This window comes from Chryseobacterium sp. MYb328 (genome assembly GCF_037572595.1).
In the GTDB taxonomy this organism is placed as follows: Bacteria; Bacteroidota; Bacteroidia; order Flavobacteriales; family Weeksellaceae; genus Chryseobacterium; species Chryseobacterium pennae.
Genome location: NZ_JBBGZQ010000008.1, coordinates 57672 through 115342 on the forward strand (window position 1 = coordinate 57672; position 57671 = coordinate 115342).

A 57671-nucleotide genomic window follows, 5' to 3' on the forward strand; every position below is an offset into this window, starting at 1 on the left:
GAAGGGTTGGTTGTTACACCATCTAAGATTCCAAGATCTTTAGCTTCCTTGATTTGCTCTAAATTAGCTGTGTCAATAAAAAATTTCATTTTGTTAAATAGATTTATTGGTACAAAGATAAGTCATTTAGTTGACTTCTGAGATATGATTTTTTTTGGAGAGATAAAGTTCAGAGTGGAGAGCTTTAGACTAAATAGTGAGCATTTTAATGCAATAGTTTTTAATAATACTGTCCATGTCTCCTGTCTAAAAGGTTATATTTGTTATTCATGAAAAACAACAGTTTTACAGCCCCATTGGAAATCATAGGAATCAATCCTTTTGTTTTTATTCCCGAAGAAGTTCTGGAAAGAATTTTTATGGCCTCAGGAAGAAATAAAAGCCCGATTCCGGTGAAAGGAACAGTGAATGGCAAGGAGTTCCAGCAAAATTTGATGAAATATCTGGGAGAATGGAGGCTATATGTGAATTTAATAATGCTAAAGAATTCTCCTAAAAGGATTGGAGAAACTGTTGAAATTATGTTGGAATATGATGATTCCGATAGAAGTATTTCCATTCATCCTCAGTTGGAACAGGCTATAAAAGACAGTACTCTGGCTACAGCAAATTTTGAAAAACTGATCCCGTCAAGAAAGCATGAGCTGATCCGTTATATCAATAACCTGAAAACAGAAGCCGGTATTCAGCGTAATATTGAAAAAATCATCAGGCATCTTCATGGAGAAACAGACTTCTTTGGAAAGAAAATTGAATAGGAAATCAACAGGCAGAGATCATATAAAATGAAAAAAACAAATCCGGAACACGTCCGGATTTTGCTTTATTTATGAATTTAATGTTTTGCTGAGTTTTACAGCATCCTGATTGCTTGGATCATATTTCAGCGATTGTGCAATATGTTCTTTAGCTTTATTAGGGTCACTTTGCTGTTCTGCAAAGGCGATATAAAAGTAGGCATAAGCCAGATTCTTTTTATTTTGCTCCACCTCTTCAGGTTTTACTGTTGCAATATACTTTTCGTAAGCTGTTTTTGCATTGGCATCATCTTTTGCAGACTGATAGGCATATGCCTGACTGTAATAAGAAGGAGCCCAATCAGGTAATAAAGCTGATATTTTTTTCCAGGTAGCAATAGCATTGGTCCAGTCTGAAGATTCCTGATAAGCAGCAGCCAGTTTTGCTAATGATTCTGTATCCTTTGGATTGGCTTCGATTTGTTTTTTAAGACCTTCAATAGTAGGATTGGTTGATTGAGTGGCAACAGCTGCTTGATTTGCTGTGTTATTGGCACTGTCAGTCTGAGTGGTTTGTGCACTTACCAAACCTGCGCTTCCTACAAGAATTAAACCTGCAAATAGGTTTTTGATGTTAACTTTCGGCATTTTCATAATCTTATATTTTATAATTCAGATTTCTAAAATTCAAGAATAATTCCAGAAAAGCTAAAATTTTAGAGGCTTTAAGTTTTTTTAGAAAATATTAACGGGATTGATGTTTTTTTTAGATTAATTTTTGATTCGCTGAGGATTGAGGTATCTTTGTCATTCAACTATTTTTTAATTAATCATTTCATCACATGAATATCATATTAGCGTCAACATCCACACTTTTTGGTGGAGAATATCTGGAATATTTAAGAGGAGAATTAATTCAGTTATATGCAGGAATTGACGAAATTGTGTTTGTTCCTTTTGCAAGACCGGGTGGAATTTCCCATGATGAGTATACGGCAAAAGCCCGTTCTTTTTTCGAAAGCATTAATATTAAAGTAAAAGGCCTTCACGAATTTGAAGATAAAAAAGAAGCTTTAAACCAGGCAAAAGGATTCTTTACAGGTGGTGGAAATACATTTTTATTGGTTAAAACATTACATGAAGAAGGATTGATGTCTGTTTTAAAAGAAAATGTAACCAACGGGAAGCCTTATTTAGGATGCAGTGCAGGAAGTAATATCGGCGGGCAGAATATGAAAACAACGAATGATATGCCAATCGTTTATCCGCCAAGTTTCGATTGTATGGGACTGGTTCCGTTTAATCTTAATCCGCATTATCTTGATCCAAACCCTGATTTAAAACATAATGGAGAGACAAGAGAGACCCGAATTATGGAATTCCTTACTCAGAATGATATCAAGGTAGTGGGTCTCAGAGAAGGAAACTGGATCAGAAGAATTAATGACACAATTACCGTAGAAGGAAGTGAACTGACCAGAATTTTTGAAAAAGGAAAAGAACCTTACGAAATAGAAGCAGGAAGTAAAGTGTAATGAGGCAGGAAGATATCAGCCATTTTATAGAACGCAATCTGAAGAATTTTTCAGTGAACAGTACCGGTTGGAATGATCTGATCGGGAAAATGCTGACTGAACTGGCTGTCGCAGGATGGAATATGGAGCATGATGTTTTTGGAAAAGAAAAATTCGGTGAACTGCGTTGCTATATGTATTCTGAGAATGAAAAATTAAATATTGCTCTTAAAAAGATCACAGATAAATATTTGGGGTTATCCCAAAAAGTCTGTGAAATTTGTGGGCATGATGGCAAAATAAGAACAGTAGGCTCCTGGCAAACCACTTTATGCCTGAGTCATTTTCTTGAGCAGAAACCGGTAATAGACATTGATGCCGAGCAGAACGTTATATACAGGGAGAAGACATTTCTGAATATTAAAGACGTAGTGAAAGCAGAAGTGGAACTTGATCTTCAGGAATTAAGTCTTCACACAAAGGAAACGGCTTACACTGATGAGCCGTTCTGTTTTTCCTGGCAGGAACCGAATTATTATCTGCTTTTAAAAACAATTCCCATACATCTGTTTCCTGAAGATATTCAAAACAGGATTTCAGATCTGTTTCAAAATCTGAAAGACTGTGAAATATGTGGCTACAGAGCGCTTTATCATAACTCCTGTTTACGCTGTTGTAATGAACCCTGGGAAGGCAGTCAATATCACCTTGAAGACTATGGAGAAAAATCAAATTATATCAAAGCTTGTCAAATGGATATTTTCATAGACGAGGATGATTATGAGAAATATTTTAAATATGACCGCTCTTTTGAGAAAATTTCAGATCATCAGATTCTTTTTACTGCAGATGATCTTGAGGAATATAAGAAGCTTTTATTTTAACTATATTTGATTTAGAATAATAAAACCTGAACCACAGCTCTGCAAAATATAAATTTGTTTCTGGCTGTGCTTCAGGGATATCAGCAAAAGTTTAGCACAAAACAATAATGCAATGAAAAAAACACTTGCAGTTCTCATGCTTTCTGTACAGATCGTTTCGGCTCAGAATATGGCCCAGAAATTAGATAAGGCAACCAAAGATCTTATGGATTCTTCAGGGGCAGTGGCTTCCAACTTATCATTTTATGTATCCGATGAAAGTGGGAATTTTATATACGAATATCAAGGAAGTAAAGGACTTTCCACAGCTTCTACCCAAAAAATATTTACCGCAGGCGCAGCATTGGAGACATTAGGGAAAAATTATACCTATACTACCACTTCAGGTTATTCCGGAAGTGTATCTGGTGGTACTCTGAACGGAAATCTTTTTATCAGTTCCAACGGTGATCCTACCTTGGGAAGCTGGCGATATGAAGCTTACAAACCTGAGAATTTTAAGAAGAAACTGATCGATGCCATTAAAAACTCAGGCATTACAAAGATTTCAGGAGACCTGGTGATTGATGATTCTTATTTTGACCATCAGACCATTCCCGGCGGATGGCCGTGGGATGATCTTGGAAATTACTACGGAGCAGGAGTCTGGGGAATCAACTGGCGGGAAAATCAGTTTGATATCAACATCAGCGGAACAGATTTTAAAAGCTTTTCCTATCCATTGGAAGGTGTAAAATGGCTGAATGACCTGAAAGCAGGAGGAAATTCAGACCAGAGTTTAATCTTCACAGCTCCTCATTCCAATGTAGCAATGATTAACGGAATGCTTCCGGGAGGGAAAACGGTAACCGTTTCCGGATCTGCACCTAATCCACCTTTACAATTGGCTACAGAAATAAAGCAATGGTTAAAAGAATCCGGAATTGAACTTTCCGGAAAAGCGGTGACCAATTCACAGCTTGAATTAGAGGGAAAACAGGCACTGGAAGCTCCAAAGAGTAATGTTATTCTTACCTACCAATCTCCAACTCTGGATAAAATTGTGTACTGGTTTTTGAGAAAAAGCGTCAATCTGTATGGAGAAACGATGATTAAGACTCTGGGAAAAGAGAAGAAGGGAAATCCAAGCTTTAAAAGTGGAGTGGCTTACTTAAAAGAATTCTGGAAATCAAAGGGAATTAACCCGAATATGATCAACTTTGCTGATGGAAGTGGACTTTCTCCACAGAATTATGTAGCAGCAAAAGCTGAGGTACAGGCTCTTTTATATGCTAAAAAACAAACCTGGTTTGAGTCTTACTATGATGGATTCCCGGTTCAGGATAATGGGATGAAGATGAAAAGCGGAACGATGAGGGACACCAAATCTTTTGCAGGCTATCATACCGCAAAAGATGGGAAAAAATATGTGTTTTCAATTATTATCAATAACTATCAGGGGAGTGGAAGTACAGAGCTGCAGAAAATTCTTAATGTTTTAAAATAAATATCCTTGAGGAAATCCATACTAACCAGATTGAATAACTGGATCATTTTTGTTGTCATGACTACTTTGGTTATCGCCATTGTAGTTTCTTCTACAGCATTAATTAATTTTCTGAGAAAAGAGGAGATTAAAAGAATCAGCCTGCTTTCCAAAGCGATCAGAATACAACAGGAAGTGAAAACTCCGGATACCGATGTCCTGGACCTGCTGCCTGAGATCCTGAATATTAATAATACCATTCCGTTCATTGTAACAGATAAATATAAAAATCCTATCCTGGATCTCGGATATTACCGTAATATTCCTGAAAGCACGATCAAAAACCCGGAAAAGCTTCATAATCTGATCGTGAATATGGAGAAAAACTACGATCCGATTGAAATCAAAGTCCCGGATGGGAACAATCAGTTTGTGTATTATGACAATTCACGGTTACTTAATAATCTACGGTATTCACCTTATATTTTAGGGCTGTTTATTCTGCTGTATTTTGGATTTACATTTTGGTTTTTTAAGACCATTAAAAAGACTGATGAAGGGTATCTTTGGGCAGGGCTTGCCAAAGAAACAGCCCATCAGATCGGAACTCCTTTATCTTCCATGATCGGATGGATGGAAATTATGAAGCTGGAAAACCCGGATTCTGAGGGAGTGCATGAAATAGAAAAAGACATAGAAAGATTAAGAACCATTTCCGAACGTTTCTCAAAAATAGGTTCCGTTCCGGAGCTTAATGATATGAACTTCAATGAAACGATTCAGGAAAACTATGATTATTTAAAGACCAGGATCTCTAGAAAAGTTGATTTTACCCTTCACCTTCCTACTTATATCGTGTTGGTTCCCCATAATAAAATCCTGATGAGCTGGGTTATTGAAAACCTGGTGAAAAATGCTGTGGATGCCATGAAAGGAGAGGGAACGATTGTAATGTCCGTTTTTGAAAGAAATAAAAATATTCTTATTGAAGTAAAAGATAATGGAAGCGGGATGACAAGCCAGCAGGCAAGAAATGCTTTTAAACCTGGATACTCTACCAAGAAAAGAGGTTGGGGATTAGGATTGTCATTGGCCCAAAGAGTAATTCACGAATATCACAATGGTGATATTAAGATTTCCCAGACAGAAGTAGGAAAAGGAACCACCTTCAGAATTACGATTAAAAAAGGATAGGCTTAATATGAACATTTAAGAAAAACAAAAGCGGGGATATTTTCCCCGCTTTCTCATTTATTTTTTACCAGTTAACCACTGAGTTTGTAGTTTTAGTTCTTCCGGAGTCGGATTGGCTTTGAACTGGATTTTTTCCTTGTCTATTTTATCAAGAATAGCTTTTCCTTTAAGAGTCATTTTTTCATTTTTACCGGCATTGTCTCTTAAAATTGTTACCGTTACTTCCTGACCCTCTTTAATGGTTCTGGTATAGCCCATTAAATCTGCCAGCTTGTTGATGTCGATTACTCTTCCATCTATAGCAAGTACCTTATCTGTAATTTTAAACCCAACGCTTTTTGCAAATGGAGATAAAGCTGCATCTTCATCAAATGCTAACGCTTGGGTTCCCGGATCGTAACCTGTTTGAGTAGGATCTTTAATAAACCAGAAAATAGGAGGAAGTTCCTTTTTGCTTACTTCTACTCCTGCCATTTTCAGGTATTCTGCGTAAGGTGTAGGCTGGTTTCCTGCAATATATTTATTATAAAAATCCTTTATCTGAGGGTAGCCTGTTACAGTTACCAGTTCATCAATCAGCTTATCATCCTTGAACGGTTTATTTTCTCCGAACCTTTGGGATAATTTTCTGATCATATCACGATAGCCCATTTCTCCATTGGATAGCTTTCTTAGTTCAATATCCATACACATAGCTAGAAGAGCTCCTTTTTCATAGACATTTCTGTACTGATCTTTATAAGCATCCTGCAGTATATTTTTACTCATTACCGTAAATGGCATAGTATCATTATACTTCTTGGAGTTATTAATCTTTTCTCCGATTCTTTTAAGAAAATCCTCTTTGTTAATAAGCCCTTCCTGGATCTGGAACAGGTTTGCAAAATATTCAGTCCCGCCTTCGTACATCCATAAATGCTGAGACATTTTCGGATCAGCATAATTAAAATAATGGATTTCTTCGGAATGGGTCTTCAAAGGATTAACGGTATGGAAGAATTCATGAGAAACCACATCGGTAATGGTTTGGTCAATGGCTTCTTTAGGCATTCCTTCAGGAAGCACTACACTTGTAGATTCGTGATGTTCCAATGCTCCAAAACCATGAACATCAGGACCATCACCACCGGATAGGTAAAGCATGATCGCATACTTTTTATTGGTGTTCATATCCCCAAGGAATTTCTTCTGAGCCACTACCATTTTTTCAAGATTATCCTTGAAATCTGAGGCCTTATATTTTCCAGTCGGAGAATAAACTCCCAATACAAGATCCATTCCGCCTGCATTGAAGGTGATATAATCCGGTTTGGTGTACATCAGTGGTGAATCTGTCACCTTGGCATAGTTGGCAAGTGTATAGGTATCTGTAGATTCTGATTTATCCTGATCTACCAATGCCGTAGTTCCGTAGAAATCAGTGGGTTTTTGAACAATCAACTGATAAGGGACATCCTGCATATTTTCAATATATCCTACGAAACCATGGGTATTGATCATATAGACTTTTCCTGCTTCAATATCAGTTCCTGAAGGAGAGAATACAGCTTTATGCTTTGAGGTATCTGTTTCTTCATCGAAGCTGTCATTCACAAGATAGGAGATCTTGCTCAGGTTTTGGGCATTTTTTAATGAATAGCTATTATCGTTAACTTTTGTAAAAGCTAATTCTTTTCCTTTATTATCGTAAAACTTAATGCCCTCTATAAACCTTCCGTAATCATCTACAGAATAAGTTCCCGGAACCGTTTTGGGAAAGTGAAATTTAATATCTCCCGATTTCATTTTCGGGAATTCCATAGTAACGGCTACTTTATCATCTTTTACATTAACGAGGTCAATAGTGGTCTTTATAGACTGTGCATTTGCTAAAAAAGCGGCAAAAAGGCCTAAGCTAAGTGCTGTTTTTCTCATTAGGTTTAAATTTTATAGTTAAATAGTTGTTTTATTTCTGATTTTGTTACGGAGTGGAGTATTAAACTTTTCTTAAAGTTTTTAGTGTAAAAGAAAAAAGACAAATTTACAGCATGGTAAACTTGTCTTTTTTGTTAATCTATTGAACGTTCAAATAATTAATATAATAGTTTTTGTTCCATTCAACAGGAGTATTTTTCTTAAGCTTCACTGTTTGCCATTCTTCAGTTGGATTTATCGTCTGATCTCCATTGATGATGATCGGAAGCTTCAGGTTTTTCACTACATCTGTATATCTGAATTTCAATGTATCTCCGTTTTGAGAGTATTCAAGCGTAGGAATTTTGATGGTTCTCAGATACTGGTCAAAAACCGTAGAGAAATCAATACCTGCCTTTGATGAAATATAATCTTCAATCTGTTTTGTGGTAACGGTCTGATGATAGAAATCTTTGCCCAGCCCTCTTAAGATCTGTCTGAATTTTTCATCATTATTGATTACCTGTCTTATGGTATGAAGCATATTGGCTCCTTTCGGATACATATCACCGCTTCCTTCATTTCTTACACCATATTTTCCGATAATAGGAATATCATTGTGAATATTTCCTCTAATACCAATAAGATATAGATCTGCAGACTTTTTATCCAGATAGTTTTCTGTAAAAAGTACCTCTGAGTACATCGTGAAGCTCTCATGGATCCACATATCTGCCTCATCCTTTGCTGTAATATTGTTGGCAAACCATTCGTGGCCACTTTCATGAATGATGATATAATCCCATTTCAGACCAACTCCTGTTCCTGAAAGATCTTTTCCGCGGTAACCGTTTTGATAGCCATTTCCATAGGCTACATTACTCTGGTGCTCCATTCCCAGATAAGGAGAATCTACCAGTTTATAGGAATCTTCATAGAAAGGATAAGGGCCGAACCAGTGTTCAAATGCGGATAACATTGGTTTTACCTGCTCAAACTGTTTCTTTGCTTTTTCCAGGTTATAGTCAAGAACCCAGTAATCCAAATCCAGTTTTCCTTTTTCACCGTCAAAAGTATCTTTAAAATTTACGTACTTACCAATGTTCGGAATAATGGAGTAGTCATTGATAGGGTTTTTCACTTCCCAGGTATAAGTCGTCTTATTACCGGTGGTTTTTTTATCAATCAATCTTCCGTTTCCAACGCCTACAAGATCATTTGGCGTAATAATCTTCATCACAATCCCATTATCTGGCTCATCGCTCCAGATATCTTTAGTCGGAAGCCAGATAGAAGACCCGATTCCCTGCACAGCAGGACTCATCCATGGGTGTCCCTTTTCATCTTTAGTGAAAACCCATCCGCCATCCCATGGGGCATTTTGGGCAATAAGAGGATTTCCGGAATAATCTACATCAATAGTATATTTTTCTCCCTTTTTGAACTTTTTCTTTGCAGTGATCAATATAAAATCTCCATCCTGCTTATAGTTGGCAATAGGAAAGCTGGCTGTTACTTTTCCGGCTTTCATCGGTTGCTGAAGATCAATCTGAAATACAGGATTGGTAACATCCTTTATGATCTGAAAGCTGATCTTATTCGTTCCTTTAATGCTTTTCTGCTCAAAATCAGGTTCTACGGAAAAATCATATTTTTTGACATCCCAGAAATTTCTGAATTGCGTATTGGAGCCTTTTAATGTATCTTGTTTACTATAAACTTTGTCTTTTTCAAAGAGCTGCCCAAAGGCAATTCCGGAAACAAATAAAAGGGTGTATGACAGCTTTTTCATGTAAAATTAAATTAATAATCTTTCCAAAAGTATAAAATTAAATTAACAGCTGGATAGGGATAGTGCGAAAATAATGAGTAAAAGAAAGATTGATGTTCTACATAACGTGTTTAGCCGGATAAACTATTGAAACATATTAATTTCTTATTCTTAACCGTATTTACATCCTTGTCAAGGTTTTAAACCTTGACAAGGATGTCTGCCAGACTACTTTTGCGTGATAATCTAAAATAATCCAATATAAATAATATAGCGCTTTTCAATCTTTGACATTCATTCTTTTTTAAATAATTCCTGCGAATATCTTATAGAAATAACAAAGCCCGGAGGTAACCGGGCTTTTGTATAAGGTGAATTTTTAATGTAATTATTTCTGTACTGCAGGAAGATTTCCATTGCTTTTCTGTACTCTTTTATAAGTGAAAGTACACATCATAATACTGAATTCATATAAGATAAGTAATGGGAAAGCTGCCATCAGCATACTTAAAACGTCTGCCGGAGTGATGATTGCTGCCACTACCATGATTAATACAATCGCATGACGACGGTAAGTTTTCATAAATAAAGGGGTAAGAATTCCAATGCTGGTAAGGAAATAGATCAGAATAGGGAAAAGAAAAATAACTCCCATACCCAAAACTACCTGTAAAAATAATGTTGTATAATCACTCAGATCATAAAGAGGAACAATAATATCTGAAATTTTAAAGATTACTCCAAAATTAACAGCGAATGGAAGTATTAAAAAATACCCACATAAAACTCCGGTCATAAAAAGTATCCAGACTGAATTAATGATATAGATTGAATTCTTTCTCTCTCTCGGATGTAAAGCTGGGCCAATGAAGCGCCATAGCTCCCAAACGATATAAGGAAATGCTGCAACCATTCCTCCAAAAACAGAAACAGCCATCATTACATTGAACTGCTGATATAGTCTTTGTACACGTACCGGAAAATCCTTCGGAAGGTGAATACTGTCTTCTCCCAAAATCAGTCTTGAAAAATGATTAACAATTTTGAAAGTCGGGAAATCATTTCTTGTAGGTCCAAAAAAGATATGGTCCATAATCCAGTTGATATTGAAACCAACCGCAAAGGCTGCAATGATGATAGCAATAATCGAACGGACCAAATGCCCTCTTAATTCTCCAATATGCCCAAGAAAGGACATGTCTTTGTTATTGTCCATATAATAGAATCTGTCAAAATGCCAGCTGCAAATGCCAGCAGTTTAAGTCTGCGAAATTATGAAATAATAATCAGTATTTAGAATTTATTAGTCATGAATTTGTTCAGGTTTATATTACATATCTTTGAAGTGTTTTAACAATACATTCAGATATATTAACAGACAGCCTGAAATGACTATTTCAGGCTGTCTGTTAATATACTTAAGCTCAGGATTATTTCTCCAGAATTTCCAGTACTTTTTGCGCTACAGCAGCTCCGGATTGAGGATTCTGTCCGGTTACCAGATTTCCATCAGCTACAGCAAAAGGAACAAAATCATGGTCTGTTTTTACATAATGGGCTCCTTTGCTTTTCAGTACATCTTCCGTAAGATATGGAATATGGTCAGCCAGTTCTGCAGCAATTTCCTCTGAATTTGAAAAGCCTGTCAGTGTCTTTCCCTCAATCAGATTTTTTCCATTAGAAAGTTTTATATTGAAAAGTGCTACAGCTCCGTGACATACTGAAGATATAATACCTCCGTCTTCATAAATACTGCGGGCTATTTCCTGCAGCTCGGTATTATCAGGGAAATCCCAGATCACACCATGTCCGCCTGCATAGTAAATGACGCTATAGTCTTTAGGGTTGATCTCACCCGGTGTTAAAGTATGACCGAGTTTATTTCTGAACGTTTCATCAGCATAATATTTCCAGTCTACAGGCTGTACAAACATTTGCAGAGAAATAGGATCAAGCGGAGTATAGCCTCCTTTCGGACTTACAAAATCAATTTCATAGCCTTTTTCTGCCAGCTTTTCATAGAAATGAACGGCTTCTCCCAGCCACAGGCCTGTTGCTCTTTCCATATCAGGATATTTTTCCACACTTGTCACTACGATTAATGCTTTCTTTTTCATTGGTATTGTTCTTAAAAATTATAGAACAAAGGTTGTGATTTTTATAAAGCAATGCTAAGGATATACCTCAAAAAAAAGATGTGACACAGGTCACATCTTTATAAGTATAATCGGCTTAATGTTTCTCTTGAAACTCCCAGATAGCTTGCAATAAGCTGTTTCGGAATGTGGTCTATAAAACCGGGGTATTGTTTAATAAAATCTTCATAGCGTTCTTTGGCAGGCTTACTCATTAATGAGAGGATCCTTTGCTGCAGGGCTACATACCCAAAATTGGACTTTACTCTGAAAAAATGTTCCATTGCCGGAACTTTTGCACAAAGTGTATTTAAATCTTCATAAGATATAGCATATACTTCGGCATCTTCAATACAATCAACAGCCAGTGATGAGGTTTCCTGCTTAAAAAAACCGGCAAAATCTGAAATCCACCAGTTGGACGCAGCGAACTGAAGAATATGTTCTTTTCCTGCAGTGTCTATAAAGCTGCTTTTAACAATACCTTTTTCTATCAGAAAAATTTCATGTACAGGCTGATGTTCCTGTATGAGAAACTGTCTTTTCCGGAATCTTTTTTTCATAAAAAAGCTTTGAATAGCCTCAAATTCATCATTTGTAGGATTGATGATTTTCTGAATATGCTCTTTTAGGAAATGGCTCATCTTAATAAAGATTAATTAATTCCTTCATCAAGCAGTTTATGCAGATCAATGATTCCGAAATATTTTCCGTTTTCAGTTACTACAAGCTGACCAATATTATTGTTTTTTAAAATTTTCATTGCTTCTTTGGCAAGGGCATCCTTTTCAATAGTTCTTGGATTGGCAGACATAATGTCTTTAGCCAGCACTTTACTGATATCCTCTCCGTTCATCAGCATTCTTCTCAAATCTCCATCGGTAATAACTCCAATGATCTGATCCTCATTGGTCACTACAGTAATCCCGTGGCTTGATGCACTGATGGAGATAATAACATCCCTTATCAGAGCATCTCCGGAAACCTGAGGCTTTTGTGAAGAAAGGAATTGCTCAACTCTGGAAGTAAGATTTTTACCCAGGCTTCCTCCAGGATGGAATTTGGCAAAGTCATTCGCTTTGAAATCATTCAGTTCCATCAAAGAAACGGCTAACGCATCACCCAATGCCATTTGAATGGTAGTGGAACTTGTAGGAGCCAGTTTATTAGGACAGGCCTCTACATCAACATGGGTATCCAGAATAATTTGTGAAAATTCAGCCAGTTTACTGCTTTTATTTCCTGTCATTCCTATCAGAGCTGAAGAATAATCCTTTAAATAAGGAACAAGGTTGGCAATTTCAGGAGAGTTTCCGGAATTGGAGATACAAAGTACCACATCCTGCTTCTGAATCACACCCAGATCACCATGAATTGCCTCCGAAGCATGCAGAAATTGAGAGGGAGTACCTGTAGAATTCAGGGTAGCAACAATTTTATTACCTACATGAGCAGATTTTCCTATTCCTACTACAATTAATTTCCCTTTTGCAGAGTGAATAATTTCTACAGCATGGGCAAATTGGTCGTCAATTCTGTTTTTTAATTTTTCTAGTTCTGAAATTTCAATTTCTAAAGTGCTTTTGGCAATTGATATAATGTTGGTTCTATCCATTTTATGACAATAAGGTATACAAAAAAGTTTTCAAAAAACGTTATATTTTAAAAACAATATTTAATATAAATTTTATTTTTTATAAATTCGTTCGCTTTTATTTTAAGCAGAATTTTTATAACTTTGGGTTAGATGCAAATTTAGCAATAGAAAATTAGATGAGCGCAAAAAAAGCCAATTTATCAGGCGAATTGAAAAAGTATTTTGGGTTTTCTACATTTAAGGGACAACAGGAACAGATCATAGAAAACCTATTGAACGGGAAGGATATATTTGTGTTGATGCCTACAGGTGGTGGTAAATCATTATGTTATCAGCTTCCGGCACTTATTTCTGAGGGGACGGCAATAGTTGTTTCACCTTTAATAGCGTTAATGAAGAATCAGGTAGATGCCGTAAACGGGCTTTCTTCTGAGGATGGGGTAGCGCATGTATTAAATTCATCATTAAATAAGACACAGACAAAACAGGTTTTTGACGATATTAAAAGCGGAAAGACCAAACTTTTGTATGTAGCTCCGGAATCATTGATTAAAGATGACTATCTGGACTTCCTGAAAGATGTTAAGATTTCTTTCTTTGCTATTGATGAAGCTCACTGTATTTCAGAGTGGGGACATGATTTCAGACCGGAATACAGGAACTTGAAACAGATTATTGATAAGATTGCCAGTGTACCGGTGATCGCTCTTACGGCTACAGCTACGCCGAAGGTGCAGGATGATATTCAGAAAACACTGGGCATGATCAATGCTTTGGTCTTTAAAGAAAGTTTCAACCGGCCGAACCTATATTATGAGGTAACTCCTAAAATTAATATAGATAAGGAGATTGTTAGATTTATCAATCAACATAAAGGAAAATCAGGGATTGTCTATTGTCTGAGCAGAAGAAAAGTGGAAGAATTTGCCCAGCTTCTGCAGGTCAACGGTATCAACGCACTTCCTTATCATGCAGGTCTTGATCAGAAAGTGAGAGTAGCTAATCAGGACAAATTCCTGATGGAAGAAGTAGATGTGATTGTAGCTACCATTGCATTCGGAATGGGAATCGATAAGCCGGATGTACGTTTTGTTATTCACTATGATTTCCCGAAATCTCTGGAAAGTTATTATCAGGAAACCGGTAGAGCAGGAAGAGATGGCGGTGAAGGGCATTGTCTGGCTTTCTATGATCCTAAGGACATTGAAAAACTGGAAAAATTTCTTGCTCAAAAACCTGTGTCCGAAAGAGAAATCGGGTTACAGCTTTTAAATGAGGTAGTAGGGTATGCAGAAACTTCAATGAGCAGAAGACAATATATTCTTTATTATTTTGGAGAAAGCTTTGATCCGGTGAAAGGTGACGGAGCTCAAATGTGTGATAATTCATCCAATCCTCCGAAACTGAAAGATGCAACTTCTGATTTAACAAAGGCACTGGAACTGATTCATGATACAGGAGAAAAATTCAAGTCAAAAGATCTTATTTCCGTTATTGTAGGAAAAGAAACTGCTGTTTCCAAGTCTTATAAGCTGGAGCAGAACTCTTATTTCGGTTTTGGGAAAGAAGAAAAAGACAACTATTGGAAGACCATTTTAAGACAGGCAACCGTTCAGAATTTCTTACAGAAAGATATTGAAACTTACGGTGTTTTAAAGATGACTGAAAAAGGAAGAAGTGTATTGGCAGGTAAATCCAATAATATTTTCTTAATCGCTGAAGACAGGGAATTCGACCTTACACAGGCCAAGGCAGATAGTGATCAGTTGCAGCAGCAGGCAGGAGGAGGCCTGGACCAAAAGCTTTTTACCTTATTAAAAGAATTAAGAAAAAAAGTAGCCAAAAAGCATGGTATCCCGCCTTACACGGTATTTATGGATCCAAGTTTGGAGGATATGACAGTTCAATATCCTATTACATTAGATGAAATCAACAAAATTTATGGAGTAGGAGAAGGAAAGGCCAAGAAATATGGTAAAGAATTCGCTGACTATATCAAAACCTATGTTGAAGACAATAATATAGAACGTACTCAGGACATGGTACTGAAACAGGTGGCCAATAAATCCAGTCACAAAGTGTTTATCATCCAGAGTACAGATAAAAAGATTGATCTTGAAGATATTGCAAGAGCCAAGAACCTTTCTATGGATGAACTTCTGAAAGAAATGGAAAGAATTGTGTATCAGGGAACGAAGCTTAATATCGATTATTATATTGAAGACAATTTTGATGAAGATATCGTAGACGGCTTCATGGAGTTCATGAACGAGTCTGAAAGTGACAGTATGAAAGTCCTGCTGGATGAGTTTGGAGATGAACTGTCTGATGAAGAGGTAAGAATGCTGAGAATTAAGTTTATCAGCGATGTTGCAAACTAAGGAATGAAATATGAAAAAAATATTAAAAGCTCTTCTACTGAAGAGCTTTTTTATTGTAATTTATAGAAAGATAATGATTTACATTGAATGTTGTTTTAAAGAAAAACTATATTATAATTTTATTCTTTCTCATGATAATCATTGCCTATGATTATTTTGTAAGGAAGATTTACACTGATGTGCAATTTTATTGGAGATAAAATCTTTGCGCCTTACAACAGCAGATATTAAAAATCCTTGCGACTTTGCAGATTCCAACAACTACATATCTGAAAGTTACAATTACTTTGTCTTGCTCACAATGACAAAAGGAAGATTTGACTTGTAACTAAACTTTTTAGTAACTTTAACTGATGAAAAAAATATCTGTCATATTTATTCTGCCGGACCTAGAAACCGGAGGTGCAGAAAGAATAGTTACCACCATTGCAAATCATCTTTCCAGGGATCGTTTTGAGCCCAAGATTTTGCTGTTGCGTAAACAGGGCGGATACCTTGATTTTCTGAAAAAAGATGTCGAAATTATAGATATCAATACCGATAGGATCAGACATTCCTTAAAACCTATTTTAGGAGAGATCTATAGAAGAAAACCTGATATTGTATTTTCCGGATTTGGAGAAGTGAATGCCTATTTATCATTATTTATCAAGCTTTTTCCAAGAACGAAGTTTATTGCCAGGGAAACGAATGTGGTTACCCAACACGTAACGAGAAAGGAAATCAAGTTCTTTTATAATTTTTACAATAACTACCAGAGAATTATTGCACAAAGTGATGATATGATGAAAGATCTTGTGGATAATTTTAATATTAAAAAGAAAAAAATTATCAAGATCAATAATCCGGTAGACTTTGACTTTATTGATGAGAAACTAAGAACTTCCTTGAAGCCTGATGGATTTAAATACAATTACAAAAATGTAGTAGCCATTGGGAATTTATCAGCCAGAAAAGGATTTGATAACCTGTTGAAAGTATTTTCAAGGCTCAAAAGCGAAAATATAATGCTTCATATTCTGGGAGATGGAAAAGACAGGGATGTTCTGCTTCAGATGAAGGAATTTTTAGGATTAAAAAATGTAATCTTCCATGGCAGACAGGAGAATCCTTACCAGTTTTTAAAGTATGCCGATCTGTTTATTCTTTCTTCAAGATATGAAGGCTTTCCCAATGTACTTCTGGAAGCGGGAGCATGCGGAACCTATTCTTTAGCCAATAATTGTCCGGGAGGGATCAATGAGATCATTCAGCATAATGTGAATGGCGAGATTGGAAATATTGAAAACTATGAAGACTTTGCCCAGCAAATCATAAAGGTGATGCATGGAAATTATAATCGCGATGCGATAAAAAATTCCATTAAATCAAGGTTTTCAAAAAATATTATTTTAGATAAATATGAAAAGGTATTATTGGACCTAATCTATAAATAGTCAATATCATAAGGATGAAAACAATCGCATTTATTGCCTGTATGCTTTTTTCTATTACAGTAATGGCTCAGAAAAGCCAGATAGCCAGAAAAGAATTGCTGAAAGCTTCAATGAATCAAAAAGTAACTACTGCTGATGTTCAGGAAATAACAATGGCACGAGGACAGGCTGCTCCCAAACATTTGCATCCATGTCCGGTCATTGGAATTATACAATCCGGAGAAGTTATTTTTCAGATAGAAGGTGAGGAAAGTGTTATTCTTCATGCAGGAGATGCTTTCTATGAACCTAAAAATGTTAATATTCTTCATTTTGATAATGCCTCAAAAGAAAAACCGCTGGTTTTTACGGCAATTTATTTGAAAAAAGGACATGAAGAAAATATTAAGTTTTTTAAATAATCGTTGAGAAAAAACATTAGTTGATTTTAAAACTGATAAAATTTATTTTGATGGGTGATCACTTTGGCTACCCGCAATTCAAATCAATTCCTTAATATGATATTGGAAAGCATTTCTTTTTCAGGAATTATTGTTGCATTGATGTGTATGGCTTTGTTGCTTTCCAAAAAGAAAAAGGTTTCTTCAGATTATTATCTTATAGCTTGGCTCTTGGTTGCTGCTGCTAACCTGATCTATTATTTATTTCCATCCTTACTTCCTGAAATTATTCAGCCTTTTGGTTTTGCGCTTCCTGTGCTCAGTATGGGAATGCTTTACCTGTATGTTATTTCGATTACTTTTAATATAGAGTTCAATGTAAGCTTCCTAGTTAAACATTCTTTGTTTTTTATCTGTTATAGCTTATTATTTATTGGAATTTCATTGTTTTACAGTCAGATCGGATTTAACAACAGCATTCCGTTTTTTATAGAAAAACAACAGAATAAAATGCTGGATCTTCTTACGTTTCCAATGGCGATTGTTCCCGTGGTATATATCATTTTGTGTTTTCTAGCTTTAAAAAGATACCAGAAGATGCTTCCTGAATATTATTCAGCACTTGAAAAAATAAACCTGAACTGGCTGAAATATATCATTGTTTCTTTAATTATACTCTTTATCGGGGTTTTCTGTATGATTGCTTTAGGAACACGGGCGGACCTCATTCCTTTTGATAAGATTTTTCAGATTGTTGCAGTAGTGCAAAGTGGCTATTTATTGTGCATTGTATTCTTTAGTTTAAGGCAGAGTATTGTTTTTAACCAACAGGTAATTCTTGATAGGAATACTGTGGTTACCAAAGAAGAAAAAGTCGATGTTCAGGATAAAGCCTATTCCGATATCCTTTCCCAAAGGTTATTACAATTCATGGAAACAGGCAGACCTTATCTTGACGAAGAGTTGAGCCTGCAGAAATTGTCTCTATTAATGGATGTTTCCACCCATCAGCTTTCACAGACGATCAATCAGGGACTCAATACCAACTTTTACAAATTTGTGAATGCTTACAGAATAGAAGAAGTTAAGAAAAAGCTGGGAGATTCTGCGTTTGAAAAATATTCAATCTTAGGAATTGCATTTGAATCAGGGTTTAATTCAAAATCTACTTTTAATAAGATCTTTAAGGAAGAAACCGGAATGACACCATCCGAATTTAAGAAGTCCGAATCGATTAAAAAAGAGTCCTAACCGATCATTTAGGACGACCAGACTTGTGTTTTATGGGATTTTTGCCATCAAAAAACTATGGACACACCTCTTCATTTAAGTAACATTATTGTACATGTCATCAGTGGAACCATTGCACTTATCATTGGGTTTCTGATTCTGTTAAAAACAAAAGGAACCTCATTACATGTAAAGCTCGGATACTTTTTTGTGTATTGTATGATCGTTGTGGTAACTACCGGTGCTTTCGGAGTGATTGTATTTAAAAGAAACCTTTTTCTGCTGTTGATTACCATTCTGGCCGCCTATAATACTTATTCGGGATTCAGGATTTTAAAGGAAAAATCAAACCGTTTTTACCTCAAAGACCTTTTGGCGATGCTGGGTGCCTTAGCCATAGCTTTGGTGTTTGTGCATTACCTGAAATTTATTGGTTTCTATTGGAATCCAGTGGTTATTTACTCTGGTGTAGGCTATTTGCTGCTGGTGGTTTCATATGATGTATTTCGATATTGTATTCCGAGAGCCCGATATGGAAATCTTTGGCGTTATGAGCATTCCAGTAAAATGATCAGTGCGATGGGAGCGCTTTTATCTGCTTTTATCGGAACTCTTTTACCGGATTATAAACCCTATAGCCAGATTCTTCCGTCTCTGTTGATGACTTTGATAATGATATTTTTTAATATTAAAATTTATTTCCGATTGAAAAAATAAAATACTGTAGCAAAGCCATAAATCTTTGTGTTCTCAAAATATCAGACTTTGTGTATAAAAGACTTTGTGTACTTTGATCGTAACTTCATATTGAGGTGTTTTTAGTATTTTTGCGTTTCAAATAAAAATAGAATGAAAATGATTCCTAAAATAGGATGCGCTTGTGAAAAACCGGACCAAAATTATACTGAATACAGAAGTTCCGAGTTGGGGATAGATCATACCAACGGAAGGCACGGAGAAGTAAGTATTCAGCAGTGTAAGTTATGCCAGAGAATATGGATTCATTATTTTGTTGAATATGAAAATTATTCCCAATCAGGAAGATGGTACAAAGGAATTGTTTCGAAAAAAGACCGTTTACAGATAACTCCGGAAAACGCAGTAGAGTATCTTGAAAATGTTGAATGGTATGTTTATGGAGGTTCTTTTTTTGAAAGTACAGGAACGATCGGAAATGGTAGACTGCAGCTAGATTGATGACCGCGTTAAGGTATTTAAAATTTTTTGATCTCAAAATTGATAAAACTCACTTTGGTGCTTGGTAATTTATATGTAAATTTGTGAGAATTAAGATAGATAATAATAAACAAATTCATAAAATAACATGAGTCAATTCGATGTTACCGTAATAGGTTCTGGTCCTGGAGGTTATGTAGCTGCGATCCGTGCAGCACAGTTAGGTTTCAAAACAGCAATTATTGAAAAATATTCAACTTTAGGCGGAACTTGTCTTAACGTTGGATGTATTCCGTCAAAAGCGCTTCTTGACAGCTCTGAGCATTTCGAAAATGCAAAACACAATTTTGCAGGTCACGGAATCATCATCAACGAGCCTCAAGCGGATATCGCAAGAATGATCGAACGTAAAAACGAAGTGGTAGATCAAACGACTAAAGGAATCAACTTTTTGATGGACAAAAACAAGATCACTGTTTTTGAAGGATTGGGAAGCTTTGAATCTGCTACTCAGATTAAAATCACTAAGAATGACGGTTCTTCTGAAACGATTGAATCTAAATATACCATCATTGCAACAGGTTCTAAACCATCTTCTTTACCTTTTATTACTCTTGATAAAGAAAGAGTAATTACTTCTACTGAAGCTTTAAATCTTAAAGAGATCCCTAAGCATTTGGTAGTAATCGGAGGTGGAGTTATTGGTCTTGAATTAGGTTCTGTATACTTAAGACTGGGTGCTCAGGTAACTGTAGTTGAGTTTATGGATAAAATCATCCCTGGAATGGATGGAGCTTTAAGTAAGGAATTAACTAAAGTTCTTAAAAAACAAGGAATGAAGTTTATGCTTTCTACAGCAGTTTCTGCAGTAGAAAGAAACGGTGATACTGTAAAAGTTACGGCTAAAGATAAAAAAGGAGAAGAAGTAGTTGTAGAAGGAGATTACTGTTTAGTTTCTGTAGGAAGAAGACCTTATACAGACGGTCTTGGTCTTGAAAAAGCAGGAGTAGAACTTGACGAAAGAGGAAGAGTAAAAACAAACGACCACCTTCAGACTAACGTTGCTAACATCTATGCAATCGGAGATGTGATCAAAGGAGCAATGCTTGCTCACAAGGCTAGTGAAGAAGGAACTTTAGTTGCTGAAATATTAGCAGGTCAAAAACCACATATCAATTATAACCTAATCCCGGGTGTTGTTTACACTTGGCCTGAAGTTGCTGGAGTTGGTAAAACTGAAGAGCAGCTGAAAGAAGAAGGAGTAGCTTATAAAGTAGGTTCTTTCCCAATGAGAGCATTAGGAAGAAGCCGTGCAAGTGGTGATGTTGATGGTCTTGTTAAAATTATTGCAGACGAGAAAACTGATGAGATTTTAGGAATGCATATTATAGGAGCAAGAGCTGCTGACCTTATTGCTGAAGGAGTAATTGCTATGGAGTTCCGTGCAAGTGCTGAAGACATCGCAAGAAGTTCTCACGCACACCCAACATATGCAGAAGCGATTAAAGAAGCTGCATTGGATGCTACAGAAAAAAGACCTATCCACATGTAATATTTGATTAAAAATTTAATCATTTAAATAATAGAAGAGGAGCAACTGCTCCTCTTTTTTGTTTACCCATATATCTCTTTTTGTCATTGCGAGCAAAGCGAAGCTATCTCAAAGTCACAATTTTTTTGAATAGCTTCTATTGTAAATCACAAAGATTTTATCTCCAATAAAATTGTATACTGTTAAAATATACTTTTGTAATCGCCACGAATTCACGAATGATTTTTATTAATGTATAAAATATGATAATGGAAATATTTTGAAAGCTTTTCATTACTGAGAATCTTTGATTCTCTTGCGCCTTAGCGTTTTCCAATAAAATCCCTAAGCTACCAGAATTAGAAAGATTTAGGTGACAATAGCCTCCAATAAACTATCCGTTCATCTACATAATTCTCATTTTATCGTAAAATTTCGAATTTTTGGGAACAATATTAAACTGTATTCCGAAAGTAATCCCCTTAAAATATTTTTCTTTGTGTATTGGGAAAGCATATCCTGTATTGAGGAATACAGCATTAAATAAAGAGATTCCAATTCTTGGTTCCAATGCATACTGATTGATTGAAGCGCCATACAACAGTCCGTTATTAAGGAAAGAAATGTTAGCCTCAGGAATAAATTTATTGGTCTCATCAATTCGTGTATAAAGTATTGACGGTCCCAGAATCACAGATTGATAATTGGAATTTCCGAGTCTGAATTCCAATCCGGCCTGTAAAACATTCCTTCCGCTGTAACGATAGGCCAGATTAATGGCTGCTCTATCCAGGATCTGAGCATTGACAGTGATGAGGGAAAGAAGAAATACTACAGCAAAATATCTTTTCATGTTATTTTTTATTCAAATGTACAGGTTTTAAAGACCATCTGAAATATAAAACGATTCTTAAAACTATAGATTAGGTTAATCTTCAAATTTCCGTACCTTTGTAAGCTAATTTTATCATCAATGCAACTCGGAAAAACTCAGACTTTACAAATTTCAGAAAAAAATAACTCAGGATGGTTTCTTACAGATGAAGAATCCGGTGAAAAAGCTTTTCTTCCTAAAATATTCATTCGTGAAGAGAAGGAAGTAGGAGAGTATGTTGAGGTTTTTGTATATCAGGATGATGATAAATTGAAAGCGACTACTGAGATTCCTTTGGCAGAAGTAGGTGAATTTGCGGTAATGAGCTGCGTACAAAGCCTTCCAAGCGGGGCGTTTATGGATTGGGGAATCATCAAAGATTTGTTTATTCCGTATAAACAGCAAAAAGCCAAGATTATTGAGGGAAAAAGATACCTGGTTCATATTTATGTAGATGAAGCTATGGATCTGATCACCGGAACCACAAAATTCAAAAGAAATCCACAATATGACGATCTTCCGTTCAAAAAAGGGGATAAAGTAGACCTTATCATGATGAACGAAGGTGAACTGGGCTGGAATGTTGTGATCAATAAAAAATATATAGGTTTGATATATGCTTCGGATGTATTCAAGAAGTTGTATCCATTATCTGAAGAGAAAGGATATATCAAAACCATTCGGGAAGATGGAAAAATTGATATTTCCTTACAACCGGAAGGATTTGAAAATATTGACGAATTCAAACAAAAGATTCTGGACAGGCTGGAAGAAAATTACGGTCTTCTGTATGTGTCTGATAAATCTACTCCTGAAGAGATTAAAGATGAGCTTCAGATGAGTAAAAAGAACTTTAAGAAAGCGATAGGAGGCCTTTATAAGGATAACATTATCGAAATTTCAGACGACAAAATCAAATTATTATAAAAAACAAAAAGAGCAGAATTTTCTGCTCTTTTTTGTTGATACCTGCTTCTATATTCATTTAGAGAAATACTGATGTAGCATTTACCACTACAATATCCAATTTTAGCATTCAAAACTTTATTTCAAAAATATGATGTAAATCATAATAATTTCGTTTAATTTTTTTGTTTAACAATTTTGTCAAAAATAAAATTTGATATAAATTTGCACAAAATTGTTTAACAATAATGTCAAATCAAGCAAAAAAAGACCAAACACAGGAATTGATCAAGGAGACAGCGAAGAAATTATTCTTTGTGAAAGGAAAATTTGATGCTACTACGCAGGAGATTGCAGATGAAGCAGGAGTGAATAGAACCCTTATTAATTATTACTTCCGATCAAGAGACAAACTTATTCAGATCATCTTTGATGAAGCACAGAAAGTAGAGCAGGAAAAATCAAAGATTATCCAGAATTCGGAGCTTCCCTTTAAAGAGAAGATCAGTCAGTTTATAGAAAGCAGCCTTGCTACAAGCCTTCAATATCCTTATCTGGAAACATACATTGTTTCACAGATCAATAAAGGAACCTGCCATCACAGGGAAATTGAGGAAGATATCCTGGATAAAATGTACAGCGATATTGAAAAAGAAATGGAGCTAGGCAACATTGAGAAAATGGCTCCGGTTCAGTTTATTCTGAACATGGTTTCACTATTGGTTTTTCCAAGTGCCGTAAGACCTTTATTCATGGAGAATTTATTAATTAGTGACGAAGAATATGATGAGATTATTTCCGTGAGAAAAGGGATCATTCTCAATATGTTATTTAAAAATTAAAAAAATCTAAAGTATTTCTTAAAATGATTCGTCAGTTAGAAATAAAAATAGGAGAGAACTTAAAAAAATAAACGAAGTATAAAAATTATGAAAAGAAAACGTATAACTGCTCAAAAGCTAAAAATTGGGATAGCTGCAGCATTTATGATTTTCGGCTTTTCATCGGTTTCTGCCCAGCAGCAGGTTTCCTTGCAGGAGGCCATCAAGCAGGCACTCCAAAATAAAGCAGAAGCCAAAAAGGCTGCTTTACAGATCAAAAAAGCTGAATATAAAATTGATGAAGCCAGAGCCGGAGCCTTACCTCAGGTAACTGGTACGGCGGGTTTAACCTATAATCCAATTATTCAGCAATCATTGCTGGAATTTGGTGGACAAAGGATAACGGCTCAGTTGGGACAGCCTTGGAGTACCAATGCGGGAGTCAATGTTCAGCAGGCAATATTTGATCAGAGAGTTTTTACAGGCCTCAAAGCTGCGAAATCTACCAGAGAGTTTTACATTCTGAACGCTCAATTAACCAATGAACAAATTATTGAGAATGTAGCAACAGCTTACTATCAGGTTTTTGTGCAGGAAGAAAATCTCAAAACCGTACAGGTGAGCTATGCAAATACTGAAAAGGTAAGAAATGTTATAAAAAGTTTGTTAGATAATGGGTTGGCAAAATCTATCGACCTGGATCGTACGAATGTACAGTTGACTAATATCGGATCAAACAGACAGCAATTGATCAATTCAGTTGAACTTTCAAAAAACTCTCTGAAGTTTTATATGGGAGTTCCGATCGAAACTGATATCGAGCTTGAAGAGAAAACTATTGAACCGAAACCTGAGCTTATAATCAATAATGTCAATTTGGATAACCGTCTGGAATTACAGGTAAAGAACAAAAACAGAGAACTTCTGGTGTTTAATAAAAAAGCGACGGAAGCCTATCTTTATCCTACTGTAAGTTTGCAGGCAAACTATGCCTGGGCCGCAACAGGAAAGAAGTTTCCCCTTACCAATGGTTTGAGTAATGGCGTACTTTGGAGTGATTATTCAGCAATAGGACTCAATATCAACGTTCCTATCTTCACGGGTGGTGCTACAAAAGCTAAGATCCAGCAGGCGGAAATCGATATTCAGGATCTGGATATGGATATTCAAAATACTCAGTTGAATTTGAGCCTGGATTATAAAAATGCGATTTCTAATATGGAAAATTCGATTATTAATATCCAAAGCATGAAAGATAATGTAGGCCTTGCGGAAAGAGTACAGAAAAATACTCAATCTAATTACCAGAATGGTTTGGCAACACTTACAGAAGTGTTGGATTCAGAAAATGCTTTAACTTCAGCAAAACAGAATTATTCAAACTCACTATTAGACTATAAGCAAGCTGAGATCAAATTAATTAAAGCAAAAGGAGAGTTAAATACATTACAAAACCCATAATAAACAATGAAAAAAACTTTAATATATATCATCGTAGCAGCTGTACTCGTAGGGTTAGCAGCTTACAAGATTGCTGGTAACAAAGAGAAGCAGACTCAGGAAGTAAAAGAGGTTGCCAAGCAGGTAGATAAAATCAACGTTAATATAGTCACAGTTGCAAGAGAAAATATAGATACAGACTATTCTGCAAACGGAACATTCCTTCCTAAACAGGAAATGAATCAGTCTTCTGAAATTGCCGGACGTATTGTAAGTGTTTTAGTGAAAGAAGGTTCAAGAGTTGGGGCAGGTCAGGTGTTGGCAACGATTAAAAGAGATGCTATCGAAGTTGATGTTACTCAGGCTCAGAATAATTTACAGAATGCTGTTATCGACAACCAACGTTACGAAAACGCATATAAAACAGGTGGAGTTACAAAACAACAGCTGGATAACTCAAGACTGCAGTTGAAAAATATGCAGGCAGCAGTGAAAGCTCAGGGAGTAAGAGTAAATGATACAAGTATCCGTGCAGGAATCAGCGGAACGATTAATAAAAAAATGGTAGAGCCGGGAACAGTTGTTTCAGTAGGAACTTCCATGTTTGAGATCGTTAACATTAACAGCTTAAAACTTTCTGTTTTAGTAGATGAAAGCCAGGTTGGAAAAATCCAGCTAGGTCAGGAGGTTCCGATTAAAGTAAACGTTTTACCTGAAGAATCTTTTGTGGGTAGAATTACATTTATCGCTCCAAAAAGTGATGCTTCTTTGAATTTCCCTGTTGAAATTGAAGTTCAGAACAGAGGAAACTTAAAAGCGGGTATGTACGCAACAGCTACCTTTAAAACAAACCATGGAGCAGAAACTCAGAATATGCTGACTGTTCCTGCAGAAGCGTTTGTGAATGGAGTAAGTTCAGGACAGCTGTTCGTTGTTCAGAATGGTGTTGCTAAATTGATTACAGTAACCGTTGGTAAAGTTTACGGAGACAAAGTACAGGTATTAAGCGGACTGAATGGTGGTGAGCAAGTGGTAACCAGCGGACAGATCAACCTGGACAACGGATCTAAAGTAAACATTATAAAGTAGAGGATCTATGAAGTTAGCAGAAATATCGATTAAAAGACCCTCGCTGGTAATTGTATTATTTACAATTCTGACGCTGGGAGGTATCCTGAGTTATACGCTCATGGGATACGAATTGATTCCGAAGTTTGAAACCAACATGGTAACTATTTCTACGGTGTATCCGGGAGCTTCGCCTGCAGAGGTGGAGACCTCCGTCACCAGAAAGATTGAAGATGCCGTAGGTTCTTTGGAAAACGTAAAAAAAGTAGAATCTTCTTCATATGAAAGTTTATCGGTTATCATGGTTCAGCTGAACAATGGAGCAGATGTAGACTTTGCATTGAATGATGCTCAGAGAAAGGTAAATGCAATTCTGGGAGACCTTCCGGATGATGTAAAAGCACCTTCTCTGAATAAATTCTCCCTGGATGATTTACCAATTATCACGATGAGTATTTCATCTGATAAATTAAACAGTAAGGACCTTTACGACTTACTGGATAAAAAGATTGAACCTATTTTCTCCCGTGTAAACGGAGTAGCGCAAGTAGATCTTGTAGGTGGACAGGAAAGAGAGATCCAGGTGAATCTGGACGAAAAGAAATTGCAGGGATATGGACTTTCTATCGGAGATGTTCAGCAGGCAATTCTTTCTTCAAACTTAGATTTCCCTACTGGTAGTTTGAAAACGAGAACTACAAAATCTACCATCAGATTATCAGGAAAGTATAAGTCAACTGAAGAAATGAACAACCTTGTGGTTTCCAACAAAAATGGAGCTCAGGTTCGTTTATCTGATATTGCAACCGTTTTCGACTCTCAGAAAGATGTTGAAAAAGTAGCAAGATTCAATCAGTTTCCAACAATCTTAATGCAGGTAAAAAAGCAGTCTGATGCCAATGCAGTAGCAGTATCTGAAAGTGTTCAGAAAACGATTCAGACCGTAGAAGAAGCTTACAAAGTTCAGGGAGTAAAAGTAAAAATCGTAAATGATACAACAGAATTTACCCTTGAATCTGCCAACCACGTAATTTTCGACTTATTCTTAGCGATTATTCTTGTGGCAATTGTAATGCTATTATTCCTTCACAGTATCAGAAATGCATTCATTGTAATGGTTTCGATCCCAGCTTCATTGGTGGCAGCGTTCATCGGAATGAATCTGATGGGATATACTTTGAACCTAATGAGTTTACTGGGGCTTTCCCTTGTGGTAGGTATCCTTGTAGATGACGCGATTGTAGTACTGGAAAACATCTACCGTCACATGGAGATGGGGAAAAGCAAGATCAGAGCAGCCTATGACGGTGCATCAGAAATCGGATTTACCGTTGCAGCGATTACCTTGGTAATTGTGGTAGTATTCTTACCGATTGCAATGAGTTCAGGGCTTGTAGCAAACATTCTGGCACAGTTCTGCGTCACGGTGGTTATTGCAACATTATTATCGTTGCTAGCATCATTTACCATCATTCCTTGGTTATCATCAAGATTTGGTAAACTGGAGCATTTAACAGGTAAAAACTGGTTTGAGAAATTCATCCTTTGGTTCGAAGGACTAATTGACAAATTTACGCACTGGATTACTGATATCCTTGAATGGTGTCTGAAAACAACACTGAGAAGAATTTCTACAGTAGTTATTACATTCATTGTTTTAATCAGCTCATTCTCATTGGTGATTTTTGGATTCATTGGAGGAGAATTCTTCCCGCCGATTGACCGTGGTCAGTTCTTAGTACAGATGGAACTTTCTAAAGATGCAACTGTTGAAAAAACAAACCAGCTAACATTAGATGTTGAGAAGTTTTTAAGAAATGATAAAGATGTTGTAGACTTAATTACAACGGTTGGACAACAGTCAACAGGTTTTGGTGGAGCTCAGGCAACTACTTACCAGTCTGAGGTTCAGGTAAACTTAACAGATAAATCTGAACGTTCTGAAAGTACAAACATCAAAGCTGCAAAAATAAAAAGAGTACTGGAGGAGAAATTCACTGGTGTTGAGTTTAAAACAGCTCCAATCGGTATCATGGGTGCTGAAAATGCTCCGATCGAAATGGTAGTAACCGCTCCGGATAACGCAACAGCAGTAAAAGAAGCGACAAGAATCCTTGAATTACTGAAAAAAGTTCCTGGAGCAGTAGATGCAGAATTATCAACCGATTCTGGTAACCCGGAAGTACAGGTGAATATCGACAGAGATAAAATGGCTTCTCTAGGCTTAAATCTTTCAAGTGTAGGACAAACGATGCAGACTGCATTTAACGGAAATACAGATGGAAAATTCAGAGCAGGAGAGTACGAATATGACATTAACATCCGTTTTGGAGATCTGAACAGACAGTCTATTGATGATGTTAAAAACCTAATGTTTACAAACCCTCAGGGGCAGCAGATTCGTTTGAGCCAGTTTGCTGAAGTAAAAATGGGTTCTGGACCAAGTTTGCTTGAACGTAGAGATAAATCTCCTTCTGTAAAAGTAAGAGCTAAAGCAGTAGGTAGACCGGTGGGGGATGTAGCAAACGAGTGGTCTGCTAAGTTTATGAACGAGAAAAAACCTATTGGTGTAGATTACATCTGGAGTGGAGATATGGAAAACCAGCAGGAAGGTTTCGGTACTTTAGGTATTGCTTTATTAGCAGCTATCGTATTGGTATATCTTGTAATGGTATCATTGTATGACAGTTTCGTTTATCCTTTCGTGGTATTGTTCTCTATTCCGTTGGCGATGATCGGGGTAATGGTAATCCTTGCCTTAACAGCCAATTCATTGAACATCTTTACGATGCTAGGGATGATCATGTTGATTGGTCTTGTAGCGAAGAACGCGATTATGATCGTTGACTTTACGAATGCAAGAAAAGCAGCGGGAGCAAGTACTCATGATGCATTGATCCAGGCTAACCACGCCCGTCTTCGTCCGATCCTGATGACAACCATTGCGATGATCTTCGGTATGTTACCGATCGCATTGGCAACAGGAGCAGGAGCAGAGATGAACAAAGGTCTTGCATGGGTAGTAATCGGTGGTTTAACATCGTCTCTATTCCTTACCTTGATCATTGTGCCTGTAGTATACTCTCTATTTGACTCTATCTTAAGAAGAATGGGTAAAGATACCAAAGTAGACTACGAAGCTGAAATGAAGGCAGATTATGAACACAGAGAATTAAATGAAGACGGATTTACTCCTAAGCATTTAGATAACTAAAATATCATATACCTTTAATTAATCGAAAGCGCCTCAGATTTTCTGGGCGCTTTTTATTTGTAATTGAATTGATTATCATTGAATTATGATGTTCTTTTTAAAATGTATATTTACCACCCAATATTTTTATTTTGGACACATTCTTAGGCAGATTTTGAAAAAGCTATAAAAATTATAAACACAAATGAAAAAATTAATTTTGCTATCTTTATTGTATTGCACCAACATGGGTGCGCAGAACTTATATTGTACAATGTCAAGTTATTCTAATAACGTCATATACGATTATATGAATAAATTGGATAATAATAGCGGGGCACAAATGTCATCAAAATATTTGTTCAGTAATGGGAGTACAAATATTGGCAGCGCATCATTCGATCCTCTTTCTAACACGATTTTTACCCTTAATTCAGGGAGCAATGTATTGGGTAAGTATTATGTTGGGACAGATACGTTTTCTACATTACAGCTTCCTTGGCCAGCCAATAACAGTGGGATTTATGCAAATATTGCAATTGCGAATGAAAGATTGTTTACCATCAAGGAAAGTACATCCAATATTGTTTCTATATGTGAATTGGATAAAGTAACAGGAAATCTTATTTTTGAACATACTTATACTACCCCTGACCTTAGTGGTGCTTCCGATTTTGTTTTTTGCCAGGAAACTAATGACCTTGTACTTTTGGTAAATAATAAAATTGTTAAATATAATATTGTAACAGGAATAGAAACGTCATTCAGTTTACCTTCAGGAACTTATGACAGTATTGTTGTGGTGAATCATAAATTATATGTTACAAAACAGAGTGCTGTTTCAGGAAATATTGTTTTTACTATAGAATGTTATCAAGTATCTACCGGTAATCTGATAAGTTCCAATGTGCTTTCAAATACTTTTACAGAAATTGATGAAGGAATCCGTAATTTATGCTTTCTTGGGGCCACCAATGAAATTGTGGGAACCATAATTTCACAAAATGAAATCAAATTACTAAAATTCAATATCAATACGTCTGCTGAAAGTTTAACGCATCTTTTTTGGGGACCTCCGTATTTTTTAGGTGATATGGTGGCCACTACTTCGATGTCAACATTATCAACAAAGGAAAATTTGGAGAATAACAAAAACAAAAATATAAAGAATGCTTATAATATGGCTGGACAGAAAATATCTCCTGATACCAAAAATCAGGTAATTATTCTTGAATATGAAGACGGAACTCATAAAAGAGTATTTCAAAAGTGATGAAAATCCATCTGGTCTCTGCAATAAAAAAGGCTTTCGGAATAAACCGGAAGCCTTTTATATATTGTCTTTGAAAAAAATTAATCAGCCATAGCCTCTCCAGCCTTTCTGAAGACAAAGTTTCCATAGATATGTCTTCTTGCAAAACGGCTTGGTGAATCTGCATTCACCATTTTGATATAGGTATTTCTTGGAACGCCCATATATTCATAGGTTTTTCCATTCAAATGCTGAACCGTTAAAATCGATTTTTCAAGATAAAAATCCTGAATATTAGATTGGGTAACAGTTTCTGTATATTCTTCTTTATATTTTTCCTGTGTTTCAGGATTAATGCTTACCAGGAAATGATAGGCTTCAATCACAGACTTACTTTTTTCTTCTGCTTCCAGTTTTCCAGCTTCATCGTTGATAAATTTATCAGGGTGCGTATCTTTCATAGCATTCCTGTAAATTGTTTTTAACTCTTTTAAAGTTACGTTTTTATCTACACCAAGAAGCGTTCTGTGTTCACCTATTCGTTTCATAAATTGAATTCTTATTTTCGGGGTGCAAAATTAAGAAATTTAATTGAAAAAATCGTAACTTATTCATTATTAATTTGTTTTTATTATTATTAATAATGATCATCTGGTAAAATCTTAGATTTTATTTATCAAAAACATTTTCAAAGTGATGCTTAAGAGAATCTGAGCTTGGATAGTCTTGGGTTTCTGTTGGTAAACTGATCTTTGTTTGATGTAATTTAGCGTAATATTCATCATGAGAAATTTTATTACTGATGTGAATCATATAGTTTTCTGGATCTATGCTAATTAACCCAAGATCAAATAGTGTATGGATATCAGATCGTAATAGAATGCCGTTAGGAGTTTTATTAGTATCAGACCCTTTGAAAGAATAGATATGTGCTGCTTCTAGCATTTCAATAATTTCACATTGTGTGATCGCACATTTTTTATTGTAAGCCTTAATAAGTTTTTCTCTGAATTTTTTTTGCCCTCTTCTAGCATAAATTTGAATCGCAATTTTTTTTCTATCGTCTAGTATACTCTCTATATTAAAGTAGCTTATTTCAGACTCATTAATTGATGAAGTTAAGTAATCAGTTGTTTGTAAATAATTGGATTCTTTTATTAAACCGAGATTATAAAAACATAAAATTAGAGATCTTTTAATATGCTTTTCTAAATCTGAATCATTTTCTAATCTATAATAAAATTCTTTGGGATTTTCGAAAACATTATTATACTTAGTTGTATCCCCACCTCCATCAACATCAATTTTAGGATTTAGACTTTTTGATTTTCTTATTTTAATGTTTAATCCTTTAGGGTTAGTTTTAGACTCAGCACAACCCACTACAGCTCCTTTTCCTGTCTTATCAAAGCAAATTGCTACATATATTCCATTTGAAACTTTCTGATTAGGAGGTAGGATACATACATGAGTTATATGAGGAAAATTGGCTGCACCTTTAGATTCTTTTACTGTTAAATTTATATTATTAAATATACCATATTTCTTTTCTAGTTCAGATTTAAACCCGTTAAGTGCTTTTTTTACATTATTGAGGACCGGGTCATCTGTTTTGATTGTTTCTCCATGGATGATAGGATAATTTTGCCGGAATTCACAAATCTCATTAAAATAATTAATCATTAATTTTTTACTGGCAAACTAATGATTTTTACTATATTTTCAAATAAAATGTATGTTTTTAATTTTAGTAATCTAATAATGGAAGTCCATGATTAATATCTGAAATATTGCTTATATAGTGTGATTGGGCTGTTTTTGATTGATATTCAGCATGCTTGTGAACTTTTGTTAAAATTCCGAATACAAATTCTTATTCAGCTTAAAATAAATAGACTGGTTTTTAAAATCGATAATGGTATTGAATCTTTTCAAGAAGCCATTCCCAAAAAAGCCTGCCATTTTTTCTGAAGCATCAATGCCTTCTGTAGAGCTGGAAAGTGTAATCGGGACATTGTAAAGGAACTTATGGGCAAAGGTAATAGATGGGCAAAGCACTACCGGCATTTCATAAACAGAACCATCCGATCCCTGTGCAGTAGCTTTCCCTATCGTTTTCATGGTGTTGGCTAAAGAATTCTTTCTGGCATAGGGAGAAGCAATGGTAAGAGCGTCATCAGCACCGCTGTCAAGTCCAAAGTACCCTGAATATTCTTTACCATTAACTGTTATTGAGCTTTCCACAGCAGGATAATTATCTATGAGATGAAGCCTCATTTTTTCATATCCTAAAAAATCAATAGACGGGTCATTTTCCTCATAAAACCGGATCACATTTTTATGGTAATCAATTTCAATGATCTTGCCTTTCATCAAATCTGTTCCGAAAACACCATCAAAATTAACCTCTCCATAAGGAATGAGCGTAAACGAAACATCAGTTTTCTTTATATCTCCGAACTGAATGGTGTTATGACTGCTGTAATCAACCGTATTTACTCCGTTTGAGCCTTTGTTTTCAGATTTTCCGTCAATTTTCAAATCTACCTTTTTCTTTGAGTTGATATTGATAACAGATCCGTCTGCTCCTGTATCAAACAAAAATTTGACGTTATCAACTGTGTTTACCTTGTAGTGCAGATAAACAGAATTATTTTCCAGTGAGAAAGGAATAAGGGTGGGTTGCTTTTGTGCTGATACAGCTATACTGAAACATGTGGTTAAAAAAAAGTATTTGAAATTCATAAAAGAGAAGTTTTACAGGTTATTGCAGTGAAAATAAAGGTATTGATGATCTTTACAAAGAAAGGAAGCTTCATTAACCTTCTCTTAACCCTTCTTCACATTCAGGAACTTTTAAAAACCGGATGCCAACACTTTAAATAAAAAAACAGTACCAAAAAAATGAGTACTGCTATTATATTTTAAATGGGAGAACCCTATTAAGGCTCATCACAGTTTTTTTTCAGTTTTGTAAAGATCCTGTCAAAATCCTTATACACTGTTCCTTCATCATCACGTCTCTGTCTGAAGCTGCTGTTGGCACAGTTGTGAAAGCTAAGTCCGATCATATCAATCAATGCATAATCTTCTTTTTGAGGATCGTTCATTTTAAGGTCAAAACGATTCATTACTCCCTGCGGATCAGCATTGTTTTTGCTTTTAAGCTCTGTATAAGCCTTCCATGAAGCGAACATTTTTTCTCTGTCAGGAGAAGAGATCGCATCAATAGATTCTCTGCAGGTTTCGTAAAACTTACTGTTTTTGAGGGTAGATGGGTCAGAAAAGGCAATTATTTCTTCCTTGTTAAGCTCATATTCGTTTTCAAAAGTTTGTATGGCATTTTCATACAGCTTCTTCCAAACCGGCTGATTGATTACTCTAAGGCTGTAAAGCTCCTGTTTTTTCTCTAGGTATTGTTTTTCCAGATTTTCAAGATGCTGTTCTTTATTTTTACGGACTTCTTCGAGGCTGGAAAGCTTAAAAATAGGATTCGTGTCAAAATGAACCCCATTGAACTTGTATAAAAGTTTATTAACCCCGTCTATTTCCTCTTTTTCATATTTGGAAGCATCAAAATATCCCTTGTTGTCACAATTGAATGTCTGATAGCTGTACAGTGTCAGAGAGCTGGTTTTTACAGGGCCTTTTTGCCCCGAAACAATAGCAGATAAAGCCAGGGAGAGCCCGACCATCATTTTTTCCATGCGCATAGTTGTAGAAAGAATCCGAATTTTCTAAAATTTCTGTGCAAAATTAAGACTTTAAATTTGGAAAATAAAGAATTTAACCAATTTTATGTATTTATTTTTCCTATTTAATGAGAATTTTTATTTTTTGCCTTAAACAGGAGCTTCTATAAAAATTTAAGGTTCGTCACAATCTCTTTTTAGTTTTACAAAAACCTTTTCGAAAGCTTTAAAAACAGTTCCTTCCTCATCGGCTTTAGGTCTGAAACTGTGATTTGCACAATTACTGAATGCATTCATAAGATCAATCATTGCATAATCATCCTTTCTCAGATCGTTCCATTTGGCATTAAAGGCTTCTTTTGTACCGGAATAATTTTCTTCGCTATTTTTAGTTTCAAATAAACTTTTCCATACAGAATACATCCTCTGCTTATCCTTGGTGGTGATGGCATCTGCATATTCTTTGCAGGTAGTATAGAATATGCTGTTTCGAAGAGATTGAGGATCCGCATAGCCCATAAGAAGTGTTTTATTAAGCTGATATTCGTTTTCTAAAAGTTTAATAGCTTCTTCTTTCTCTTTCTTCCATATCGGAAGATCAATGAGTTGGAGCTCTTCAAGCTCTTTCTTTCGCACCAGATATTCTTTTTCAGCCTGTTGTAAAAGCTGAGTGCTATTACTTCGTACCATGTCAAATTTAGTAGGATTAAATACAATAAGAGATGAAAAGGGAGACCAGCTTAAAGGTTGTAAAAGCTTATATGTGTCATCTATTTCTTCTTTTTTATATTTCGAAGGATCAAAATATCCTTTAACATCGCATCCAAAGGTCTGATAACTGTAAAGAATCAGTGGACTTTTTTTTGCAGGAGTCTTTTGAGCAGTCAATGTGACAGCTAGAGCCAATGAAAGACCTGTCAATAATTTTTTCATATTGTTATGATTGAAGAATCCATACTTTTTATTTCGGTCTAAAATTAAAGTTTAAAATTTCAAATCCGTTCATAAAACATAATAATTTACTCCCCGGTTTCCGGTATTTATAGGGGGCGTCACTTGTTTTTCTTTTTCTTTTTTATATTTTGCACCTCCCCATATTATAAATCCTGATTCTCTTGAGGAAGAAAGGAAACGTAATGATTGAATTATAGAACAAAATATTAATAATGTACGACAATTTAGAACAGCTGTTTTACAGAGGAGATTTGGACCAGTGTATTATAGAAGGAGAACAATACTTGTTATCTCATCCCGAAGACGAAGAAGTATTATTTTTAATGGCAGTAGCTTATCACGACATTGTTTATTATGAAGGGCATGAAGCAGTTTATGATGCCATAAGAGACTATGTTATTCCTTACTTACGCAGAATCCTGCAAATTAACCCCAACAGTGAGAAAGCGCTGTACAACATCCTGAATTACCCGTTAGGAAATGAATATGCCCTGATGCAGATCGCCAGAACGAAAAAGCATATCACCCAGGAAAATAAGGCGGAGTTTATAGGATATGCGGAACGAATGCTGGAGGATCCGGACTGTGTAGGATATGGCTATGATTTCTTGGTTAAAATATATGAATCTCTGGAAGAAAATAAAGCACTTTTGAATAGTCTTGAAGCTGCAATGTATTATTCTAAAAAAGCACATGCTGATAACCGGGAGATCAGGGACAAAAACACCTCGCTGTACTGGATCAGAAAGATTTATTTACTAGACCATACAAAAATAGTTTCTGGAGAGGAACTTACAGGCCTTATTGATAAGGAGCATATTACTTTTGTAAGCAGAAACGAATATGATTTTATCAACCTTGCTGATATTGCATTTGAAAATAACGCACCGGATCTTTCATTAAAAATGATGTTGAAAGCCATCAAAGGAGAAAATTCGGCAGTTCACATTCATGAAAAACTGGTAGAATGGCATCAACGCTTTGCTGAACTGATTAGAAACGGATATAATAATAATCCTGATGTTTTCTATTATCAGTTAATTATTGAAAGAAATTATAATGATCTGTTAAACGTTTCTGCAGATTTTTATTACCATCATGCTCTTGAAGTTATCAATTCCCATCCGGCACTGTTCTCAGGATATCATTTTGCAGGGACATTCCTATATGAAAACGAACGCTATGCCGAAGCAATTCCTTTATTAGAAAAAGCAGTGCAACTATCATCCGATGCTACGGCCTGGAGGAGAAGAGCAGATTCAGAATATCTTTTGAATGGAACGGTATTATCCAATATCCCAGTATTTTCTGATTATCCCGCAGACATTTACAATGAAGGGGTTTATCTGAACGAATGTATAGATGCATTAGAAGATGAAAATGATAAACTGAAATGGCATGAAGTGGGTCGTATTGTATATGAGCAGGCCTATGAAGCATTCAGAAAATATTTTGAAGAAGATCGGTTTGAAAGTGACTATCACAACGATCTGCATACCAGAGCAATGTGTTGTAATAATTTAGCCATTAAATATTGGGTATTGGGAGATTATAAGGCTGCTGCTGCAACAGCATCTGAAGGGCTTACCTATTCAGAATTTATGGAACTTCACCTGACCTTGATTGATGCTTTGATGGATGGAGGGGATCATAAACGGGCTGAAGAAGCATTGAATAACTATTTCAGTCTTTATGGCGGATCCGACGATTATTGTTCTAAAACTCTGTACTATAGAGCACGGCAGATTCAGCTTCATGAAGTTATGGGTTCAAGTGATGTTCAAAGAGAAGCACAAGAAGTCCTTACCTCTATTTATCAGTACACCATAGAGAATCCGGAACTTGAAGATGACAACTACAGAGACCTGGAAGCTGGTAAAAATATATTGGAAGGAATTTTATTTCAACATCTGGATAATCAGGATTTAAATACTCGAAAATCATATTATGAACAAGTAGCAATGCGCTTTCCAGGGGAAGCTAATCCTCAGTTTGCCCTGATGCAGATTTATAACGAGGAAGAAAGCTATGGAAGAGTAGCGTTGGCAGCGAAAAGATATCTTGAGAATAAAAAAGAATTCCTTTTAGATGCTTTTGATAGAGCCAAGACCATTTATATGATGGTAAAAAGTGATTTTCTCCAGGGAAATTACCAGGAAGCTGCCTCTGTATTCAGTCAGTATGATGCAGATTGTGAATCGGCAATGGATCCTGAAGAATATGTACTTTGGCTAAGCTATGGAGTGAGGGTTTATGAAAAGTTGAATAATAAAGATCAAACCCTAGCTCTTGCTGAAAGATTCACTGTCATCTACAATGCTGAAGAATGGGGCTATGACGATCTTGTGGAAAGTGTTGAGCTGTCAAAAGCAGTTGTCCTGTATCACGCTGGAAATGTAAAAGAAGCTCATGCGATATTGGATCAGGTACGTTCAGTGGCAGATTATGACCCTATTGCAGATGAATATAAAGCTTCATGGAAAAAACCGGGACTGTTTTCTAAATTCGGATTTTAATCATTAAAGGGTAAAAAATGGCGCATCGTCTTTACGTATATAATGTAGACTCCAAAACAGGAGACCAGTATTCACACTATTTGGGAGAATGGAATTATGAAATCCCGGAATTACTTCTTCCTTTATTCTCCTGCGAACCAAGATCAAAAGGAAAACTCCTGTACTTTGATAAAATAGATGGAGTAGCAAGGCTGAAATCATTCTATCAATTGTTGGGGGAGCACTTTCAGTTGCTTTACAAAAAAGCCTATTATGAACCGGTCAACAAAATGTTTGGGATGTTGGATGATCTTCCTTATGATTCCTTTATGATCAACGGATGGGATGTTTTCAATATGAGTGAAGAAAAACACTCTGATCAGGCCAAAAACTGGGTGCTGGAAATTAAGGAAAAAAGTAGGCTATATGATAAAGCAATGTCTAAGCAGAATCTGGGCTGGCTGGAAAAAGAGATTGTAGCCAGAAGGGGATATGGTTCCTTTTTAGAGATGCTGGAAACAGACTGGATTGATTATGGGCTTGGCTACTGGAATGAAGATTTGTATAAAGACATTTCGGAGCCATTTGAAGATAATGGTCTTTGGGGATTGAAAGACAAAAAGGGAAATATCATAGCGCTGCCTGTTTACGAAGAAATATTTGCCTTTAGTGAAGAGGGGATTGCAGTAGCACAAAAAAACGGCAAGTACGGATACCTGAGAAACGATGGTAAAGTACTTGTTGAATGCATCTACGATGATGCTTTTGATTCTTTTTTTATAGACAATAAGCATTATGGGATTATAGAAATTGATCATCTATGCGGACTTGTCAATATTGATACCGGAGAAATCGTGATCCCCTGTGAATATGAAGAGCTTGAAATGTTAAGACATGCCTATCTTTTTAATGCTAAAAAAGAAGGGAAGTATCATCTCATTGACGCATCCAATAAACTCATCATTGAAGAAGGTTTTGATGAACCTTTTGAGTTTGATTATTCAGAATTGATTTATCGTTCACTGAAAGGAACTTCCAAAAGAGCCTTTTATACATTTGAAGGCATTTTTCTTGGTGAATATCCTGAGGATGTTCTGGGAGAAATTGGAGAAGGATATTATTGGGCTAAACCAAATAAATTTCAGAAAAAAATCAGCATTATAAAAGCTGATGGAACTCTTCTGGATACCGAAGCAGATACCATGATGATTCTGAATGGCGACTATACTTCTTTTGCTTATAAGAAAGCTAGGCAATGGTATATTTATGATATAAAATCCGGTGAATACAGGTTAAAAGAACATACCATTGAAAATATTCACAGAGATTGGTATACCCAGTTTATGAAAGATGTATTTGTGTTATCTGATGAAAGTGGCTGGGGCTTGTATAATGCTGCGGAAGACCGTTGGCTGCTCCCTTCATCCAAAGAATATAAAAAAATAGAATCTTGCAGGGAAGAGATTTTCCGGGTAACCACTTTAAACGGGATGTTCTATTTTGACCAGGAAACGGAAACCCGAAGCTATTTTTATGACTATATCGGTGAAGGAATAGATTATAATGAACAGATGCTGTGCCTTTATAAAGGCTCTGAAATGTTTATTCTTGATACTGAAAGAAAGCTGCATAAAGTTTCTGATCATCAGCTGGGAACTTTGTATGAAAGAAGATATAACCTTCGTGGAAAAGATCAAAAATATTTTCTGGATTTTTATAAGGCTTGGACTGAACAGAAGGGATCTGGTTATGAGGAACATTTTGATGATGCAACCCTGCTGTCGAGGGCTGAAGAATATATTGAAGAAGGTAAAATTGAAGAAGCTGTGAGGTTGTATGAAATAGGAGTGAGTCGCAGAAACACAGATATGATGGTGGAACTTGGATATATTTATGTTCACAATGAGTATCCTGAGTATTATGATCTGGAGAAGGGGCTTGCCTTGTATGAAAAAGCAGCTTCTAAGAATCATGCCATTGCATGGAATAATCTGGGTTATCATCATCAGAGTGGAGTAGGATATCCTCAGGATATTAAAAAGGCTTTAAAATGTTTCAGAAAATCTGCAGAATTAGGAGACGGTTTGGCATTGCAGAACCTTGGGCTTCTGTATTTTTATGGTGAATATGTATTACAGGATTATGATTTGGCACTGGATTATTATAAACAGGCAGAAAAAAAGTTCTATTATAACGATGAAAACTTCGCCGAAATCTATTACCAGAAAGGTGATTATGCCAACCTTCATCGCTATTTGAAAAAAGATACTCAAAGTACATATTCCGATATTTATTACGGTATTATGTATGACGAAGGATTAGGGGTGAAAATAAGCCCTAAAAAAGCAATCAGACACTATGAAAAATCTTTGGAGCATGCCCATTATAATACAGCTTTGAGAAGACTTTTATATTTCTATAAAGAAGATCCGGACTTTGCTGACCCAGAAAAGTACCAGTATTGGAAAAAGTTTGGAGAGGATAACGAAATGGAAATATGATCGTAAGTTTTAACAAACATAGGTTTATAGCCTAACGTAGAATCATTTTATTGGTGTATTTGCGGTTATTAACCTAAGAATAGTTGCTCACTTCAATGAGGTTTTGGTCCGGATCACGGAAATAAACAGATTTTATCTTCCCTATAGCTCCTGTACGGTCTACAATACCCTCAATGATGTCTATGTTTTTCTGTTTCAATTCTTCCATTACCTCATGAATATCCGTTTGGGCAATAAAGCAAAGATCAGCAGAACCCGGGGTCGGCATTTCTGCTTTAGGCTCAAATTCATGGTCTTTTTGATGCAGGTTAATCTTTTGATTTCCAAAAGTAAGAGCCTTTCGGTTATCTCCAAAGGTTACCACTTCAAATCCCATGATTTCGGTATAGAATTCTATTGTTGTATCGATATCTGCTACGGTTAATACAATGTGGTCTATGTTATTGATCTTCATGGTTTTTTGTTTTTAATACTAATTCTTTCACAATTCTTAGATGTCAGATTAGTGTTATTTATAGCTGAAATTGGGGATATTTGTGTTTTGTATGTCTTTTTAATTTTAAAAATAATAGCTTTACAATATTAATAGTATAACCATGATCTATTTTTTCTTTCTTTTTGTTGTTGCTGTTTTTGGAGTAATTTCCTTTCTTATCATGAACTTTTGTAACCGCTGGACTAAAGATCACAAGTATAAAGTGATTTTTAATACAATCATATTCATCATATCATTTCTCCTATTGTCATACATCAGCGTTTTTATTTTCCTGGGCACTCTTGATTTTTCCAGATAATTAATTAAAAAAATATACATGCATTTTGATTGGATTTACCTTATCGTCTTTTTATTTTTCCTTTTTGTAATTGGCATTTTTGGAGGGATTTCTTATGTAGTGATGCGCTTTTGTAACCGATGGACTCAAAACCACAGGTATAGAAAATTGCTTAATATTTTAATCTTTACAGGAGCTTTTTTTCTGATCTCCTTTCTGAGTTTTTATATTTTCTTTACGAATGTCAGTTTTCAGCGATAGTGAAGAGGTCTTCTTTTAAGAAAGTAATAGGCAATCAATAGGTTAATAACAAGAGCGAGCCATACATTGATACCATAGAACAGCTCATAATCATGAAGCTTTTCATTATAAAACAGATTCTTAATGATTCTGAAAGTAATAGCAGTTGTTGTCACGGCATAACTTAAAATCATAAAGTTTTTATGCCTGATAATATTTCTTTTTTTAATAGAAAGTACAGCAGCTATCGTAAAATAAGCCCAAAGAATATCCTGAGTCAGGAATCCTGTAATTCCTATTAATCCGCCGTTTGAAAATAATCCCAATACAAAGCATGCGGGAACATTAATGATAAGGATATTGTAAACATAAACCTTTCCGATCGTTTTATGTAAACTCCTGTTTTCTCTAAGGAATTGAGGTGAAAATTGAGTTAAACCAGCCAAAAGACAAAGTGTTATCGAAAAAATATGGATGTAGAAAAAGGTTATCCAATAAGGATTATTAACTACTTGCTGTTTAAATGCAAGAAATCCCACGGTTTTATCAAAAGATGTATATTGGGAGATCACTTTCAGCATCAGAATACTGAAAATAAAAACCGAAAACACTGCGATCACTTTAGCAGTCTTTATTCCCAACGATTTTGTCATGAATCTGTTTCTTAGTCCTTTAATACCTCTTTGATCTGATTTTCCATATCTTCAAGGTCTTCGAATTTTCTTAGCATCAAAGACTTTCCGTTTTTCTTAAGTTCCTCAATGATTTCGAGAGCAAGCTCTAAAGGTTCAGCTTCATAGCCAAAAAGATTGCTGTCAAAATTAGCACCCACAAGTAAACCATCACTGTTCATTCCCAGGCACCAGTTTTCTAGAAATTCATTGAGTGGAATAGGAGTGGCTTCATAGCGGTTCCATTCCTTGCCCAGACACGATTTCGCCCTTGCGGCATCAGACCAGAAACAAATGATTTTCACAGGCTCACCGTCTTCATATTCCTGATCATTCGAATAGGAGGTAGCATATCCTCTGTCATCTTTTAAGCCATAAACGGTCTCTGTTTCACTTACTTTTTTAATGAAATCTTTATAACGGTTCTGTAGGGTAATTTGGTCCTGGAGCATTGGTGTTTAATTTAAATTAATATTATTAAAGATATAATGATTTCCTGGAATATAGAGATCAGAATTAATGGATAGATTAAGAGTGGCTAATTGCAAATATAGCGTTATAAAATTCCCTTTATCCTCAAATGCTGTAACAGCATAATCGTTTTTGCATCTTTGATTTCTCCGGAATCCATCATGGTCAACGCTTCATCAAAAGTTAATTCCAACACTTCAATCTGCTCTCCTTCCTCTTCAAGACCGCCACCATCGGTAATCTTCATATCATTGGAATATTCAGCGATGAAAAAATGAAGAATTTCCGTTACAGAACCGGGTGACATATAGGCTTCAAATACCTTTTCAACCTTAGAAATTTTATAGCCTGTTTCCTCTTCTGTTTCTCTTTTGATGCAGTCTTCAGGATTATCATTATCCAAAAGACCAGCACAGGCTTCAATAAGCATTCCGGAAGAATTTCCGTTAATATAGGTAGGTAATCTGAATTGTCTGGTCAGAATAACAGAATTTGAAATTTTGTTGTAAAGCAAAATAACAGCTCCGTTTCCACGGTCATAGGCTTCTCTGCTTTGGGTTTCATTAGTTCCGTCTTTTTTGCGAACGGTGAAAGTGACCTTGTTTAAAGTATACCAGTTATCTGATAAAATATCTGTTTTTAAAATAGTAATATTAGGATTTTGCATATTGTTGTTTGAATTCTTTTTATGAATTATGGAGTCTTTAATAGATCTTTTAAGGCATCTTTCAGATCCGGAAATTTAAATTGAAAACCTGTATTCTGAATTTTGTATGAAGAAGCTCTGGAACCTTCCAATATAGCACTTGACAGTTCACCAAATAGCATCTTTAAAACAAAAGCAGGAACATTCGGCATGAATAAAGGTTTCTTTAAAACCTCAGCAATCTTCTTTGTCAGCTCTGCATTGGTAGTGTGCTGGGGGGATACTGCATTATAAGCGCCGTGAAGGGTATTGTTTTTTAAGGCCAGCTCATAAATGGAGCAAATATCTTCAATATGAATCCATGGCATATACTGGTTTCCCGTTCCCAAAGCAGAACCAATACCATATTGTATTGGAGGAAGCATTTTCTTTAGAGCCCCTTCCTTTTCAGAAAGAACAACCGCTGTACGGATTTTGACCACTCTTTCCGCAAGGTTTTGTTCCTTAAAATGATCGGCAGCACGTTCCCACAGAACCACAACCTCACTAAGGAAATCATGTCCGGGAGGGTCATTTTCAGAATATATTTTTTCTGTAGTATTGGTTCCGTAAAAATTGATTCCTGAGGCAGAAATAAAAGATTTTAGTTTAATCTCCCTTTTTCTTAAAGTATTTCGTAATAACGTGGCAGAATCCACTCTGCTGGAAATCAGTTCTTTTTTTCTTTCCGCTGTCCATCGCTTTTCTGAAATATTAGCGCCAGCCAGGTGAATGATATGTGAGACATTTTCGAAGGCTGCTTCATCAATGGTTCCTTTTCTCAGATCCCATTCATATTCGTTTGCCTGCCTTTTTTTCCGGGTAAGAAATCTTACATCGTATTCATTGCTTATTTTTTTTGCCAGTTCTTTTGCAATCAGACCGTTTGCTCCGGTAATCAAAACAACTTCTTTCATAGGGATATATTTTGTGGTGTTGAGGTATATTTATGCTTGATTTTTAACAATCAAAACAAAGTCTTCTTCTAAAATTTTGTAACCGTAATCATAAATAAACTTATATTCAGAGCCGTTTTTATAAATTTTCAGATTGGTGAAATAATCGAAATCAAATCCCAGACTTTCCAATTTGGATCTGGCAACTTTTGTTTTGCCATCAATATTTACTTCCGTAAGAATCCTGTAATTCTTGCGGAGCTTATTATTGATATTTCGCATCAGGTTCGTAGAATCCTTGTTCTGCTTATTGTTATAGGCGTTTCGGCAGGCATCATTGCAGAATTTTTTATCAGACCTTCCGATAATTTTTTCACCACATTCCAGGCAATTCATAACTTTTAATTTTTCACTTTGTGTCCATGAGCATGTTTTTTCCTTAGCAATCTCATAAAACTGCTGTGTGAAGGATAACTTCTGTTTGGCGTTATATTGTTAAAGAATAAAGCCACAAGCAGCAGGATAATACACCCCGAAAGAACCGGGGAGATAACATACCAATATCCTAATTCCGGAATTTTTCCGGTAGAACTTACCGCAATAAGAGCTGTTGCCCCACCTGGTGGGTGCAGGGTTTTTGTGTACTGCATCAGTACAATTGAAAAAGCTACAGCCAATGGAGCCGAAAGCCATATGATATCCGGAACAAATTGATAAACTGTAACTCCAACTAATGCAGAAAGCACATGTCCACCCACCAAGTTTCTTGGCTGGGCCAGCGGACTTTGAATAGCTCCGTAAATAAGAACACTGGATGCCCCAAACGAACCAATCAGAAATATATTTTCTGTTTGTGCTAAAGAATGGGACTGCATAAAAGCAATCAGTCCAATTCCGAAAAAAGCACCCAAGAATGACCAGAAATGCTCCTTGTAATCAACCAAGGTTTCTTTATAGATTACATACTTTGAGACTCTGAACGTTCTTTTTATTGTCTTCTTCATTGAGATTGGCCTGCTTTATTTGATAGTTAATTATTACAAAAAACCGGTTGGATATTTTTAATAAAGCAAAGATACAGAATTATCCGTTTGTAAATGGATCGTATTAAGATACGGGCAGTTTTTAAAATCTGCAAAATCTGAATTTATGTTTTCTTTTCAAAATCTAAGTCATACGAAAGATCTTTTGTTTCTTTTGTGGTAAAAGAATAGCTGAATTATTTTTTATTGTCGCTAAAAAACATCAAATTTGTGTCCTCAATGGGGTGCTGCAATAGCGGCTGAGATGATACCCGGGAAATTTTTCCACACCTGATTCGGATAATGCCGACGTAGGGATTTTTTTGATTGATCATCTCATCATTTAATTTATGTAAGTTAATTTGATGCAGGAAATTTTACAACAGACAACATGGCAGGAGTGGCTTGGAGTCTTCTTTTCAGTAGTTCAGGTCTTATTGGCACGGAAAAACAATTCCAATACCTATCTTTTCGGGATTGCCGGGATTTTACTTTCACTATATGTAATGTTTTTCGCTAAACTTTATGCGGAATTTACCTTAAATCTCTACTATTTAGTGATGAGCATTTATGGATGGTTGTATTGGAAATTCGGGAAACGAAAAACCGAAACGGCTATTTCTGAAACTACCCATCAGGAAAAACTGATTACCTCAGGAATTGTAATTGGAACATTCTGTCTTTTCTGGGTTTTTCTGACAAACTTTACCGATTCTGACGTTCCGGTTTTGGATTCTTTGGTAAGTGCTTTTGCCTGGGCAGGAATGTGGTTGATGGCACGCAGAAAAATTGAAAACTGGATTTTACTGAATATAAGCAATATTATTGCGATTCCGCTGCTAATCCATAAAGGTCTTTATTTATATTCAATTCTGACCGCTTTCTTATTCATTGTTGCTATTTCAGGTTATCTGGAGTGGCGAAAAATCATTAAAAACAAGAAAAATGCTTTTGCATAAGGAAATAAGAGAAAAAATGCACGGAGCCTCTGAAGTTCCGCAATCGGTAATCAATCAGATTCATAAGGAAAGACTGCTCCAGATCTGGGTTCCTGAAATGTATGGCGGATTGGGATTTCGTTTAAGAGAAGGGCTATCTGTTTTGTTTGACTGGTCAAAAATCGATGGAAGTTTGGGTTGGATGCTGACTTTATGTTCAGGAGCCAATTTTTTCTCAAGAAATTTAAAATCAGAAATTGCTAAAGAGCTTTTTTTCGATTCTAAAACCTGCTTCGGCGGAAGCGGAATGATTGGCGGAACGGCAGAAAAGCAAGCCGATGGAACTTTTTTAATGAACGGACTTTGGCATTTTGCAACAGGAGCACCGCATCTAAGTCATTTTACTTTAAATGCTAAACTGACAGAAAAAGGAGAACCTTTGCTTGATGAATCGGGTTTCGAAATGATAAGATCATTTGTTATTTCAAAAAATAAAGCTGAAATCATTCCGAATTGGAAATCAATGGGTATGAAAGCAACCGGAACATACTCTTTTAAAGTTGAGAATGTGAAAATTTCGGAAGATTACAGTTTTATTTATGATGAATTTTTTACGGATGATGTCTTAGATAAAATTCCATTTAGGATTTTTGCTGATTTAACTTTACTGGTTAATTATTTGGGAATGGCCTCTCATTTTTCAGAAGAAGCGATTAAAATCCGACCTCATCTTGACTTACATTCTTTCCATGAAAAAATAGAGAAAGAGATGGAAATAATAATTGAATTTGCCAATGAAATTGAATCTTTGCTCAATGATTTTGCAACCATTTCTTTTGAAAAACAAGAGGAAATTCACAATTATTCGTCAGATGTAGTGGAAAGTTTATCACATCAGATTCTGGATATTTATTTTCAGTTAGGAATAAAGGCAAGTCATACAGATTCTACAGTGTATCAGGTTTTTTGTGATTATTTTACAGCAACACAGCATTCTAATTTTAGGAGGGAAAACAAATTTGACCTTACTGCTCAGTAAAACGGTTTTTTTAAGTTTAGTTTCTTTTTTCTTTGCTGTAATTTGACTGAAGCAATGAACATTAAAGGAGCTTACAATTCTAGTCTTGCATCTAACCTCATTATTTAAATAGAAATAAATCTAGAGGTGTTTAAGGTGTATCTAAATAAATTTTATTAAAATCATTTTAATGTCTTATTTTTTTTATTTAAATATCTATTTTTTGAGAATAAAATTTATAATTTCACATGGTATTGAATTATAATATTTTAACTTAAATTCAAATCAAAAAACGATGACTATGAAAAAACAACCCGTAAAACCGGAATTTACTTTAAAAATGTTTGAAGTATTAGGAGGTGTATGGCTGGCCGGCTGTGTAAAGACTGCTGCAGAATTAAACATTGCAGACCATTTAGCAGATGGTTCCAAAACAATTTCTTCACTGGCAAAAGAAACTCAATCCAATGAAAAAGCACTGTATCGGATTATGAGAGCATTAAGCAGCGTTGGTATTTTTGAGGAATCAGAAAACCAAACCTTTGCATTAAATGACTTTGGAGCAGCTTTACAGACTGATGTTCCCGGAACAGCCAAGAATTTTGTACTCACTATTATGAACGAACATTTTCCCGCTTATGGTGAACTTACCTACGGTGTTCAGACAGGCAAAATTCCTTTTGATCATATCCATGGACTACCTCTTTGGGATTACTATAAACAATATCCGGAAATAGGTGAGAATTTTGGAAAAGGGATGACCGGAATGTCTGGAACAGAGTTAAAGGGAATTATGGAAAATTATGATTTCAACCCTTATAAAAAAATAGTGGATATAGGTGGGGGAAATGGAGTAATGATGTATACAATCCTGAATGCGGCACCCGGTAGTTCCGGAATTATCTTTGATGAAGAGAATGTAATTCAAAAAACTACAGAACTTATCCCCCAAGATTTAAAAGAAAGATGTTCTGTTGCCATCGGTAGTTTTTTTGAAAAAGTTCCGGAAGGAGCAGATTTATACACAATGAAATGGATTATCCATGATTGGAGTGATGATGAATGTGTTCAGATTTTAAAAGTTTGCTATGAAGCAATGCCAAAAGGAGCAAAACTATTGATTATAGATGCTGTTATTCCTGATGACTCTTTGAATCAGCCTCATATTGCCAAACTTTTGGATATTGTGATGCTGGCTTGCCTTACCGGCAGAGAAAGGACATTGAGTGAATTTAAAGTGCTATTGGAAAAATCTGGATTACAATTCAACAGGCTTGTTCAGATTGGTACAGAAGCGAAAAGCATCATTGAATGTGAGAAAATTTAAAAAGGACTTAGGTAAAGAACCTAATGCATAAAAAAACAGGAAGTTTATTGGACTTCCTGTTTTTATGCTAAAATTTAAATATAAAATTAACTATCCTGCAACCAATTCTTCAGTATATACAAGACCTTCATAACAAGCATTATAAATAGCCTTTAATTCATCTAATGAAGGAACTCTTGGATTGAATCCTGTACATGGATCTGCAAGCGCATTAGCGGTGATATAATCAATGTTTTTATCCCAGTCTTCTCTTGAAATCCCGAATTCTTTAATTGCTGATTGATTATTAACTTCTAAACGCAGCGTCTCAATAGCCTGTGCAAGATCTTCAGCGGTTTCTTTACCGATTACTCTTGCTAAATCAGGATAGCGTTCTGTTGCCTGCGCATTATAACGGATAACATTCGGAAGGAAAATGGCATTGGAAGCACCATGAGGAATTCCATACAGTGCTCCAACCTGGTGAGATAAAGAGTGAACAATTCCCAACCAAGCGTTGTTGAATGCTAAACCTGCCATAAAGGAAGCGTCATGCATATTCTGACGGGCTGTAATATTGTTTGGATTTTCTACGGCCTCTTTTAAATTATTGAAAACAATCTCAAGACCTCCTTTTGAAAGCGCATCTGCAATATTATTATCAATGTTGGATACAAAAGCTTCCACACAGTGTGTCAATGCATCAAGACCAGTGTTAGAAGTTACATGGGCAGGCATTGAAGCACAGATTTCTCCGTCTACAATAGCAATATCCGGAGTTAATTCATAAGAAACGATTGGATATTTTACGCCTTTTTCCCTGTCTGTAATTACGGCAAGACCTGTTGTTTCAGTTCCTGTACCGCTTGTAGAAGGGATGGCAATAAATTTTGCCTTATTTCTTAAAACAGGAACGGTGAACGGCTTAATCATGGCATCAAAATCAGCATCAGGATATTCATAAAATACCCACATGATTTTTGCGGCATCAATGGCAGAACAGCCTCCTAAACCGATTACCCAATCCGGCTCAAATGTTTTCATGATTTCAGCACCTTTCATGCAAGTTGCTGATGATGGATCTTCCTCTACACCTTCGAAAATTTGAGTTTCGATTCCTACTTCTGTAAGGTAAGCAATCGCTTTATCAAGAGTCCCGCTTTTTCTCATAGAGCTTCCTCCCGTTACGATTACTGCTTTTTTACCCTTAATATTTGTTAATTCTGAAAGGCTTCCGGCACCATGGAAAACCTCTCCTGCAATGAATAATTTGCTCATTTTTTTTGTTTGATTTTAATGAGACAAAATTAGAAAAGCCCAAAAGGACCATGTTATACAAACAAGATTATGTGTTATACATTTGCGCCAATTCCTGTTGAAGAGCAGTAGGAGTTTCCTTCAGTTTTGCTTTTACAAATTTGTTGAGAGCAGAAGGAGAATTGAAGCCAAGGTCAAATGCAATTTCTTTATGAGAAAGATCTGAAAACATCAATTGTCGTTTAATCTCTATTAAAATCCGGTTATGAATGGTCTGAATAGCTGTTTCCCCACAATGTTTTTTTGTAACTGAATTTAACTTTTTTGTCGTAATATTCAGTTCATCAGCATAATACTGAACCGTTCTGTATTGTTTGTAATGTTCGTTCAATAATTTTTTAAAACGAACATAAATAGGCTTGTCAGCTGTTTCTTTATGAAGAATAGGATGCAATCCGTGAACAGATTCAATTAAGCCTAACAGAAAAATTTTGATATGAAATCTCGCCTGCTCCTTTTTGATAAGGCTTGGATATTGATAAATTCCCTTGATGATAGAGATTGTATATAAACTTTGCTGAAAGTCTTCTGAAGATAAAATGGTACAATGAAGTTGTGTGGAAAGGTTTACATTATAAGTACTCAGTTCGTTTTTCAAAATATCTGAACAGAATAATACTTCTTCAAACAGAATTATTTTCCCTTTCAGGTCATTGCTTATATCAGAAATAAAATGTACCTGCTCCGGAAAAACTACAGAAATTTTCCCTGGTTTCAAAAAATGAACCTTATCCTCAATATGTAACTGTAAAGTCCCGCTTTCAATAACAATTATAAAAAAATGATCTTTCTTGTGTGGCTTATCATAATCTTGCAAATAGTCATTTGTTAAATCAAAAACCCGGAAAGAAAGATTTTTATCCTCTTCCTTTTGAATATTCTTTTTAATTTCTAACGTCCTCATATATTCATTTCTTTTATTATCAAAAAACTTTTGCTGTATAAAACAGATTGCAAAAATAATTTAAATCAGAATAAAATAACCCCTTATAACAATCATCTGTATTCAAAGATTGATTTTGATGCTGAGTTTCAACCTTGACAAGGATAATCAACCAAATCCTTTTCCAAATCTAAAGGCACTATTGTTTAAAAAAGAAAAGCCAAAATAGAAAAATTCCATTCTGACTTTTATATCTTTTAATGATAATTATAGTTGTATTACACAGTTTTTATTTTTTTAGTCTTGCAACCTCTTCTTTTAACAGACTGATATACTCCTGTAAGCTTTTAATGATTTCGATGCTTAATTCATTATTAATAGTAGCATTAATGTTGTTCCCCATATTACCTTGTGCCTGATCATTAAACACAGGATGGTCAATGTTAATATTAACTTCATCCTCTTCATAAATTTCCTCAACCGGCACTTCAAGAAATTTCGCCAGCTTATCCCATTCAGCTTGTATAATTTTTACAGCTCCGCTTTCTTTTCTGCTATAATTTGAAACATCTGTAGCAATAGCATCAGCAACTTGCTGTTGGGTATAACCTTTCCTTTTTCTTACTGTACGTAGTTTTTCTTTTTGCATATTAGACGTTTTTACAAATTTGCAAAAAAATAACGTATAAAATAGAGAGGTTTTTAAAATTTTTATTAACAAAAATAAAATCTATAATTCCTGAGTAAGTTCATATCATTCCTTTTTATTTTAAAACTATATTAATATTTTTTACCATGAGAAGTGAATATTACTAAACATTTTTAATCTTTATTATCCGATTACAAACGATTACAAACGAATTTAAATAGTTTATAACCGACTGAGTCTTGGTGAGATCGCAACCTTTGCAACAGAGATTTGAGAAAACAGTGAACGTCTCTTATCTAAAATACTAATCATTAAATCTAAAAGTTATGTCACTAAGAAACAAAGTAACATTAATTGGTTACACAGGTAAAGAAGTTGAAATGGTAAACTTCGAAAACGGAAGCGTAAAAGCAAATGTATCTTTAGCTACCAGCGATCATTACACTAATGCTAAAGGTGAAAAAGTGGAAGAAACACAATGGCACAATCTGATTGCTTTCGGGAAAGTTGCAGAAATTATGGAAAAGTATGTTCCCAAAGGAAAAGAGATTGCGATTGAAGGTAAGCTTACCTACAGATCTTACGATGATAAGGATGGTGTAAAGCGTTACATTACGGAAATTCGAGTAGATGAGATCCTGTTGCTGGGAGGTAAATAATTCTAAAAACTCAAATGATGAAAGTAAAAGTTTTTAAGATCAGGCTTCCTGAAGAATTTCTCTACAAAGATCAGAAAATGCTTGATGATTTTCTGGAAGGCAATGAGATTATAAAAGTGGAAACCGCTTTTGTAAACGATGAATGTTATTGGTCTGTGATTCTGTATTTTGAAGAACTTAAAGTAGTGAAAAATACAGTGAAAGAACCAAAGGTTATTAAATACTCTGCGGATAATGATTTCCTGAATCCCGATGAAGAACAAATTCTCAATGCCCTGAAACTTTGGAGGTCGGAGAAAGCCAGGGAACAAAATCTGCCAAGCTACTTCATTGCAAGTAATAAAGAACTGATGTCTGTAGCCAAGTATAAACCTGCCAAAAAAGAAGAACTATTGGAGATCAAAGGATTCGGAAAGCATAAGATTGAAAATTATGGCGAAGAAATACTGGAAATCCTTGAAAGTGTCTGATTTTTAGGAACAATTAATACTAAAGAACAAAAGCTGTAGAAGTAATCTTCAACAGCTTTTGCTATTCAAAATCAAAAGTTTATTCTTAGTTTTTATTTGCTTGAGAGTTTTTTTGATCAAGTGAAGTTGGTTCAATCCTTAATTCTAAATTGTCTCTTTTCGTAGATAAGTTAAATAGCTCTTTGGCTATATGTGTTGCTTCTGTTCGGTTTTCCAATTCAAAGCCTAAAGGAAGATCTGATCTGCTGCTTTCTTTTTCAGAATCAGAATATAGAGGAGGGTTGTCAATGGGGATATAACCCACAAAAATATTTTTTTCTGCGAATTCATTATGCAAATGGGTAGTAAGCATTCTCAAAGCTGCTTGAGGGACTCCCATAGCAGAAGTAAAAGGATAGGCAGTTCTATCTGACTGCCCACTTGTAAATAATAGAGCTCCGCTGGTTTGTAAAAGATAAGGAATGGTTGTTTTGGCAGTTTCCAAAGCGCTTAAAACTCTTGTATTCAAATAAGTTTTTAATAAATCAATAGATAAATCCGTTATGGGAACATAAGACTCTGCTCCCAAAGGCCCAGGAACATTATACAAAACAACATCCAGACGATTTCCTAATTTCTCTGTTAATTTTTTTATAGAGCCGGATATAGATTCAGGAGTATTAGCGTCAATTGTTTCATTGAATACAGATATTCCTTCTAGCTCAAGTTCAGCTTTTATAAGGTTAAGTTTTTCCTGGTTTCTACTCATCAAACCTACCAGATATCCATGATGGCCAAAATATCTGGCTGTTTCTAATCCAATCCCTGGCCCGGCTCCTATAATCACTATTGTCTTGTTCATTGTTTTACTCATAATATTGTTATTTAATAGAGGTACAAAATTATGGGGCTAAATTTGTATTTTTGTTATAGGTTACCTCTATGATAGTGGTTACAAAAATGTAAGTGTATATATGAATATTGAGAAAAAACCTTGTGATAATGCCTATTTAGCAATCCAGGATACTCTGTATGTTATAGGGGGAAAATGGAAGCTTGTCATTTTGGGTGCCTTAGTGACTACAGGGAGCAAACGTTTTGGTGAACTATCTAAAATGATTGATATTAGTCCGAGGATTTTATCTAAAGAATTACGTGAATTGGAGCTTAATAAACTTATTACCCGAAAGGTTCTCGATACAAAACCTATTATGACGGAATATTCAGTGACTCCCTATGCTGAAAGCCTTCGTGAACTGATTAATATTATGATTAGCTGGGGATATCAGCACAGAGAAGAAATCAAAGATTAATTCAGAACCTTATAATTGATATCTTTAAAATACTGATAGACGAAACTTCAGATTGAGACAAATTACATCTTATTTTTTTAATAACCAGGTTCTATCACCGTAAAAATAGTAAAGGTCATTTCTTTAATTTTTAATGCTATGTAAAATTCCCTGCAATTCCGTACTTTTGCGCTTTTCTAAGAGCTTTTGTTTTATATTTTCCCAACTTCCGTTCCTGCTCCAGCGTGCAAAATGCTGATAAACACTGTTCCAGCTATACTGGACTTCAAAAAATTGCCTTGTGGGAAGTTTCCGCCATTGCCAAAGTGTTTTTAAACGGTAGAGAATATCTTCTACAACCTGCTCTAGCAATCTTTTGCGTTATTTTTCTTTACGCCTAATGATAAATATGGGCAAATCTCTTTGCTTAACAAAACTTTTTTTTGAAAGAATGATACACCTTTTTTGAAGTTACTCATTCATTCTACTTTAAACAACTTATATGAATGGAATAAATCCATTTTCAAAAATAAACAATTATCTTTTTGTAATAGGCAGGATTGGAATATATAAATATTATGCTGACTGAAAATATAAAAATATGGACCATTTTATTGATGATTTGTAAGATATCTTATAAAGAGGATTGGTTTTTTTCAGCCTTTTTAAAGATTAGTTCAACAGAATAAAGCCTAATGATTAATAGAATTAATATATTCAGTTGGAGATACTCCTTCAATCTGTTTAAAAACTCTATTAAATGTTGATTGATTAGAAAAACCAGCCTCTGAATAAACATAGAGCATAGTCACTTTTTGCAAATCCATTTTGTTGATCAGTTCTTTTACATGATTGATTCTGAGAGTATTTATGTAGAAATTGAAGTTGTTATAATTTTTATGGTGTATTGCTTTAGAAATATAAATGGGGTTTACATTTAATACAGATGAAAGTTTAGATAAAGTAAAATCCGGATCACGGTATAATTCTTGGCTTTCAATTTCAATTTCAATATTTTCAAATAATGCTTCAAGCATGGACACATCCAGAATACCTCTTGTTGCTTTTTTTTTGTCTTGGCTTTTTATATTTAGCAATTCCATAATATTTAAGGTTTCAATATCCTTGATTTTTTCCCGATAATATAAAAGTAGGACAATAACCATAAGATTTGCCATAAAAACTAAAATATCAGAAATTATAATTTTGTTTCTGGAATAAATTCTACCATTGTAACCAAAAATAACTTCAGAAAGAATAACAGCCGTTACTAGCAAAGTCACATAGCAGGCATAGATATAAGCTTCTCTCTTTCCGAATAGGACATAAGCTCCTAAGGGTACAGGAATATACCATGCCATACTCATAATGGAATATTTCCAGAATATAAAAAGGAAAAAAGAAGAGTAGACTGGTGCTAAAAATAAATATACTCTTACATATTTATCAATACTTTCTACTCTGAAAGTAATCAAATATAAGATGGCTGTTATAGCAAGCCCCACTAAACTGTAGATACTTATAAAATCATTTTTAATATAAAATTTGTATAATAATATGTAGATAAAAAAAAATAGCAGCATTAATCTTAGATAATCACGGGCTAGATTTCTCCTCTCAATTTCGACACCTTTATTATTATTGTTATTTTTCATCATAGCAGCTTCATATACTCATTTATTAAATTTGATAAGGATAAGTGGTTGATTAGTATTGAATTAATAAGTTAAGTCATTTTATAGTATTTCACTTATACTGAGCTTTTTTTTACATTTAATATTCTCTAATTTTGCCCCGCAAACAATAAATAGTCATTTATTATCGTACAAAGGTAAATATATATATTAGAAGTTGTTTAAACTTATTTAGAGATAAAAAGAGCTCCGAGAAAATTAGCAATTTTGAATTGCAATTTAAACAACTGACAATCTGGAATTCATAAGCAAAGATAAAATAGAGAAATGGATTTTACCTCATTTAAGCAGAGGGAAACGGGGGTGCCACAAAATTTGATTTAACCAAGGTTGTGTATCTAATAATAAAACGATTTAAAACAGGTTGCCAATGGCGGGAATTGAGTTTGAAAGAATATTTTGGAAGAGAAAAAATAAGCTGACAAAACATCTATTATTATTTCAATAAATGGAGCAAGGATGGTTCTTTCAGGAGAATTTGGATTCATCTTTTGTGCAGTAACAAGAGGGCTTTAGACCTGTCAAGTCTCCAGCTTGATGGAAGTCATACCAGAAGTAGAATGTGAGGAGAAGCGGTTGATTATCAAGGTAGGAAGAAGCGTAAAACGACTAATATTGTCTTTCTCTGTGATAATCAGGGACAAATGCTTTCAATGGGAACCCCAAAAAGTGGAGAGCATCATGATTTATATGAAATAGAAAGACAATTCTTTGAACGTAAATAAATTATAGCAAATGTTAAAATTAATTCTTAGAAATAAAGAAATAATGGAACGTGATTATTATTTTGATGATGAATTATACAAAAGAAGATTCAAAATAGCGAAAGCAAATGCCTAGCTGGATAGTTTTAAATCATTATTAATACACTTTGAAACTTCTTGTAATGAATTGGAGAGCTTTGCATTACATTGCTTTCTCTATTTTATTCCTCAGAAAAATAAAAGTTTAAACAAGTTTTTAGTCACCATTACCTCTTTTAAAGTATTTAAAACTCAATTTAAATAAGTTACACAATGAAAAAAGAATTGTTTCAATCTCTTTAGTTATTTTCTTATAATTTGGCATTTGATTAAGTAGGTATTAGTACTATTGATCCTAAAGAATATTCAGGATTGACAAAAAATCAGTGCTATAATAACAAATGCTATGACAATATACTGACTGTAAAAAAAAAATTAACTAATGATTTCATAGTTAATTCTAAGGTATCTAAAACTCAATTTAAGTAAAAATACAAAACAATGAAAAAAAAAATTATTTTAATATCTCTGATTATTTCGTCATCTTTTGCATTTGGTCAGGTAGGTATTAATACTGCCAATCCTCAAGGAGTATTTAATATTGATGGAAAATCTACTGTTGCAAGAACAAATCCTGTTACGGGGATACCAACTGCAGCACAATTAGCTGATGATTTTATAGTTACCAATACTGGGGCTACGGGAATTGGCGGGATGCCGAATGGAAGTGCTATCTTGGATTTGACCTCATCCAATAAAGGATTTATTGCTCCCCGTGTAATTTTAACATCCACAACAGATTCTACAACTATTTCAAACCCTGCTACCGGATTATTAGTTTATAATTTGGGAACCAATCCCGGTTTTACTTATGTTGGATATGTATTTTGGAATGGAAGCGAATGGCGGTCATTGGATAACTCAACAGTAGTTTCACCTACCATTAAAAGCTTGGCTTGCTCATCTGCTGCTTTATCCCCATCATCTTGGGTTGCAAATGTACCGTATACAGGTAACCTGAAAGTTTCGTATACCGGAGGAAATGGTGGCGCATATCAGTCAGGAAGTTCTGTAACAGTGAATGGTTTGGTTTTTACTCTTAGATCCGGAAGATTAGAATTTGGCAATGGAGAATTGGTATTTTCTGTTACCGGAACACCTACCAATACTTCAGATATGACAGTTCCAATGAATAATTCTCTTATTCCTTTCCTTCTTGCTGCACAATCTTGTAGTGCAACAATTGTTAATCAAACTACTGCAGATATCAAAAGTGTAGCGATTATGGCATTTCCTTCAAATAATGATGGAAGCGGATATAGTGTTCCTCTCCAGACTCCGGATGGAAAATACAGAATAAGAGTGTGGTGGAATACTACAAGTGGTACAACCAATGTAAGACCAAATGTTCAGATATATAATAATTCGGGAACTTCAAAAACATT

Annotated in this window: 54 protein-coding genes (2 of these 54 cut by a window edge); 27 read left to right on the forward strand and 27 right to left on the reverse strand. The window is 35.2% G+C overall.

All coding sequences use genetic code 11. From position 1 onward, the window contains the following. Window positions 1-89: the 5' end (the start) of a fructose-6-phosphate aldolase gene (fsa, locus tag WH267_RS10075; protein ID WP_115971645.1), read on the reverse strand. The gene continues 565 nt to the left of window position 1, outside the view; only the first 89 of its 654 coding nucleotides appear in the window; its start codon is at window positions 87-89; its stop codon lies beyond the left edge, outside the window. A gap of 180 nt (window positions 90-269) precedes the next feature. Between fsa and WH267_RS10080 the strand changes: the two genes are divergently transcribed. After that, window positions 270-758: a YdeI/OmpD-associated family protein gene (locus WH267_RS10080; protein WP_340007899.1), complete on the forward strand. Its 489-nt coding sequence runs from the start codon at window positions 270-272 to the stop codon at window positions 756-758. Between the two features lie 69 nt (window positions 759-827). On the opposite strand, the gene WH267_RS10085 is transcribed toward WH267_RS10080, so the two are convergent. Further along, window positions 828-1391: a tetratricopeptide repeat protein gene (locus WH267_RS10085; protein WP_123318914.1), complete on the reverse strand. Its 564-nt coding sequence runs from the start codon at window positions 1389-1391 to the stop codon at window positions 828-830. A 188-nt stretch (window positions 1392-1579) separates the two neighbouring features. Between WH267_RS10085 and pepE the strand changes: the two genes are divergently transcribed. The 4 genes from pepE (at window position 1580) to WH267_RS10105 (ending at window position 5794) form a co-directional block, all read left to right on the forward strand. Next, the gene (pepE, locus tag WH267_RS10090) at window positions 1580-2272 is read left to right on the forward strand and encodes a dipeptidase PepE (protein ID WP_115971648.1); all 693 of its coding nucleotides are present in this window, start codon (window positions 1580-1582) and stop codon (window positions 2270-2272) included. Further along, complete coding sequence (locus WH267_RS10095; RefSeq protein ID WP_123318915.1) at window positions 2272-3135, forward strand: hypothetical protein; 864 nt, start codon at window positions 2272-2274, stop codon at window positions 3133-3135. The genes pepE and WH267_RS10095 overlap by 1 nt, the downstream gene beginning before the upstream one ends. Window positions 3136-3247: 112 nt before the next feature. Beyond that, window positions 3248-4621 carry a D-alanyl-D-alanine carboxypeptidase/D-alanyl-D-alanine endopeptidase gene (dacB, locus tag WH267_RS10100; protein ID WP_123318916.1) on the forward strand — a complete coding sequence of 458 codons (1374 nt, stop codon included), beginning with the start codon at window positions 3248-3250 and terminating at the stop codon, window positions 4619-4621. A gap of 6 nt (window positions 4622-4627) precedes the next feature. Beyond that, a complete protein-coding gene (locus WH267_RS10105) occupies window positions 4628-5794 on the forward strand; it encodes a sensor histidine kinase (RefSeq protein WP_115971651.1) in 1167 nt (388 codons plus the stop codon). Window positions 5795-5851: 57 nt separating this feature from the next. On the opposite strand, the gene WH267_RS10110 is transcribed toward WH267_RS10105, so the two are convergent. From WH267_RS10110 to WH267_RS10135, 6 genes are all read right to left on the reverse strand, one after another. Next, entirely contained in the window at window positions 5852-7708 is a 1857-nt protein-coding gene (locus tag WH267_RS10110; RefSeq protein WP_123318917.1) for a M61 family metallopeptidase, read from the reverse strand. Window positions 7709-7847: 139 nt separating this feature from the next. Further along, the gene (locus WH267_RS10115) at window positions 7848-9479 is read right to left on the reverse strand and encodes a M1 family metallopeptidase (RefSeq protein ID WP_123318918.1); all 1632 of its coding nucleotides are present in this window, start codon (window positions 9477-9479) and stop codon (window positions 7848-7850) included. A 367-nt stretch (window positions 9480-9846) separates the two neighbouring features. Continuing rightward, window positions 9847-10674 carry a twin-arginine translocase subunit TatC gene (gene tatC / locus WH267_RS10120; protein WP_123318919.1) on the reverse strand — a complete coding sequence of 276 codons (828 nt, stop codon included), beginning with the start codon at window positions 10672-10674 and terminating at the stop codon, window positions 9847-9849. A gap of 214 nt (window positions 10675-10888) precedes the next feature. After that, complete coding sequence (locus WH267_RS10125; protein WP_115971655.1) at window positions 10889-11575, reverse strand: type 1 glutamine amidotransferase domain-containing protein; 687 nt, start codon at window positions 11573-11575, stop codon at window positions 10889-10891. A gap of 98 nt (window positions 11576-11673) precedes the next feature. Further along, window positions 11674-12237: a Crp/Fnr family transcriptional regulator gene (locus WH267_RS10130; RefSeq protein WP_115971656.1), complete on the reverse strand. Its 564-nt coding sequence runs from the start codon at window positions 12235-12237 to the stop codon at window positions 11674-11676. 11 nt (window positions 12238-12248) lie between these two features. Further along, complete coding sequence (locus WH267_RS10135) at window positions 12249-13208, reverse strand: KpsF/GutQ family sugar-phosphate isomerase (protein WP_340007906.1); 960 nt, start codon at window positions 13206-13208, stop codon at window positions 12249-12251. 158 nt (window positions 13209-13366) lie between these two features. Between WH267_RS10135 and recQ the strand changes: the two genes are divergently transcribed. The 7 genes from recQ (at window position 13367) to lpdA (ending at window position 21345) form a co-directional block, all read left to right on the forward strand. Next, window positions 13367-15571 (forward strand): DNA helicase RecQ, encoded by a 2205-nt coding sequence (gene recQ / locus WH267_RS10140; RefSeq protein ID WP_340007907.1) that lies wholly within the window; start codon window positions 13367-13369, stop codon window positions 15569-15571. Window positions 15572-15924: 353 nt separating this feature from the next. Further along, window positions 15925-17007 (forward strand): glycosyltransferase, encoded by a 1083-nt coding sequence (locus tag WH267_RS10145; RefSeq protein ID WP_340007909.1) that lies wholly within the window; start codon window positions 15925-15927, stop codon window positions 17005-17007. 14 nt (window positions 17008-17021) lie between these two features. Further along, complete coding sequence (locus WH267_RS10150) at window positions 17022-17408, forward strand: cupin domain-containing protein (RefSeq protein WP_340007911.1); 387 nt, start codon at window positions 17022-17024, stop codon at window positions 17406-17408. 96 nt (window positions 17409-17504) lie between these two features. After that, entirely contained in the window at window positions 17505-18638 is a 1134-nt protein-coding gene (locus tag WH267_RS10155; RefSeq protein WP_340007912.1) for a helix-turn-helix domain-containing protein, read from the forward strand. A 57-nt stretch (window positions 18639-18695) separates the two neighbouring features. Continuing rightward, complete coding sequence (locus tag WH267_RS10160) at window positions 18696-19334, forward strand: hypothetical protein (protein ID WP_123318924.1); 639 nt, start codon at window positions 18696-18698, stop codon at window positions 19332-19334. Window positions 19335-19466: 132 nt separating this feature from the next. Continuing rightward, the gene (locus WH267_RS10165; protein WP_123318925.1) at window positions 19467-19814 is read left to right on the forward strand and encodes a hypothetical protein; all 348 of its coding nucleotides are present in this window, start codon (window positions 19467-19469) and stop codon (window positions 19812-19814) included. A gap of 127 nt (window positions 19815-19941) precedes the next feature. Then, window positions 19942-21345, forward strand: coding sequence for a dihydrolipoyl dehydrogenase (gene lpdA / locus WH267_RS10170; RefSeq protein WP_340007917.1), 1404 nt, complete (start codon window positions 19942-19944; stop codon window positions 21343-21345). A gap of 385 nt (window positions 21346-21730) precedes the next feature. On the opposite strand, the gene WH267_RS10175 is transcribed toward lpdA, so the two are convergent. Beyond that, a complete protein-coding gene (locus WH267_RS10175; protein WP_123318926.1) occupies window positions 21731-22177 on the reverse strand; it encodes a hypothetical protein in 447 nt (148 codons plus the stop codon). A gap of 120 nt (window positions 22178-22297) precedes the next feature. Between WH267_RS10175 and WH267_RS10180 the strand changes: the two genes are divergently transcribed. From WH267_RS10180 to WH267_RS10205, 6 genes are all read left to right on the forward strand, one after another. After that, window positions 22298-23125: a CvfB family protein gene (locus WH267_RS10180; protein ID WP_340007919.1), complete on the forward strand. Its 828-nt coding sequence runs from the start codon at window positions 22298-22300 to the stop codon at window positions 23123-23125. Between the two features lie 227 nt (window positions 23126-23352). Beyond that, window positions 23353-23946 (forward strand): TetR/AcrR family transcriptional regulator, encoded by a 594-nt coding sequence (locus WH267_RS10185; protein ID WP_123318927.1) that lies wholly within the window; start codon window positions 23353-23355, stop codon window positions 23944-23946. Between the two features lie 87 nt (window positions 23947-24033). After that, complete coding sequence (locus WH267_RS10190; RefSeq protein WP_340007921.1) at window positions 24034-25386, forward strand: TolC family protein; 1353 nt, start codon at window positions 24034-24036, stop codon at window positions 25384-25386. Window positions 25387-25392: 6 nt separating this feature from the next. Continuing rightward, the gene (locus WH267_RS10195; RefSeq protein ID WP_123318929.1) at window positions 25393-26454 is read left to right on the forward strand and encodes an efflux RND transporter periplasmic adaptor subunit; all 1062 of its coding nucleotides are present in this window, start codon (window positions 25393-25395) and stop codon (window positions 26452-26454) included. A gap of 7 nt (window positions 26455-26461) precedes the next feature. Next, window positions 26462-29647 carry an efflux RND transporter permease subunit gene (locus tag WH267_RS10200; protein ID WP_340007923.1) on the forward strand — a complete coding sequence of 1062 codons (3186 nt, stop codon included), beginning with the start codon at window positions 26462-26464 and terminating at the stop codon, window positions 29645-29647. Window positions 29648-29936: 289 nt separating this feature from the next. Beyond that, a complete protein-coding gene (locus tag WH267_RS10205; RefSeq protein ID WP_340007925.1) occupies window positions 29937-30899 on the forward strand; it encodes a hypothetical protein in 963 nt (320 codons plus the stop codon). An 80-nt stretch (window positions 30900-30979) separates the two neighbouring features. On the opposite strand, the gene WH267_RS10210 is transcribed toward WH267_RS10205, so the two are convergent. From WH267_RS10210 to WH267_RS10230, 5 genes are all read right to left on the reverse strand, one after another. Further along, window positions 30980-31426, reverse strand: coding sequence for a KTSC domain-containing protein (locus tag WH267_RS10210; protein ID WP_340007927.1), 447 nt, complete (start codon window positions 31424-31426; stop codon window positions 30980-30982). A 121-nt stretch (window positions 31427-31547) separates the two neighbouring features. Next, a complete protein-coding gene (locus WH267_RS10215) occupies window positions 31548-32561 on the reverse strand; it encodes an HNH endonuclease (RefSeq protein WP_340007929.1) in 1014 nt (337 codons plus the stop codon). Window positions 32562-32729: 168 nt separating this feature from the next. After that, a complete protein-coding gene (locus WH267_RS10220) occupies window positions 32730-33623 on the reverse strand; it encodes a retropepsin-like aspartic protease (RefSeq protein ID WP_340007930.1) in 894 nt (297 codons plus the stop codon). A gap of 197 nt (window positions 33624-33820) precedes the next feature. After that, window positions 33821-34585, reverse strand: coding sequence for a hypothetical protein (locus WH267_RS10225; RefSeq protein WP_340007932.1), 765 nt, complete (start codon window positions 34583-34585; stop codon window positions 33821-33823). Window positions 34586-34744: 159 nt separating this feature from the next. After that, on the reverse strand, window positions 34745-35503 hold the full coding sequence (locus WH267_RS10230; RefSeq protein ID WP_340007934.1) for a hypothetical protein: 759 nt from the start codon (window positions 35501-35503) through the stop codon (window positions 34745-34747). 233 nt (window positions 35504-35736) lie between these two features. On the opposite strand from WH267_RS10230, the gene WH267_RS10235 reads away from it, so the two are divergent. Beyond that, on the forward strand, window positions 35737-38040 hold the full coding sequence (locus tag WH267_RS10235) for a tetratricopeptide repeat protein (protein WP_340007938.1): 2304 nt from the start codon (window positions 35737-35739) through the stop codon (window positions 38038-38040). Window positions 38041-38057: 17 nt separating this feature from the next. Then, window positions 38058-40520 carry an SEL1-like repeat protein gene (locus tag WH267_RS10240; protein WP_340007940.1) on the forward strand — a complete coding sequence of 821 codons (2463 nt, stop codon included), beginning with the start codon at window positions 38058-38060 and terminating at the stop codon, window positions 40518-40520. A 73-nt stretch (window positions 40521-40593) separates the two neighbouring features. Here the strand turns inward: WH267_RS10240 and WH267_RS10245 are convergent, their stop codons facing one another. The 7 genes from WH267_RS10245 to WH267_RS10275 all read right to left on the reverse strand — a co-directional run bounded on the left by WH267_RS10245 (window position 40594) and on the right by WH267_RS10275 (window position 45260). Further along, the gene (locus WH267_RS10245) at window positions 40594-40974 is read right to left on the reverse strand and encodes a VOC family protein (RefSeq protein WP_340007941.1); all 381 of its coding nucleotides are present in this window, start codon (window positions 40972-40974) and stop codon (window positions 40594-40596) included. Window positions 40975-41544: 570 nt separating this feature from the next. Further along, entirely contained in the window at window positions 41545-42186 is a 642-nt protein-coding gene (locus tag WH267_RS10250; protein WP_340007943.1) for a DUF2306 domain-containing protein, read from the reverse strand. Window positions 42187-42197: 11 nt separating this feature from the next. Continuing rightward, a complete protein-coding gene (locus WH267_RS10255; protein ID WP_340007945.1) occupies window positions 42198-42656 on the reverse strand; it encodes a DUF2750 domain-containing protein in 459 nt (152 codons plus the stop codon). Window positions 42657-42760: 104 nt separating this feature from the next. Next, window positions 42761-43342 carry a GDP-mannose pyrophosphatase NudK gene (gene nudK, locus WH267_RS10260; protein WP_340007947.1) on the reverse strand — a complete coding sequence of 194 codons (582 nt, stop codon included), beginning with the start codon at window positions 43340-43342 and terminating at the stop codon, window positions 42761-42763. A gap of 26 nt (window positions 43343-43368) precedes the next feature. Continuing rightward, a complete protein-coding gene (locus WH267_RS10265) occupies window positions 43369-44277 on the reverse strand; it encodes a TIGR01777 family oxidoreductase (protein WP_340007948.1) in 909 nt (302 codons plus the stop codon). Window positions 44278-44307: 30 nt separating this feature from the next. After that, complete coding sequence (locus WH267_RS10270) at window positions 44308-44652, reverse strand: hypothetical protein (protein WP_115973337.1); 345 nt, start codon at window positions 44650-44652, stop codon at window positions 44308-44310. Between the two features lie 5 nt (window positions 44653-44657). Next, the gene (locus tag WH267_RS10275; protein ID WP_340007951.1) at window positions 44658-45260 is read right to left on the reverse strand and encodes an HPP family protein; all 603 of its coding nucleotides are present in this window, start codon (window positions 45258-45260) and stop codon (window positions 44658-44660) included. Between the two features lie 380 nt (window positions 45261-45640). Here WH267_RS10275 and pnuC point away from each other — a divergent pair, with 380 nt between their 5' ends. The 3 genes from pnuC (at window position 45641) to WH267_RS10290 (ending at window position 48561) form a co-directional block, all read left to right on the forward strand. Further along, a complete protein-coding gene (gene pnuC / locus WH267_RS10280; RefSeq protein WP_340007953.1) occupies window positions 45641-46237 on the forward strand; it encodes a nicotinamide riboside transporter PnuC in 597 nt (198 codons plus the stop codon). Next, complete coding sequence (locus tag WH267_RS10285) at window positions 46224-47255, forward strand: hypothetical protein (RefSeq protein WP_340007955.1); 1032 nt, start codon at window positions 46224-46226, stop codon at window positions 47253-47255. Before pnuC ends, WH267_RS10285 begins: the two co-directional genes overlap by 14 nt. A 280-nt stretch (window positions 47256-47535) precedes the next feature. Beyond that, complete coding sequence (locus tag WH267_RS10290) at window positions 47536-48561, forward strand: methyltransferase (protein ID WP_340007957.1); 1026 nt, start codon at window positions 47536-47538, stop codon at window positions 48559-48561. Window positions 48562-48651: 90 nt separating this feature from the next. Here the strand turns inward: WH267_RS10290 and WH267_RS10295 are convergent, their stop codons facing one another. The 3 genes from WH267_RS10295 to WH267_RS10305 all read right to left on the reverse strand — a co-directional run bounded on the left by WH267_RS10295 (window position 48652) and on the right by WH267_RS10305 (window position 51389). Further along, the gene (locus tag WH267_RS10295) at window positions 48652-49818 is read right to left on the reverse strand and encodes an iron-containing alcohol dehydrogenase (RefSeq protein ID WP_340007959.1); all 1167 of its coding nucleotides are present in this window, start codon (window positions 49816-49818) and stop codon (window positions 48652-48654) included. A gap of 67 nt (window positions 49819-49885) precedes the next feature. Beyond that, window positions 49886-50761, reverse strand: a complete 876-nt coding sequence (locus WH267_RS10300; protein ID WP_340007961.1) for an AraC family transcriptional regulator — start codon at window positions 50759-50761, stop codon at window positions 49886-49888. Window positions 50762-51029: 268 nt separating this feature from the next. After that, on the reverse strand, window positions 51030-51389 hold the full coding sequence (locus WH267_RS10305) for a helix-turn-helix transcriptional regulator (RefSeq protein WP_115973345.1): 360 nt from the start codon (window positions 51387-51389) through the stop codon (window positions 51030-51032). Between the two features lie 326 nt (window positions 51390-51715). On the opposite strand from WH267_RS10305, the gene WH267_RS10310 reads away from it, so the two are divergent. Both WH267_RS10310 and WH267_RS10315 read left to right on the forward strand, forming a co-directional pair. Beyond that, window positions 51716-52048 (forward strand): single-stranded DNA-binding protein, encoded by a 333-nt coding sequence (locus tag WH267_RS10310; RefSeq protein ID WP_115973346.1) that lies wholly within the window; start codon window positions 51716-51718, stop codon window positions 52046-52048. Window positions 52049-52062: 14 nt separating this feature from the next. Then, complete coding sequence (locus WH267_RS10315; RefSeq protein WP_228438925.1) at window positions 52063-52518, forward strand: HRDC domain-containing protein; 456 nt, start codon at window positions 52063-52065, stop codon at window positions 52516-52518. 85 nt (window positions 52519-52603) lie between these two features. Here WH267_RS10315 and WH267_RS10320 read toward each other — a convergent pair whose 3' ends face one another. Next, on the reverse strand, window positions 52604-53359 hold the full coding sequence (locus WH267_RS10320; protein ID WP_340007965.1) for an SDR family NAD(P)-dependent oxidoreductase: 756 nt from the start codon (window positions 53357-53359) through the stop codon (window positions 52604-52606). A gap of 112 nt (window positions 53360-53471) precedes the next feature. Here WH267_RS10320 and WH267_RS10325 point away from each other — a divergent pair, with 112 nt between their 5' ends. Continuing rightward, window positions 53472-53810, forward strand: a complete 339-nt coding sequence (locus WH267_RS10325) for a winged helix-turn-helix transcriptional regulator (RefSeq protein WP_123318948.1) — start codon at window positions 53472-53474, stop codon at window positions 53808-53810. Window positions 53811-53933: 123 nt separating this feature from the next. Here the strand turns inward: WH267_RS10325 and WH267_RS25140 are convergent, their stop codons facing one another. Both WH267_RS25140 and WH267_RS10330 read right to left on the reverse strand, forming a co-directional pair. Continuing rightward, entirely contained in the window at window positions 53934-54161 is a 228-nt protein-coding gene (locus WH267_RS25140; protein ID WP_445223270.1) for a transposase, read from the reverse strand. Window positions 54162-54481: 320 nt separating this feature from the next. Next, window positions 54482-55447, reverse strand: a complete 966-nt coding sequence (locus tag WH267_RS10330) for a helix-turn-helix domain-containing protein (protein ID WP_340007969.1) — start codon at window positions 55445-55447, stop codon at window positions 54482-54484. Between the two features lie 1280 nt (window positions 55448-56727). Here WH267_RS10330 and WH267_RS10335 point away from each other — a divergent pair. Then, window positions 56728-57671 carry the 5' portion of a hypothetical protein gene (locus WH267_RS10335; protein ID WP_340007970.1) on the forward strand. The gene runs 313 nt beyond the window's last position, so the window shows 944 of its 1257 coding nt (coding positions 1-944); it begins with the start codon at window positions 56728-56730; its stop codon lies off the right edge, out of view.

What these genes read in the sequence shown, in the direction of transcription:
- WH267_RS10080 (WP_340007899.1), top strand. Translation starts at nt 270, where the DNA reads ATGAAAAACAACAGTTTTACAGCCCCATTGGAAATCATAGGAATCAAT.
- WH267_RS10085 (WP_123318914.1), bottom strand. Translation starts at nt 1,391, where the DNA reads ATGAAAATGCCGAAAGTTAACATCAAAAACCTATTTGCAGGTTTAATT.
- pepE (WP_115971648.1), top strand. Translation starts at nt 1,580, where the DNA reads ATGAATATCATATTAGCGTCAACATCCACACTTTTTGGTGGAGAATAT.
- WH267_RS10095 (WP_123318915.1), top strand. Translation starts at nt 2,272, where the DNA reads ATGAGGCAGGAAGATATCAGCCATTTTATAGAACGCAATCTGAAGAAT.
- dacB (WP_123318916.1), top strand. Translation starts at nt 3,248, where the DNA reads ATGAAAAAAACACTTGCAGTTCTCATGCTTTCTGTACAGATCGTTTCG.
- WH267_RS10110 (WP_123318917.1), bottom strand. Translation starts at nt 7,708, where the DNA reads ATGAGAAAAACAGCACTTAGCTTAGGCCTTTTTGCCGCTTTTTTAGCA.
- WH267_RS10115 (WP_123318918.1), bottom strand. Translation starts at nt 9,479, where the DNA reads ATGAAAAAGCTGTCATACACCCTTTTATTTGTTTCCGGAATTGCCTTT.
- tatC (WP_123318919.1), bottom strand. Translation starts at nt 10,674, where the DNA reads ATGGACAATAACAAAGACATGTCCTTTCTTGGGCATATTGGAGAATTA.
- WH267_RS10125 (WP_115971655.1), bottom strand. Translation starts at nt 11,575, where the DNA reads ATGAAAAAGAAAGCATTAATCGTAGTGACAAGTGTGGAAAAATATCCT.
- WH267_RS10130 (WP_115971656.1), bottom strand. Translation starts at nt 12,237, where the DNA reads ATGAGCCATTTCCTAAAAGAGCATATTCAGAAAATCATCAATCCTACA.
- WH267_RS10135 (WP_340007906.1), bottom strand. Translation starts at nt 13,208, where the DNA reads ATGGATAGAACCAACATTATATCAATTGCCAAAAGCACTTTAGAAATT.
- recQ (WP_340007907.1), top strand. Translation starts at nt 13,367, where the DNA reads ATGAGCGCAAAAAAAGCCAATTTATCAGGCGAATTGAAAAAGTATTTT.
- WH267_RS10145 (WP_340007909.1), top strand. Translation starts at nt 15,925, where the DNA reads ATGAAAAAAATATCTGTCATATTTATTCTGCCGGACCTAGAAACCGGA.
- WH267_RS10150 (WP_340007911.1), top strand. Translation starts at nt 17,022, where the DNA reads ATGAAAACAATCGCATTTATTGCCTGTATGCTTTTTTCTATTACAGTA.
- WH267_RS10155 (WP_340007912.1), top strand. Translation starts at nt 17,505, where the DNA reads ATGATATTGGAAAGCATTTCTTTTTCAGGAATTATTGTTGCATTGATG.
- WH267_RS10160 (WP_123318924.1), top strand. Translation starts at nt 18,696, where the DNA reads ATGGACACACCTCTTCATTTAAGTAACATTATTGTACATGTCATCAGT.
- WH267_RS10165 (WP_123318925.1), top strand. Translation starts at nt 19,467, where the DNA reads ATGAAAATGATTCCTAAAATAGGATGCGCTTGTGAAAAACCGGACCAA.
- lpdA (WP_340007917.1), top strand. Translation starts at nt 19,942, where the DNA reads ATGAGTCAATTCGATGTTACCGTAATAGGTTCTGGTCCTGGAGGTTAT.
- WH267_RS10175 (WP_123318926.1), bottom strand. Translation starts at nt 22,177, where the DNA reads ATGAAAAGATATTTTGCTGTAGTATTTCTTCTTTCCCTCATCACTGTC.
- WH267_RS10180 (WP_340007919.1), top strand. Translation starts at nt 22,298, where the DNA reads ATGCAACTCGGAAAAACTCAGACTTTACAAATTTCAGAAAAAAATAAC.
- WH267_RS10185 (WP_123318927.1), top strand. Translation starts at nt 23,353, where the DNA reads ATGTCAAATCAAGCAAAAAAAGACCAAACACAGGAATTGATCAAGGAG.
- WH267_RS10190 (WP_340007921.1), top strand. Translation starts at nt 24,034, where the DNA reads ATGAAAAGAAAACGTATAACTGCTCAAAAGCTAAAAATTGGGATAGCT.
- WH267_RS10195 (WP_123318929.1), top strand. Translation starts at nt 25,393, where the DNA reads ATGAAAAAAACTTTAATATATATCATCGTAGCAGCTGTACTCGTAGGG.
- WH267_RS10200 (WP_340007923.1), top strand. Translation starts at nt 26,462, where the DNA reads ATGAAGTTAGCAGAAATATCGATTAAAAGACCCTCGCTGGTAATTGTA.
- WH267_RS10205 (WP_340007925.1), top strand. Translation starts at nt 29,937, where the DNA reads ATGAATAAATTGGATAATAATAGCGGGGCACAAATGTCATCAAAATAT.
- WH267_RS10210 (WP_340007927.1), bottom strand. Translation starts at nt 31,426, where the DNA reads ATGAAACGAATAGGTGAACACAGAACGCTTCTTGGTGTAGATAAAAAC.
- WH267_RS10215 (WP_340007929.1), bottom strand. Translation starts at nt 32,561, where the DNA reads ATGATTAATTATTTTAATGAGATTTGTGAATTCCGGCAAAATTATCCT.
- WH267_RS10220 (WP_340007930.1), bottom strand. Translation starts at nt 33,623, where the DNA reads ATGAATTTCAAATACTTTTTTTTAACCACATGTTTCAGTATAGCTGTA.
- WH267_RS10225 (WP_340007932.1), bottom strand. Translation starts at nt 34,585, where the DNA reads ATGGAAAAAATGATGGTCGGGCTCTCCCTGGCTTTATCTGCTATTGTT.
- WH267_RS10230 (WP_340007934.1), bottom strand. Translation starts at nt 35,503, where the DNA reads ATGAAAAAATTATTGACAGGTCTTTCATTGGCTCTAGCTGTCACATTG.
- WH267_RS10235 (WP_340007938.1), top strand. Translation starts at nt 35,737, where the DNA reads ATGTACGACAATTTAGAACAGCTGTTTTACAGAGGAGATTTGGACCAG.
- WH267_RS10240 (WP_340007940.1), top strand. Translation starts at nt 38,058, where the DNA reads ATGGCGCATCGTCTTTACGTATATAATGTAGACTCCAAAACAGGAGAC.
- WH267_RS10245 (WP_340007941.1), bottom strand. Translation starts at nt 40,974, where the DNA reads ATGAAGATCAATAACATAGACCACATTGTATTAACCGTAGCAGATATC.
- WH267_RS10250 (WP_340007943.1), bottom strand. Translation starts at nt 42,186, where the DNA reads ATGACAAAATCGTTGGGAATAAAGACTGCTAAAGTGATCGCAGTGTTT.
- WH267_RS10255 (WP_340007945.1), bottom strand. Translation starts at nt 42,656, where the DNA reads ATGCTCCAGGACCAAATTACCCTACAGAACCGTTATAAAGATTTCATT.
- nudK (WP_340007947.1), bottom strand. Translation starts at nt 43,342, where the DNA reads ATGCAAAATCCTAATATTACTATTTTAAAAACAGATATTTTATCAGAT.
- WH267_RS10265 (WP_340007948.1), bottom strand. Translation starts at nt 44,277, where the DNA reads ATGAAAGAAGTTGTTTTGATTACCGGAGCAAACGGTCTGATTGCAAAA.
- WH267_RS10270 (WP_115973337.1), bottom strand. Translation starts at nt 44,652, where the DNA reads ATGAATTGCCTGGAATGTGGTGAAAAAATTATCGGAAGGTCTGATAAA.
- WH267_RS10275 (WP_340007951.1), bottom strand. Translation starts at nt 45,260, where the DNA reads ATGAAGAAGACAATAAAAAGAACGTTCAGAGTCTCAAAGTATGTAATC.
- WH267_RS10285 (WP_340007955.1), top strand. Translation starts at nt 46,224, where the DNA reads ATGCTTTTGCATAAGGAAATAAGAGAAAAAATGCACGGAGCCTCTGAA.
- WH267_RS10290 (WP_340007957.1), top strand. Translation starts at nt 47,536, where the DNA reads ATGAAAAAACAACCCGTAAAACCGGAATTTACTTTAAAAATGTTTGAA.
- WH267_RS10295 (WP_340007959.1), bottom strand. Translation starts at nt 49,818, where the DNA reads ATGAGCAAATTATTCATTGCAGGAGAGGTTTTCCATGGTGCCGGAAGC.
- WH267_RS10300 (WP_340007961.1), bottom strand. Translation starts at nt 50,761, where the DNA reads ATGAGGACGTTAGAAATTAAAAAGAATATTCAAAAGGAAGAGGATAAA.
- WH267_RS10305 (WP_115973345.1), bottom strand. Translation starts at nt 51,389, where the DNA reads ATGCAAAAAGAAAAACTACGTACAGTAAGAAAAAGGAAAGGTTATACC.
- WH267_RS10310 (WP_115973346.1), top strand. Translation starts at nt 51,716, where the DNA reads ATGTCACTAAGAAACAAAGTAACATTAATTGGTTACACAGGTAAAGAA.
- WH267_RS10315 (WP_228438925.1), top strand. Translation starts at nt 52,063, where the DNA reads ATGATGAAAGTAAAAGTTTTTAAGATCAGGCTTCCTGAAGAATTTCTC.
- WH267_RS10320 (WP_340007965.1), bottom strand. Translation starts at nt 53,359, where the DNA reads ATGAACAAGACAATAGTGATTATAGGAGCCGGGCCAGGGATTGGATTA.
- WH267_RS10325 (WP_123318948.1), top strand. Translation starts at nt 53,472, where the DNA reads ATGAATATTGAGAAAAAACCTTGTGATAATGCCTATTTAGCAATCCAG.
- WH267_RS10330 (WP_340007969.1), bottom strand. Translation starts at nt 55,447, where the DNA reads ATGATGAAAAATAACAATAATAATAAAGGTGTCGAAATTGAGAGGAGA.